The organism is Amycolatopsis sp. MEPSY49 (assembly GCF_051337345.1).
In the GTDB taxonomy this organism is placed as follows: Bacteria; Actinomycetota; Actinomycetes; order Mycobacteriales; family Pseudonocardiaceae; genus Amycolatopsis.
Genome location: NZ_JBDLYJ010000027.1, coordinates 1 through 48,992 on the forward strand (window position 1 = coordinate 1; position 48,992 = coordinate 48,992).

Annotated in this window: 51 protein-coding genes and 3 pseudogenes; 25 read left to right on the forward strand and 29 right to left on the reverse strand. The window is 71.1% G+C overall.

Translation table 11 applies throughout. The features are described from left to right. Positions 1–146 precede the first annotated feature (146 nt). The 9 genes from ABFJ78_RS49540 to ABFJ78_RS49580 all read right to left on the reverse strand — a co-directional run bounded on the left by ABFJ78_RS49540 (position 147) and on the right by ABFJ78_RS49580 (position 6,110). Entirely contained in the window at positions 147–365 is a 219-nt protein-coding gene (locus tag ABFJ78_RS49540; protein ID WP_436394589.1) for a DUF308 domain-containing protein, read from the reverse strand. 208 nt (positions 366–573) lie between these two features. Beyond that, on the reverse strand, positions 574–1,167 hold the full coding sequence (locus ABFJ78_RS49545) for a TetR/AcrR family transcriptional regulator (RefSeq protein WP_436394590.1): 594 nt from the start codon (positions 1,165–1,167) through the stop codon (positions 574–576). A 118-nt stretch (positions 1,168–1,285) separates the two neighbouring features. Continuing rightward, positions 1,286–2,029, reverse strand: a complete 744-nt coding sequence (locus ABFJ78_RS49550) for a 3-hydroxybutyrate dehydrogenase (protein WP_436394591.1) — start codon at positions 2,027–2,029, stop codon at positions 1,286–1,288. Further along, positions 2,026–2,892 carry a VOC family protein gene (locus ABFJ78_RS49555; RefSeq protein WP_436394592.1) on the reverse strand — a complete coding sequence of 289 codons (867 nt, stop codon included), beginning with the start codon at positions 2,890–2,892 and terminating at the stop codon, positions 2,026–2,028. The genes ABFJ78_RS49550 and ABFJ78_RS49555 overlap by 4 nt, the downstream gene beginning before the upstream one ends. 4 nt (positions 2,893–2,896) lie before the next feature. Further along, on the reverse strand, positions 2,897–3,724 hold the full coding sequence (locus ABFJ78_RS49560) for an alpha/beta fold hydrolase (protein ID WP_436394593.1): 828 nt from the start codon (positions 3,722–3,724) through the stop codon (positions 2,897–2,899). A gap of 84 nt (positions 3,725–3,808) precedes the next feature. Next, positions 3,809–4,447 (reverse strand): TetR/AcrR family transcriptional regulator, encoded by a 639-nt coding sequence (locus tag ABFJ78_RS49565; protein WP_436394594.1) that lies wholly within the window; start codon positions 4,445–4,447, stop codon positions 3,809–3,811. Positions 4,448–4,528: 81 nt separating this feature from the next. Further along, positions 4,529–4,741, reverse strand: coding sequence for a hypothetical protein (locus tag ABFJ78_RS49570; protein ID WP_436394595.1), 213 nt, complete (start codon positions 4,739–4,741; stop codon positions 4,529–4,531). Continuing rightward, positions 4,738–5,142 carry an organic hydroperoxide resistance protein gene (locus ABFJ78_RS49575; RefSeq protein WP_436394596.1) on the reverse strand — a complete coding sequence of 135 codons (405 nt, stop codon included), beginning with the start codon at positions 5,140–5,142 and terminating at the stop codon, positions 4,738–4,740. The genes ABFJ78_RS49570 and ABFJ78_RS49575 overlap by 4 nt, the downstream gene beginning before the upstream one ends. 323 nt (positions 5,143–5,465) lie before the next feature. Further along, on the reverse strand, positions 5,466–6,110 hold the full coding sequence (locus ABFJ78_RS49580) for a TetR/AcrR family transcriptional regulator (RefSeq protein WP_436394597.1): 645 nt from the start codon (positions 6,108–6,110) through the stop codon (positions 5,466–5,468). A gap of 60 nt (positions 6,111–6,170) precedes the next feature. Here ABFJ78_RS49580 and ABFJ78_RS49585 point away from each other — a divergent pair, with 60 nt between their 5' ends. Then, positions 6,171–7,136, forward strand: coding sequence for an NAD(P)-dependent alcohol dehydrogenase (locus ABFJ78_RS49585; RefSeq protein ID WP_436394598.1), 966 nt, complete (start codon positions 6,171–6,173; stop codon positions 7,134–7,136). Positions 7,137–7,191: 55 nt separating this feature from the next. On the opposite strand, the gene ABFJ78_RS49590 is transcribed toward ABFJ78_RS49585, so the two are convergent. Next, positions 7,192–8,226 carry an aldo/keto reductase gene (locus ABFJ78_RS49590; RefSeq protein ID WP_436394599.1) on the reverse strand — a complete coding sequence of 345 codons (1,035 nt, stop codon included), beginning with the start codon at positions 8,224–8,226 and terminating at the stop codon, positions 7,192–7,194. Positions 8,227–8,298: 72 nt separating this feature from the next. Here ABFJ78_RS49590 and ABFJ78_RS49595 point away from each other — a divergent pair, with 72 nt between their 5' ends. Together ABFJ78_RS49595 and ABFJ78_RS49600 are read left to right on the forward strand one after the other, a co-directional pair. Next, the gene (locus tag ABFJ78_RS49595; protein WP_436394600.1) at positions 8,299–8,835 is read left to right on the forward strand and encodes a TetR/AcrR family transcriptional regulator; all 537 of its coding nucleotides are present in this window, start codon (positions 8,299–8,301) and stop codon (positions 8,833–8,835) included. Between the two features lie 342 nt (positions 8,836–9,177). Then, the gene (locus tag ABFJ78_RS49600; protein ID WP_436394601.1) at positions 9,178–9,888 is read left to right on the forward strand and encodes a DJ-1/PfpI family protein; all 711 of its coding nucleotides are present in this window, start codon (positions 9,178–9,180) and stop codon (positions 9,886–9,888) included. Between the two features lie 64 nt (positions 9,889–9,952). Here the strand turns inward: ABFJ78_RS49600 and ABFJ78_RS49605 are convergent, their stop codons facing one another. Continuing rightward, positions 9,953–10,789 carry an MBL fold metallo-hydrolase gene (locus ABFJ78_RS49605; protein WP_436394602.1) on the reverse strand — a complete coding sequence of 279 codons (837 nt, stop codon included), beginning with the start codon at positions 10,787–10,789 and terminating at the stop codon, positions 9,953–9,955. A 26-nt stretch (positions 10,790–10,815) separates the two neighbouring features. Beyond that, on the reverse strand, positions 10,816–11,610 hold the full coding sequence (locus ABFJ78_RS49610; protein WP_436394603.1) for an alpha/beta fold hydrolase: 795 nt from the start codon (positions 11,608–11,610) through the stop codon (positions 10,816–10,818). Positions 11,611–11,778: 168 nt separating this feature from the next. Here ABFJ78_RS49610 and ABFJ78_RS49615 point away from each other — a divergent pair, with 168 nt between their 5' ends. Further along, on the forward strand, positions 11,779–12,219 hold the full coding sequence (locus ABFJ78_RS49615; protein ID WP_436394604.1) for a MarR family winged helix-turn-helix transcriptional regulator: 441 nt from the start codon (positions 11,779–11,781) through the stop codon (positions 12,217–12,219). Positions 12,220–12,548: 329 nt separating this feature from the next. Here ABFJ78_RS49615 and ABFJ78_RS49620 read toward each other — a convergent pair whose 3' ends face one another. Then, on the reverse strand, positions 12,549–12,728 hold the full coding sequence (locus tag ABFJ78_RS49620; protein WP_436394605.1) for a hypothetical protein: 180 nt from the start codon (positions 12,726–12,728) through the stop codon (positions 12,549–12,551). Between the two features lie 133 nt (positions 12,729–12,861). On the opposite strand from ABFJ78_RS49620, the gene ABFJ78_RS49625 reads away from it, so the two are divergent. After that, positions 12,862–13,524 (forward strand): TetR/AcrR family transcriptional regulator, encoded by a 663-nt coding sequence (locus ABFJ78_RS49625; RefSeq protein ID WP_436394606.1) that lies wholly within the window; start codon positions 12,862–12,864, stop codon positions 13,522–13,524. 2 nt (positions 13,525–13,526) lie between these two features. Here ABFJ78_RS49625 and ABFJ78_RS49630 read toward each other — a convergent pair whose 3' ends face one another. The 5 genes and pseudogenes from ABFJ78_RS49630 to ABFJ78_RS49650 all read right to left on the reverse strand — a co-directional run. Beyond that, positions 13,527–14,282: an N-acyl homoserine lactonase family protein gene (locus ABFJ78_RS49630; protein ID WP_436394607.1), complete on the reverse strand. Its 756-nt coding sequence runs from the start codon at positions 14,280–14,282 to the stop codon at positions 13,527–13,529. Further along, a complete protein-coding gene (locus ABFJ78_RS49635; protein WP_436394608.1) occupies positions 14,279–15,634 on the reverse strand; it encodes an MFS transporter in 1,356 nt (451 codons plus the stop codon). Before ABFJ78_RS49635 ends, ABFJ78_RS49630 begins: the two co-directional genes overlap by 4 nt. 190 nt (positions 15,635–15,824) lie before the next feature. Further along, positions 15,825–16,727: a class I SAM-dependent methyltransferase gene (locus ABFJ78_RS49640; RefSeq protein WP_436394609.1), complete on the reverse strand. Its 903-nt coding sequence runs from the start codon at positions 16,725–16,727 to the stop codon at positions 15,825–15,827. Continuing rightward, on the reverse strand, positions 16,724–17,053 hold the full coding sequence (locus tag ABFJ78_RS49645) for an alpha/beta hydrolase domain-containing protein (protein WP_436394637.1): 330 nt from the start codon (positions 17,051–17,053) through the stop codon (positions 16,724–16,726). The genes ABFJ78_RS49640 and ABFJ78_RS49645 overlap by 4 nt, the downstream gene beginning before the upstream one ends. A gap of 151 nt (positions 17,054–17,204) precedes the next feature. Further along, positions 17,205–17,573: pseudogene (locus tag ABFJ78_RS49650) on the reverse strand (SDR family NAD(P)-dependent oxidoreductase); the annotation flags it as partial. Between ABFJ78_RS49650 and ABFJ78_RS49655 the strand changes: the two are divergent. Then, a complete protein-coding gene (locus ABFJ78_RS49655) occupies positions 17,520–18,014 on the forward strand; it encodes a TetR/AcrR family transcriptional regulator (protein WP_436394638.1) in 495 nt (164 codons plus the stop codon). The pseudogene ABFJ78_RS49650 and the gene ABFJ78_RS49655 overlap by 54 nt on opposite strands. On the opposite strand, the pseudogene ABFJ78_RS49660 reads toward ABFJ78_RS49655, so the two are convergent. Beyond that, a pseudogene (locus ABFJ78_RS49660) lies at positions 17,973–18,299 on the reverse strand (transposase); the annotation flags it as partial. The gene ABFJ78_RS49655 and the pseudogene ABFJ78_RS49660 sit on opposite strands and share 42 nt — an antisense overlap. A gap of 254 nt (positions 18,300–18,553) precedes the next feature. Here ABFJ78_RS49660 and ABFJ78_RS49665 point away from each other — a divergent pair. Beyond that, entirely contained in the window at positions 18,554–20,878 is a 2,325-nt protein-coding gene (locus tag ABFJ78_RS49665) for a beta-L-arabinofuranosidase domain-containing protein (protein ID WP_436394610.1), read from the forward strand. A 143-nt stretch (positions 20,879–21,021) separates the two neighbouring features. Here the strand turns inward: ABFJ78_RS49665 and ABFJ78_RS49670 are convergent, their stop codons facing one another. Then, positions 21,022–21,993: an NADPH:quinone reductase gene (locus tag ABFJ78_RS49670; RefSeq protein ID WP_436394611.1), complete on the reverse strand. Its 972-nt coding sequence runs from the start codon at positions 21,991–21,993 to the stop codon at positions 21,022–21,024. A gap of 159 nt (positions 21,994–22,152) precedes the next feature. Here ABFJ78_RS49670 and ABFJ78_RS49675 point away from each other — a divergent pair, with 159 nt between their 5' ends. Genes ABFJ78_RS49675 through ABFJ78_RS49690 form a run of 4 tightly spaced genes read left to right on the forward strand, consistent with a single transcriptional unit; the run spans position 22,153 to position 25,488 of the window. Beyond that, positions 22,153–22,569 (forward strand): YybH family protein, encoded by a 417-nt coding sequence (locus ABFJ78_RS49675; protein WP_436394612.1) that lies wholly within the window; start codon positions 22,153–22,155, stop codon positions 22,567–22,569. An 18-nt stretch (positions 22,570–22,587) separates the two neighbouring features. Next, entirely contained in the window at positions 22,588–23,103 is a 516-nt protein-coding gene (locus ABFJ78_RS49680; RefSeq protein WP_436394613.1) for a VOC family protein, read from the forward strand. Next, positions 23,100–24,083: a quinone oxidoreductase family protein gene (locus tag ABFJ78_RS49685; protein WP_436394614.1), complete on the forward strand. Its 984-nt coding sequence runs from the start codon at positions 23,100–23,102 to the stop codon at positions 24,081–24,083. Before ABFJ78_RS49680 ends, ABFJ78_RS49685 begins: the two co-directional genes overlap by 4 nt. 52 nt (positions 24,084–24,135) lie before the next feature. Then, entirely contained in the window at positions 24,136–25,488 is a 1,353-nt protein-coding gene (locus ABFJ78_RS49690) for an MFS transporter (RefSeq protein ID WP_436394615.1), read from the forward strand. A gap of 39 nt (positions 25,489–25,527) precedes the next feature. Here the strand turns inward: ABFJ78_RS49690 and ABFJ78_RS49695 are convergent, their stop codons facing one another. After that, a complete protein-coding gene (locus ABFJ78_RS49695; protein WP_436394616.1) occupies positions 25,528–26,688 on the reverse strand; it encodes a PucR family transcriptional regulator in 1,161 nt (386 codons plus the stop codon). Positions 26,689–26,838: 150 nt separating this feature from the next. On the opposite strand from ABFJ78_RS49695, the gene ABFJ78_RS49700 reads away from it, so the two are divergent. The 6 genes from ABFJ78_RS49700 to ABFJ78_RS49725 all read left to right on the forward strand — a co-directional run bounded on the left by ABFJ78_RS49700 (position 26,839) and on the right by ABFJ78_RS49725 (position 33,072). After that, on the forward strand, positions 26,839–28,392 hold the full coding sequence (locus tag ABFJ78_RS49700; RefSeq protein ID WP_436394617.1) for a class I adenylate-forming enzyme family protein: 1,554 nt from the start codon (positions 26,839–26,841) through the stop codon (positions 28,390–28,392). Between the two features lie 30 nt (positions 28,393–28,422). Continuing rightward, positions 28,423–29,670, forward strand: coding sequence for an alpha-hydroxy acid oxidase (locus tag ABFJ78_RS49705; protein ID WP_436394618.1), 1,248 nt, complete (start codon positions 28,423–28,425; stop codon positions 29,668–29,670). Then, positions 29,667–30,536, forward strand: a complete 870-nt coding sequence (locus ABFJ78_RS49710) for an alpha/beta fold hydrolase (protein ID WP_436394619.1) — start codon at positions 29,667–29,669, stop codon at positions 30,534–30,536. Before ABFJ78_RS49705 ends, ABFJ78_RS49710 begins: the two co-directional genes overlap by 4 nt. A 33-nt stretch (positions 30,537–30,569) precedes the next feature. Further along, positions 30,570–31,361 carry an enoyl-CoA hydratase/isomerase family protein gene (locus ABFJ78_RS49715; protein WP_436394620.1) on the forward strand — a complete coding sequence of 264 codons (792 nt, stop codon included), beginning with the start codon at positions 30,570–30,572 and terminating at the stop codon, positions 31,359–31,361. A gap of 180 nt (positions 31,362–31,541) precedes the next feature. After that, complete coding sequence (locus ABFJ78_RS49720) at positions 31,542–32,030, forward strand: 2,4'-dihydroxyacetophenone dioxygenase family protein (RefSeq protein ID WP_436394621.1); 489 nt, start codon at positions 31,542–31,544, stop codon at positions 32,028–32,030. Beyond that, a complete protein-coding gene (locus ABFJ78_RS49725) occupies positions 32,008–33,072 on the forward strand; it encodes a zinc-dependent alcohol dehydrogenase (RefSeq protein ID WP_436394622.1) in 1,065 nt (354 codons plus the stop codon). Before ABFJ78_RS49720 ends, ABFJ78_RS49725 begins: the two co-directional genes overlap by 23 nt. Before the next feature lie 26 nt (positions 33,073–33,098). Here ABFJ78_RS49725 and ABFJ78_RS49730 read toward each other — a convergent pair whose 3' ends face one another. Beyond that, positions 33,099–34,289, reverse strand: a complete 1,191-nt coding sequence (locus ABFJ78_RS49730) for an FAD-dependent monooxygenase (RefSeq protein WP_436394623.1) — start codon at positions 34,287–34,289, stop codon at positions 33,099–33,101. Positions 34,290–34,294: 5 nt separating this feature from the next. Further along, positions 34,295–35,512: an FAD-dependent monooxygenase gene (locus ABFJ78_RS49735; RefSeq protein ID WP_436394624.1), complete on the reverse strand. Its 1,218-nt coding sequence runs from the start codon at positions 35,510–35,512 to the stop codon at positions 34,295–34,297. Positions 35,513–35,616: 104 nt separating this feature from the next. Here ABFJ78_RS49735 and ABFJ78_RS49740 point away from each other — a divergent pair, with 104 nt between their 5' ends. Next, on the forward strand, positions 35,617–36,225 hold the full coding sequence (locus ABFJ78_RS49740; protein ID WP_436394625.1) for a TetR/AcrR family transcriptional regulator C-terminal domain-containing protein: 609 nt from the start codon (positions 35,617–35,619) through the stop codon (positions 36,223–36,225). 1 nt (position 36,226) lies between these two features. Here the strand turns inward: ABFJ78_RS49740 and ABFJ78_RS49745 are convergent, their stop codons facing one another. Then, positions 36,227–36,643: a LysR substrate-binding domain-containing protein gene (locus ABFJ78_RS49745; protein WP_436394626.1), complete on the reverse strand. Its 417-nt coding sequence runs from the start codon at positions 36,641–36,643 to the stop codon at positions 36,227–36,229. On the opposite strand from ABFJ78_RS49745, the gene ABFJ78_RS49750 reads away from it, so the two are divergent. Then, positions 36,636–37,292 (forward strand): lipase family alpha/beta hydrolase, encoded by a 657-nt coding sequence (locus ABFJ78_RS49750; protein WP_436394627.1) that lies wholly within the window; start codon positions 36,636–36,638, stop codon positions 37,290–37,292. The two genes, ABFJ78_RS49745 and ABFJ78_RS49750, sit on opposite strands and share 8 nt — an antisense overlap. Before the next feature lie 132 nt (positions 37,293–37,424). On the opposite strand, the gene ABFJ78_RS49755 is transcribed toward ABFJ78_RS49750, so the two are convergent. From ABFJ78_RS49755 to ABFJ78_RS49765, 3 genes and pseudogenes are all read right to left on the reverse strand, one after another. Next, the gene (locus tag ABFJ78_RS49755) at positions 37,425–38,045 is read right to left on the reverse strand and encodes an ergot alkaloid biosynthesis protein (protein WP_436394639.1); all 621 of its coding nucleotides are present in this window, start codon (positions 38,043–38,045) and stop codon (positions 37,425–37,427) included. Positions 38,046–38,133: 88 nt separating this feature from the next. Next, positions 38,134–38,274, reverse strand: a pseudogene (locus ABFJ78_RS49760) (NAD-dependent epimerase/dehydratase family protein); the annotation flags it as partial. Continuing rightward, positions 38,271–38,714 carry a nuclear transport factor 2 family protein gene (locus ABFJ78_RS49765; protein ID WP_436394628.1) on the reverse strand — a complete coding sequence of 148 codons (444 nt, stop codon included), beginning with the start codon at positions 38,712–38,714 and terminating at the stop codon, positions 38,271–38,273. The gene ABFJ78_RS49765 and the pseudogene ABFJ78_RS49760, both read right to left, overlap by 4 nt. Before the next feature lie 129 nt (positions 38,715–38,843). On the opposite strand from ABFJ78_RS49765, the gene ABFJ78_RS49770 reads away from it, so the two are divergent. Then, positions 38,844–39,656, forward strand: a complete 813-nt coding sequence (locus tag ABFJ78_RS49770; RefSeq protein ID WP_436394629.1) for a helix-turn-helix transcriptional regulator — start codon at positions 38,844–38,846, stop codon at positions 39,654–39,656. Between the two features lie 15 nt (positions 39,657–39,671). Here the strand turns inward: ABFJ78_RS49770 and ABFJ78_RS49775 are convergent, their stop codons facing one another. Beyond that, positions 39,672–40,331, reverse strand: a complete 660-nt coding sequence (locus ABFJ78_RS49775) for a GntR family transcriptional regulator (protein ID WP_436394630.1) — start codon at positions 40,329–40,331, stop codon at positions 39,672–39,674. Between the two features lie 67 nt (positions 40,332–40,398). On the opposite strand from ABFJ78_RS49775, the gene ABFJ78_RS49780 reads away from it, so the two are divergent. Genes ABFJ78_RS49780 through ABFJ78_RS49790 form a run of 3 tightly spaced genes read left to right on the forward strand, consistent with a single transcriptional unit; the run spans position 40,399 to position 44,872 of the window. Beyond that, the gene (locus tag ABFJ78_RS49780) at positions 40,399–41,766 is read left to right on the forward strand and encodes an FAD-dependent oxidoreductase (RefSeq protein WP_436394631.1); all 1,368 of its coding nucleotides are present in this window, start codon (positions 40,399–40,401) and stop codon (positions 41,764–41,766) included. 26 nt (positions 41,767–41,792) lie between these two features. Further along, positions 41,793–43,508, forward strand: a complete 1,716-nt coding sequence (locus ABFJ78_RS49785; RefSeq protein ID WP_436394632.1) for a dihydroxy-acid dehydratase — start codon at positions 41,793–41,795, stop codon at positions 43,506–43,508. Between the two features lie 32 nt (positions 43,509–43,540). Beyond that, positions 43,541–44,872 carry an MFS transporter gene (locus ABFJ78_RS49790; RefSeq protein ID WP_436394633.1) on the forward strand — a complete coding sequence of 444 codons (1,332 nt, stop codon included), beginning with the start codon at positions 43,541–43,543 and terminating at the stop codon, positions 44,870–44,872. Between the two features lie 2 nt (positions 44,873–44,874). On the opposite strand, the gene ABFJ78_RS49795 is transcribed toward ABFJ78_RS49790, so the two are convergent. Next, positions 44,875–45,882, reverse strand: a complete 1,008-nt coding sequence (locus tag ABFJ78_RS49795; protein ID WP_436394634.1) for an Lrp/AsnC family transcriptional regulator — start codon at positions 45,880–45,882, stop codon at positions 44,875–44,877. Between the two features lie 145 nt (positions 45,883–46,027). Here ABFJ78_RS49795 and ABFJ78_RS49800 point away from each other — a divergent pair, with 145 nt between their 5' ends. Together ABFJ78_RS49800 and ABFJ78_RS49805 are read left to right on the forward strand one after the other, a co-directional pair. Next, positions 46,028–47,365 (forward strand): MFS transporter, encoded by a 1,338-nt coding sequence (locus ABFJ78_RS49800; RefSeq protein ID WP_436394635.1) that lies wholly within the window; start codon positions 46,028–46,030, stop codon positions 47,363–47,365. Beyond that, on the forward strand, positions 47,362–48,846 hold the full coding sequence (locus ABFJ78_RS49805; RefSeq protein ID WP_436394636.1) for a M81 family metallopeptidase: 1,485 nt from the start codon (positions 47,362–47,364) through the stop codon (positions 48,844–48,846). The genes ABFJ78_RS49800 and ABFJ78_RS49805 overlap by 4 nt, the downstream gene beginning before the upstream one ends. Positions 48,847–48,992 lie beyond the last annotated feature (146 nt).

Sequence of the window (48,992 nt, forward strand, 5' to 3'; positions counted from 1 at the left end):
CAGCTGCTCCTGCGTCACGTCCGGGCCCGGCAGCCGCCGCGTCATCGAGTTGAACACGTCGCCGACCATGCTTTCCAGCTGTGCCGCCTCACCACCCGGCGGACGCGGCGCCGCCAATCGGGGCGACCACTTGAACTGCAAGGTACTCATCGAAACCTTTCACCAACCCGAGCGGTGACCGCCTGGCCCACACCGATCGCGACCAGCGAGGACCCGTCGCGCCCGGCCTGCACGATGAACGACGTCCCGGCGATGGCCGACAGAGCGCCGCTGAGGATCATCGGCCACTGACCGCCCAGCCGGCGGCGGCTGATCCCGACCGCGAGCTGCGCCAGGCCCGAGACGATGGCCCAGCTCCCCCACACGCGAAGGACGCCGGGGACGCCGGAGGCCGCCGCAGCAACGGCGTGAGGGCACTGGGGACAGTGCTCACGGAGGCTCCTTCGGCGCGATGTGCACGAACGGGCTCGCCGATGCGAAGCCCCGGAATCGCTCCCTGTATGGAGCGATCAGTACACACCCACCGTAGCGACGAACCAGGTCGTCGTCAAGACCGAACGTTCTACCCCGGGATCACTTCACCGCGGAGCCGAGACGGAACCGCAGGATCCCCTCGACACCCTGGAGGAACGTGTCGCAGACCTCAGCGGGATCCGACAGGCAGCCTGCCGTCATCGCGCCGTCGCGCAGCATCACGAAGTGCCGCCCCGCGAGCTCCGGCGGGGTCTCGCCCACCTGCGCGAGCAGATCCGTGACCGTGCGGAGGAACCACTCGCGGTGAGCGAGGACGGCCTGGTGCACGGGGTGCGCGCGGTCCGGGTACTCCGCCACCGCGTTGAGGAAGGCGCACCCCCGGAAGTGAGCCGACCCGATCCCGGCGGCGATCGACTCGGCGATCGCCCGCAAGCCGTCGGCCGGGGGCAAGTCGCCGGCGATGACCTTGTCGATCCCTTCGCGCTCCATCTCGTGGACGCCCTGGAGGTACGCCACGACAAGGTCGTCCTTGCTGGGGAAATGCCGGTACAGCGTGGCCCGGGTGACCTTCGCCTCGGCGACGATCCGGTCGATCCCCACGGAGTGCAGCCCCTCGGCGTAGAAGATCCGCGTGGCCGTCGCGAGCAGCCTCGACCGCGCTTCGGAGACCTGGCCTCGAGCGTTGTGCACCATTCCACCGAGCCTAGCAGATAGAACGGTCAGTATTGCGCTTCTCCGGATCAGCCGCGTCGAGGCACGGACTCCCGGCATGATCCCGGCCTGCTGCGGGCTCTGCGCACGGAGGACCTGGTCAGGAGGCGCTCCAGCCTCCGTCCAGGACCAGTTCGGTCCCGCTGACCGAAGCAGCTTCGGGCGAGCACAGGTACGCCACCGCGCCGGCGACCTCGTCCGGCTCGATCAGCCGTTTGACCGCCGACCTCGCCAGCAGCACCTCCGACAGCACCTCGCCGGTGCTCAGCCCGTGCACCGCCGCCTGGTCCGCCAGCTGGTTCTCGACCAGCGGGGTGCGCACGTACCCGGGGCACACGCAGTTGCTGGTGACGCCGTGGGCCGCGCCTTCCAGCGCGAGCACTTTGGACAGTCCCAGCAGGCCGTGCTTGGCGCTGACGTAGGCGGATTTGTAGGCGCTGGCCCGCAGGCCGTGGATGCTCGAGATGTGCACGATCCGGCCCCAGCCGCGCTCGTACATGCCCGGCAGCACAGCGCGGCTGAGCACGAACGGCGCCACCAGCATCAGCCGGGTCATGGCCGCGAACCGCCCGGGCTCGAACCGCTCGACGGGCGCGACGTGCTGCACCCCGGCGTTGTTCACCAGGATGTCGGCGTCGAAGGCCCGCGCGGCGAGGACGTCGGTCTCGCTGAGGTCGATCGCCAGTGCTTCGCCGCCGATCCCGTCGGCCGCCCGCGCCGCCCCCTCGGCGTCGATGTCGCACACCAGGACGTGGGCGCCGAGCCCGGCGAGCCGGGTGGCCACGGCGAGCCCGATCCCGCTCGCCGCGCCGGTGACCAGGGCGCGGCGACCCGAAAGGCTCACGGCTTCGGGGAGGCGAACGGGTTGGCGTCGGCGTGGTGGTGCCCCCACTCGTCCGAGCGCCCGAAGTCGTGCGGGACCCAGTCGTCGCCGACTTCGATGCCGCCGCAGCCGATTTCCAGGTGGAACCCGCTGGGGTTGCGCACGTAGAAGGAGATCGCCTTGTCGTTCATGTGCCGGCCGAGGCTGATGGAGATCGGCACGTCGTGGGCCTTGGCCCGGTCGTAGGCCCGGCCGACGTCGTCGATGGAAGCGTGCTCGAACTCCAGGTGGTGGATCGACGCGGTTTCGGCGTTCGCGAGCGCGATGCTGTGATGCGTTCGGTTGCAGCGGAAGAAGAACAAGCCTGGCGCGCGGTAGTCGGTCAGCTTGAACTCGAGCACCGACTCGTAGAGTTCGCGCAACTCCTCGAGCTTCGGGCCGGCGAGCACCAAGTGGCCGAGGCCGGTGACGCCGGGGCCGCCTGCCGGGCGATCGACACCGAGGCGCACCTTGGCTTCCCCGACCGCCAGCTCGACGCGGTAGCCGACCGGGTCGGTGAACCAGCGCAGCTGCGTGGCGCCGCGCAAGTCCTTTTCCTCCGCGGATCCCTCCGCGACGGCGAAACCGGCGTCGGTGAGCCGCCGGGTCAGCCGGTCGAGCTCCCGCGGCGAGTCGACGATCCAGCCCAGCTCGCGCGGACGGTCCTCAGTGGACGGATGAAGTGCGAGGCGGTACTTGAACTCGTCGAGTTCGGCGAGGACGATCTCGTCTGTTCCGGACTTGGCGTGGGCGACCCCGACGCCCAAGGTGCGCCCGAGCAGGTCGGTCCACGCGTCGACGTCGGTGACCTCGAGTCCGACGTACCCCAGCTTCCTGATACCCACGGTGTCACCCCTCCGACGCGGCGGCCGCGCCACCCTGCAGGAACTCGCGGACGATGTGGTTGAACTCGGGTGCGCGCTCGTACTGGACCCAGTGCCGGCAGTGCGGCAGCACGCGCAGCTCCGCGTTCGGGATGCCGTCGAGGATCTTGGGCGCCCAGGTCAGGGGCACGGTCTGGTCCTCCCGGCCCCACACGAGCAGCGTCGGGGCGGCGATCCGGCCCAGGTCGGGCGTCAGGTCGCCGAAGTTCGGCGGGATCGGCAGCTCGGGGTGCGCGCGGAGGCTCGACTCGTACCGCTCGTCGATCAGGGCGTCGGTCGCGAGCGACTCGTCGTGGACCATCAGCCGCACGAACTCGGCCATGGCCTCGCGCGACGGCTTTTCCTCGGCCATGTAACCGAAAAGCCGTTCGAGCCCCTTGGGCCAGGGCGGTGCGTCCGGCGGGAGGACCCCGCCCGGCGCCATGAGGACGAGCCGGTCCACGCGGTCCGGGTACCGCATGGCGATCCGCATGGCCACGGCGCCACCGTAGGAGTTGCCGACCAGGTGGGCCCGCTCGATCCCGAGCGCCGTCATCGCGCGGCAGACGCGGTCGGCGGCGTGGAAGATCAGCGGCTCGTCGGTCTCCGGCCGCGGGGACTCGCCCCAGCCGGGCAGGTCGACGACGATGTTCCGGTGGTCGGCGAAGGCGGGCAGGTTGCCGCCGAAGTTGCTCATCCCGGTGGCGCCGGGCCCCGAGCCGTGCAGCCACACGACCGCGCTGCCCGAGCCGGTTTCGGTGTAGGCCAGCCGCGCGTCACCGACATCCAAAGTGCTCGTCACTGTGCCACCCATTCGTTGTATGTAGCGCTCACTATACAACGGGCGGCGGCGTTATCAAGGTCGATCGGAGGGAGTTTTCGACCAGCCGGGCCGGGGTCAGCGCTTGCGCTTCGCCGTCCGCTGTTCCGCCAGGCCGCGGATCAAGGCCACGAACGGCGCGACCTGCGAGCTGTAGCTCATGCCATCGAAGCTGTTGGTCACCGACAAGCCATCCGTCAAAGCGCGGCCGAGGACGGCCAGCTGCTGAACGAGGGCCTCGTTGTTCTTGCCCCCGTTGGGGGCGAAGATCGGGGTCAGCGCGGCCACCCAGGAGGTGTGGGCGTAGTCGCGGATGCGGCGCACGGTCGCCTGCACCGCCTCGGCGTCCTTCTGCGGGCCGACGCTGATGGCGACCAGGAGCTGGAGGTAGTCCGGCCGGCGGTCGAGCGAAGCGCAGGCCGCGGAAAACCACGCTTCGAGGCGGTCGAGCGGCGCGAGTTCGTCGAACGACGACGGGTTCGGGAACAGCGCGTGCAGCTCGTCGAAAGTCCGCTCCAGCAGCGCCGCCAGGACGCCGAGCTTGTTGCCGAAGTGGTAGTAGATCGAGCTCGGCGGCAGTCCGGACTGCGCGCTCAAGTCCGAAATGGCCATGCCGTCATAGCCCTTTTCCCCGACGAGGGCACGAGCGGCGTTGAGGATGACCTCTCGGCTGCTCAACCCGGCGGCTGTCGATGCGGAGCTGGAATCCCTCGCCATCCGGCCATGATAGGTCCGCGGCAACCCCCTCCCCCACCGGACGCGCCGGGCCGGCGGTCGTCGCCGGCCCGGCCGCGCGGGTCAGGCGACGGTCGCGTCGACGGTCACCGGGATGTTGCCGCGTGTCGCGTGGGAATACGGGCAGATCGCGTGGGCGCCTTCGACGAGCTGGTCCGCCGTCGCCTGGTCCACACCGGACAGTTCGGCGTGCAGCGCGGCGCTGAGGGTGAAGCCACCTTCCGGCGTCGTGTGCACCTGCACCTCCGCGACGACCGCGGAGTCGGTGATCCTCACCNGATGTTGCCGCGTGTCGCGTGGGAATACGGGCAGATCGCGTGGGCGCCTTCGACGAGCTGGTCCGCCGTCGCCTGGTCCACACCGGACAGTTCGGCGTGCAGCGCGGCGCTGAGGGTGAAGCCACCTTCCGGCGTCGTGTGCACCTGCACCTCCGCGACGACCGCGGAGTCGGTGATCCTCACCTTGCGCTGGGCCGCGACGGCTTTCAGCGCCGAGTGGAAGCACGCAGCCCAGCCCGCCGCGAACAGCTGCTCCGGGTTGGTCGCACCACCGGGGCCGCCCATCTCCTTGGGGATCGCCAGGGAGAGGTCGAGCAGGCCGTCGTCGGTCCGCGCCCGCCCTCCCGCGCGGCCGTCGCCGGTCGAGGTGGCGATGCCGAGGTACAGGGGCTTGGTCATGGGAGGAATCCCTTCTCCGTCGCGAGCGAGGCGCGATACCGAACGTTCTATCGCTCTCCACTGTGCAAGATCGCTCGGGCTGAGTCAAGACCGAACGTTCTATCTGGAACCGGCCGTTATAGTGATCGCTACATACAGCAGACGAGCACTCACGGAGGGCACTTGTGAAACGGCAACGCCGGTCCACCGAAGACATCCCCGCGCAGCACGGCCGAACCGCTCTCGTGACCAGTGCCGGCACCGGACTCGGTTTCGCGATCGCCGACACGCTCGCCCGCCGCGGCGCCGACGTCGCGCCGGCCTGCCACGACGCCCTGACGAGCTCAGCGTGCCCCCTGGAAAAAGCTCGTCGCGGACGGTGCGGGCAGCGGTTCGCTCGCCGCGTCGGCGCGGAAGGCCTGCAACAGGTACGCGACCAGGCGCCGGGACGCCGCGCCATCGGCCGGCAACGCCGTCACGAGCCCGCCGTGCGCCAGGAAGACCACCGCGAGGTCGGAGGGGCGGAAGTCGGCTCGCAGCGCACCAGCCTCCTGCGCCCGGCGGACCAGCGTCCCGAGCTCCCGGTCGGCCGCCACCCGCAGCTGCGCGTGGGCCACCGCGTCGTCCGGGAAGGCGGCCAGGAACGCGGCCGGGAAGCCGCGTTCTTCGCGCTGCAGCTCGCAGACCACCTCGATCAGCCGCCGGAACCCGCGCCACGGATCGGGATCGGCGAACGCCTCGGCGAAGGCCCGCGTGCACGTCGCCATCTGCCGCGCGAACGCAGCCCGCACCAGGGCGTCGCGATTCGGGAAACGCCGGTACAACGTCGCGACCCCGACGCCGGCGCGCCGGGCCACGGTCGCCATCGGCGCGTCGATCCCGCGCTCGGCGAAGACCGCGCGGGCGGCGACCAGGATGCGCTCCTGGTTGCGCCGCGCGTCCGCGCGCAGGTCGTCCTGGGCGCGTAACCGAGAAGGTGCCGCGGGCATTGTTTCTCACCTCGACCGAAGCGGATGATCTCGTCCGGTTGCCAGCCTACGCTCGCCGCCATGACCGACCGCACGATGAAAGCAGTGCTGTACGACCGCTACGGCGGCCCGGACGTCCTCTACGTCAGCCGGGTGCCGAGGCCCACGCCGGCACCGGGCGAAGTGCTGGTGCGGGTGCGCGCGTTCAGCGTCAACGGCGGCGAACTCGCCGCCCGCTCCGGCGAGCTCCGCCTCCTCACCGGCCGGAAGTTCCCCCAGCGCGTCGGGCTGGACTTCACCGGTGAAGTGGCGGCGCTCGGCACCGGGACGACGACGGTCGCGGTCGGCGACCGCGTGTGGGGCGTACTGGGCCGCACCGCCGGGTTCGGCAGCGCGGCCGAGTACGTGACGGTGCCGGCCGACCGGCTCGGCCCCGTGCCCGACGGCCTGGACCTCGTGGACGCCGCGGCGCTCCCGGTCGCCACCACGGCGGTGACCGCGCTGCGGGACAAGGCCGCGCTCCGCCCCGGCGAACGGCTCCTCGTCCGCGGCGCGGCGGGCGGCGTCGGCAACACCGCTGTCCAGCTCGGGCGCGCGTACGGAGCCGAAGTCACGGCCTTGGCCCGGGCCGGCAACCTCGACTTCGTCCGTGGCCTCGGCGCCGCGACGGCGCTGGACCACCGGACCGTCCGGCTGCCGGAGCTGGGCCGGTTCGACGTGGTCCTGGACACCGTGGGCACCGACCTGCCGGGCTTCCGGCGGCTGCTGGCCCCGGGCGGCCGCATGGTCACCATCGCCTTCGACCTGACCCGGCTCGTCCGCTCACTGGGCTACCTCGCGGTGAGCGCGGTCCACGGGCGCCGCCGGGTACGCGCCTTCAGCGGGAACCCCAAGCGGGCGGATTTCGACGACCTCGCCCGGCACGTGACCGAAGGGAACCTCAGTCCGGCGGTCGACGGGGTGTTCTCCCTCGAGGAGACGGCGGCCGCGCACCGGGCCCTGGAGGCCGGCGGTGTACGGGGCAAGCACGTCGTCCGGGTCGGCTAGTGTCGCGCGTCCGAAGGCCGTTGCAAGCGACCTCGCGACGCTGGCGCGGGAGGGCTCACCGCACGGGGACGGGCGGGGCGTCGAGAAGGCTCCGGTCACCGTCGACGCCGTTGGCCAGCGCTGCCGCCACATCCTCGTGGGGCGTACCCAGCCGGACGGCGCCGGCCTCCGTCAGCAGCCGGTAGTGCTCGTCGGCGAGTTCGACACGCAGCGCGTCGAGGTACCCCGTCAGGTGGGCCGGGGTGCGCGGGCCCACGATGGGAACCATCGAGGTCCGGGCTTCGGCGGCGCGCCGGCGCAGCCAGGCCAGGGCGACCTGGACCGGCCCGGTCCCGGTATCCCCGGCGACGTCCATGACCGCGTCCAGCACGGCCACCTTCCCGGGGTCCGTCGCCCGGGCGCTGAGCCGGCCCCGCTCGCCGCGCCGGTACTTCCCGGTCAGCAGCCCGCCCGCGAGCGGCGAGTACAGGACGACGCCGAGCCCGTGGGCCTCGGCCATCGGGAGGAGCTCGCGTTCCGCGGACCGCTCGGCCAGGCTGTACTCGGTCTGGATGCCGGCCGGCGCCGGGTGCCCGCCCAGCTCCGACCGGACCACGGCGCCGGCGACCCGCCAAGCCGGGAAGTTCGACAGCCCGCCGTAGCGGATCTTGCCCGAGTGGATCAGGTCCTCGAAGCCGGCCAGGATCTCCGCCATCGGCGTCACGCCGTCGGGGAAGTGCGGCATGAAGACGTCGACGTAGTCGGTCTTCAGGCGCCGCAGGCTTTCCTCCAGGGAGCGGATCATCGTCTTGCGGCTGTTGCCGGTGGTGCCCGGCCGGACCGCCGCTTGCCTGCTCCCGCTGTACTTGGTGATCAGCACGAAGTCGTCGCGCTCGCGGCCGAGGAGCTCGCCGAGGACAGTCTCGGCTTCGCCGTCCTGGTAGATGTTCGAGACGTCGAAAGTGGTGCCGCCGGCGGCGACGAAGGCCTCGAAGATCGCCTTCGCGCCCGCGACGCCCGCGGCGGTGGGTGCCGAGCCGAAGTTGGCCGTGCCCAGCACGTACTCCGAGATCCGCAACCCGCTGTTTCGTCCGAAAGCCTGATAACGCACGGGAGTCTCCTACGGGACGAGCGGTGGGGTATGGTCGGGACGCTACCATAAAAAACGAATGGTCGTTCTTTTATGCCGAGAGTCACGCAAGCCCACCTCGACGCCCGCCGCCGGCAGATCCTCGACGCGGCCCGCGCGCGCTTCGCCACGCACGGCTTCACCCGGACGTCCATGACCGACCTCGTCGAGGCCTCCGGCCTGTCGGTCGGGGCGATCTACCGGTACTTCAAGGGCAAGGACGAGATCGTCACCGCCATCTGCGAAGAGGCGAGCCAGGCGCTGCCCGCCGAACTGACGGCCGAGTCGGTGCGCGAGTTCGTCGAGCACATCCGCACCATGGCCCGAGAGGAGGACCACGCCCGGCTGGTCGCGCAGATCTACGCCGAAGCCGCCGTCTCCCCTCCCCTCGCGGCCCTCGTCCACCGGCAGCTCGACGACCTGCGCACCGAGGTCGCCGCACTCCTGCCCGGCCGCGAACCGGCCGACGCGGCCCGCGTCGCCGAAGCCTTCGTGGCCTTGTGCCACGGCTACACCCAGCAGCTCGCCGTCCGCGGCGACCTCGACGCCGCCCCCTTCACGACGGCGCTGGTGGCGATCATCGAGTCGTGACATCCGGGCGGCCAAGTCATCGGCGCTCGATTGCTCGGACCGAGTCCGACCTCACGTCGGAAATCGCGTCGATCCTCAAGGTGGGTCTCCCAAACGCGGGATTTCTTCTACCACGGTGCTTCCAGGAACGTCACAATGTCCACTTGGAACGCCGAGAACATCCCCGACCAGCGTGGCCGCGTGGCCGACGTTCGGGCTCGAACTCGACCGGCGCCTGCGGATCCGGGCTGGCCAACGGCTTCAGCCGCTTCGCCGGGTTCGGCAACGCGTTCCTCGTCGCGGGAACTTCGTGCACTCTCCGCCCGACTCCTGTATCGAGCACTCCCCACAGGACGGAAACACATGGAACGCAGGGACTTTCTCCGGATCTCCGCTGCTTCGACCGGAGCCGCGGCGCTCACGACGCTCGGCGCCGGGCCGGCGTCCGCGGCTCCGGCGCGATCCGGGCCGCTACGGGTTCAGATCCTCATGTTCGACGGCGTCGAGGAGCAGGACGTCGTCGGCCCGATCGCCGTGTTCGGCCACGCCGGTCACCAAGGCGTCCAGGTCCAGGTGACTCCGGCCCGGTTCGGCGGCCCCGGTGAGGTCACCGGCACCTTCGGCACGAAGTTCTCCGTGCCCGCGAAGTGGGACCCCGCCGCCGCCGACCTCATCGTCGTGCCGGGCGGCGGCTACGCCGTGAAGGACGGCCCGGGCGTCAACGCGGTGATCAAGAACAAGGCGCTCTTGCGCGACCTCGGCCGGGCACAGCGCGCCGGAGTCCTGGTCACCGGGGTCTGCACCGGCGTCGTGGTGCTCGCCGCGGCCGGGCTGACCAAGGGCCGTCCGTGCACCACCCACCACCTCGCCAAAGCGGACATCGCCGCCCGAGGGGCCCAGGTGATCGACGCCCGCGTCGTCGACGACGGCGACCTGGTCACCGCGGGCGGCGTCACCTCCGGGCTGGATCTCGCGCTGTGGCTGGTCACCCGCGAGCTGGGCGCCGCGGCCGCCGTCGGAGTGGAGTCAGTGCTCGAGTACGAACAGCGCGGCGCGGTGTGGCGCCGCGCATGACCCTCGGACGGCGCATCCGAGAGCTTCGGCCACCGGGTATCGCGCCCGAAGACCGATACCCGGTTCAGGCCGCGATGGCCACGCGAGTGCCCGGCAGGACGATACGCACGTCGACGTCGGGTGCGAGGCGCGCCACCGCGTCGGCGTAGTGACGCGGATCTTGGTCGCCCTTGGTGATCATGCGGTCGCCCAACCAGCCACTGTGGAACGCGTAGTGGTGGGGAACGGCGAGTTTCGGCCGCAGCACCGCGGTCAGCTCCGCAGCCTGCTCGGCGTCCATCACCACCTGGGCCAGGTTCACCGGCCGGATGCACAGTCCGTTGATCGGCAGGATGGCGAGGTCGACCGGTCCGAGCCGGTCGGGGATCCGGTCGAGCTCGGGCACGCGCAGGGAGTCGCCGCCGAAGAAGACGGTGCGGCCACCCGCCTGGATCACGAAGGTCACCTCGTGGACGCCGTGCTTGCCGGGAGTCGCCGTGACGGTGAGGTCGCCGACCACGGCGGTCTCCCACGCCTCGATGGTGTGCAGGGTGCGGAAGCCCTTGTCCTTCGCGATGGCGAGGTCGCCGACCACGGCGGTCTCCCACGCCTCGATGGTGTGCAGGGTGCGGAAGCCCTTGTCCTTCGCGATGGCGGTGACGGTGCCCGGCCCGACGATCGGGATGTCCGGGCTGAACCCGGCGCCGGCCAGCGCGTCGAGATCGCAGTGGTCGTAGTGCTCGTGGGTGATCACGATGGCGTCGAGGCGCCCCAGCGAGGTCACCGGTAGCGCGAGCTTCTCGCCTTGGTAGTACGTGGCGCTTTGGGTGAACCACGGGTCGGTCAGGACCCGCAGGTCACCGAACTCGATCAGCTGGCACGCGTGCGCGATCCGGGTGACCGCGAGAGTGGTGGTGCTCATTTCGGTTTCCTCGCTTCCGTGGGGGATCAGTCGTTTCCGAGGTCGAACAAGGCACCGAGCAGTTCCTCGGGCGTCTCGACCTGCGGCAGGTGGCCGGCGGTGGGCAGCAGGGTGAACTTCGACATCGGGATCGCCGCCGCGTACGCCTTGCCGTACTCGGGGCTGACGATTCCGTCGCTCGCGCCCCAGATGACGTGGACGGGGAAGTGGCCGACGCGCCGGAGCCGGTCGAGCAGGCCCGGGTCGGACATGGCCGGGCCGGTATAGGAGAGCAACGCCCGGACATCCGGGCTCGGTCCGGTCCCGCCCGCATCGGCCGGCTGGGGTGCCTTGCGCGGGTCGTGGAAGGAGAGCTTCTGCAGGTCGAGGGGCGCGAGACCGGCGACGCTGGTCATCGGGTGCCCCTCGACCTCGATCCCGATGCCGTCGATGATCACGGCACCGCTGACCCGGGGGCTGCCCAGCAGCGCTATCTCCGCGGCCAGCCAGCCGCCGAACGAGTTGCCGATCACGGTGACGTCGCTGAGGCCGAGTTCGTCGAGCAATCCGACGTAAGCCGCCGCGAGGTCCCGGACGGAGTCGACGCCCGGCACCCGTTCGGTGCCCGCGAAGCCGGGGTGGGTCGGCATCAGCACGCGGGAGTGCGTGCGCTGCGCCAGCAGTTCGGCGAAGCCGGTCATGGTCGCCGGGCCGCCCCCGCCGTGCAGCAGGAGGAAGGGCCGGGTGTGGTCGCGGTCTTCGACGGTCACCACGCCGTCGGCCAGCGGCGCGCTGACGAGGCGGGTCGGCCGGAGACTTCCGGCCGGGACAGTTGTGCTCACGTGGGGACTCCTTGGACAGAAAGCGGTTCTCTTCGGTGATGGAGACGAAGGATCTCCGCGGGTTGCGCGGCGCCGGAAGGGCGCCGCCCTCATGTAAACTAGCTTATATAAACATGCTTAGTTTGTCGAGGGCGAGGAGAGCCGCCGGTGGTGGGATACCCTGCGTCGGTGTCACCGTCGCTTCAGGAGATCGGGCTCGCGGTGAAGCGGCTGCAGTGGCAGCACCACCGCGAAGCCAACCGCCGGCTGTCCGCGCACGGAGGGCTCTCTCTGGTGCAATGGGACGTTCTCCGGCACCTGCACGACCAGCCCGACGCCACTTTGCACGCGTTGGCCGAGCTGACGTTCCAGAGCGATCAGGCCATGGGGACCCTGGCGAAGCGGATGATCGACCGCGGGTTGATCAAGAGGACCGACGGCCCCGGCCGGTCCACGCGGCATGAACTGACCGGAGCGGGCGAGCGCGCTTACGAGGCAGGCGCGCAGGTCGTGGAGGCAGTCTTGGACCAGTCGATCGGCGCCTTGGACGACACCGAGCGGGCCGCCCTGCACGAACTCCTGATCAAGGCCACACACGCCGGCGACCGAACCGGATCACGGGCCCGTTGACTCCGGCCTCGTGACCGCGGAGTCATCGCGACCTTGCCGACTGGGAGGAGACGGCGGGGCATCCGCTCCCCCAGCCGGCCGACGGCCCCTTGCCCGGCGGAAGGAACCGGGGCGTCGCAGAGGACTCCCTGGGAGGTCCGCGGGCATCCGGGCAGGAACCGTCCGGATCAACAGGTGGCCGAGATGAGCACCGGCAAGCTGCCGTTCGGCGGCTGCAAGCAGTCCGGCATCGACCGGCAAGGAGCACCGCGGGGGACTCCGTGCTCGTCGCGGCGCTTTCCTCGCCGGCTGCGCCGATCCCGCCTAGTGGTGCCGGGAAAGCTGCTGCTTCAGGAAGGCAATCGCGCCGGCGACGCCGAAGGCCGGCGAGGGCCGGCCAGCTCGGCTGACCGGCCGGCGTCGAGGTCGAACCGGGCGTAGACCAGGTCCCCGAGCCGGCCGGCCTCGACCTCGTGCAGCGGCGGGCTCAGCGACGGTCCGATGCCCGCGCCGATCAGCCCGGTGAGCACCGTGCCCGACGTGGCCCGCGCCGCGCGGGCGCGGATCGCGTCGCGGCTGATGACAAAGTCACGAGCTCCCCCGTAATGTACGAACCAGTACGTTATACAGTGGGCACACCAGCTGAAGCGAGGTAGGAACTCCGTGGCAGCACCATCGTCGGACCAAGTGGCGAACGGCGGACCCGAGCGCATCCGTGACGCCGACCGGACCCGCGCCGAGATCCTCGACACGGCCGCCCGCGAGTTCGCCGAAAAGGGCTTCGACGGGGCCCGGGTGGACGAGATCGCCGCGAAGACCCGCACCACCAAGCGGATGATCTACTACTACTTCACCAACAAGGACCAGCTGTTCGTCGAGGTGCTCGAACGCGCCTACACGGTCATCCGCTCCCTCGAGCAGAACCTCGACGTCGACCACCTCGACCCGGCCGAAGCGATCCGGCAGCTCGCCGGGCTCACGTTCGACCACCACGAGTCCCATCCGGACTTCGTGCGGCTGGTCAGCATCGAGAACATCCACCGCGCCGAGCACATCGCGCGGTCGAACGCACTGTCCAACCTGGCCAACCCGGCCCTCGACGTGCTCACCCGCATCCTCGCGCGCGGCCGCGAAGCCGGGCAGTTCCGCGACGACGTCGACGCGCTCGACGTGCACATGGCCATCAGCGCGTTCTGCGTGTTCCGCACCGCGAACCGCTACACGTTCAACGCCATCTTCGACCGCGACATGCTCGACCCGGCGCTGCGCGACCACCACCGGCGCATGGTCGCCGACATGCTCGTCAGCTACCTGACGACGCGCTGACTTCACGCGATCCGCACGATCCGGTCGGCGACCGGCGGGTACCGCGCGAGCACTTCCGGGTCATGGCCCGGGACGACCAGGCCGGCGCCGGCCAGCTCCTTGACACGGTCGAAGGCGCCGTACACCCCGGTCATCGAGTGCAGCAGCGGCGCCGGGCGGTCGTCTTCGATGTTCTCGTGGAAGTGACTGGCGTCCGAAGCCAGCACGACCGCGCCGCCGGCGGTTTCGACGCGGACGACCTGCATCCCGGCGGTGTGCCCACCGACCAGGTGGACGCTCACGCCGGGCACGACCTCGGCGTCGCCGTCGACCAGGTCGGTTCGCCCGGCCCGCACGTGCTCGAGGGCCGCTTCGTCGAGCAGCCACCGCTCCCGCTCGATCCGCTTGGCCCACGGGCCGGTCCAGTAGTCCACTTCGGACCGCTGGACCGTGAACCGCGCGGCGGGGAAGCCGGCGACCGCGCCGCAGTGGTCGTAGTGCAGGTGCGTGAGGACGACGTGCTCGACCGCCTTCGGGTCGACGCCGAACCCGGTGAGCAGCCGGACGGGGTCGACGTAGTCCAATCCGGACACTTCGCGAGCCCGCTCCGCGCGGATACCGGCATCGACGACCACCGTGTGCTCCGGCGACACCGCGAGCCAGAGGTAGTAGGCGGTCGGGTGGGGTTCCGCGGAATCTCCGCCGTAGCCGAGGAAATGCTCCCCGCGGAACCCGGTCCGCCGGCCGTAGCACAGCGCGTAGACCTCGAACGCGCTCACCGCGGAACGCCGGCCTCGCTCCGGTCCGGCACCGGTTCCTTGAGCCCGAGCCGCGCGGTGGGCACCCGGTAGGTCTCCTTCCCGGTGGCCACGGCGATCACGTTCACCAGGCACAGCGCGGCGGTGAAGACGGCGACGCCCAGCCACGCGCCCCGGCCCGTCCCGGTGACCCCGACCGCGATGGTGGGCAGGAAACCGCTGATCGCGAATCCGATCTGGGTCCCGATCGCGGTGCCCGACAAGCGCACCCGGGCGGGGAACATCTCGCCGTAGAACGACGGCCACACGGCACTCGTGGCGGTGTAGACGATGCCGAACATCCCGATGCCGACGACGAAGATCCACAGGTAGCTGCCGGCCGCGATGGCACCGAGGTACGCGAAGATCAGGATCGCGCAGCCCAGCGAACCGGCCATGAAGATCCGCTTGCGCCCGAAGCGGTCGGAGAACTTGGCCCACAACGGGATGGAGACGACGGCGGCGACGTTGGCCAGCACGCCGACCCACAGCATGGGCGTCTTGCTCAGGCCCACCGTGTTCACGGCGTAGCTGAGGGCGTAGACGGTGAAGATCGTGCTCACGGAAGCGATCAACGCGGCCACGACCACGCGCAGGACGTCGGCCCAATGGTCCCGCAGCAGGACCGCCAAGGGCAGCTTCGCGACCTCGCCGCTCGCGACCTCCTCCTGGAACACCGGCGTCTCTTCCAGCGAACGGCGGATGTAGTAGCCCACCAGCACGACGACGGCGCTGAGCCAGAACGGTACCCGCCAGCCCCAGGACAGCAGCTCCTCCTGCGGCAGCGCGGCCACCGGCAGGAAGACGGCCGTGGCCAGGATCTGGCCTGCTTGCGTGCCGCTGAGGGTGAAGCTCGTGTAGTAGGCGCGCCGGTGTTCGGGGGCGTGCTCGAGGCTCATGGAGTTCGCGCTGGCCTGCTCGCCGCCGGCGGACAAGCCCTGCAGCAACCGCAGCACGACCAGCAGGATCGGCGCCGCCACACCCAGCGTGCCGTAGCCGGGCAGGCAGCCGACGAGCACAGTCGACAGTCCCATCAGCAGCAGGGTGGCCAGCAGGACGCGCTTGCGGCCGAACTTGTCACCGAGGTGCCCCAGCAGCAGCGCCCCGAGCGGCCGGGACACGTAGCCGACGCCGAAGGTCGACAGCGCCAGCAACGTGCCGGTCGCCGGCGACGAGGCCGTGAAGAAGATCTTGTTGAAGACCAGCGCGGCCGCCGTGCCGTAGATGAAGAAGTCGTAGTACTCGAGCGCGCTGCCGATCCACGCGGCCAGGGCCGCTTTGGCGGGCTTGCCCGCGGGCGGGCCGCCCACAGCGCCGTCCGGACGATCAGTCACGTCGTTCTCCTCCGCGGATGCACCCTTGCCGTCCAATGAACTAACCGGTTAGGTATGTACCGGATAGTTAATTAGAGAGATTGAAGGGCGCTCGCGGGCTTGTCAAGTACCAGTTGCCCCTTCGGCGCCCCTGCTCGGCAGGAAGGGCCCGTTGGTGAGGCTCGCGGAGTCCGCGCGCCTGCTGCTGACGTCAAGGCTTGGTCAGCTGGAAGTGCCAGATGACCATCGCCGGTACTCCTTCGTTCGCGGCTCGTGCGGCCTCGGGCACCAGTGCGGCCAAGCTCCACGGCCAGACGTCCCACGGACCCACCGTCCTGGACGCCGGATGGGGGCCCGGCGAATCGGCGTGGTCTTTCGTCGGTGCGCAGGGCTCCTCGCAGCCCCGGAGCTGCAGGCCCACCGGCAGGGCGGCACGCAGGTAGTCTCCGATCGGATGGCGGTAGCTGATCACCCGCCCGGGTCGCCCACCCGGCCCGCGCACCGGCGGGATCGAGCCGCGCGCCACCGCCTCCGGGTGCACATCGGCGATCACCAAATGCCCCTCCGCACGCAGGACCCTTGCGAACTCCGCCATCACCGGCTCGAGCGCGGGGAGGTGCGTCAGTGCCAGGCCGCACACGACCAGGTCCACTGCGGAGTCCGCCACCGGAAGCCGGTGCAGATCACCGAGCAGGAACTCGCCCGCCGGCACCCGCACGCGGGCGCGCGCGAGCATGTCGGGCGAGCTGTCCACACCGATGACCCGATGGCCGCGCTCGGTCAGCCATCGGGCATATCGGCCGGTGCCACACGCAGCGTCCAAGGCGACGCTCGATGGCAGCGTGCCGACGATCCGCTTCACCTCGGGCTCGTCGATCGAGAACGCCGCATTGCCGGGCTGGTCGTAGGTCTCGGACCACTTCCGGTAGCCGTCGACCGTCTCCACCCGGTCTACGTCCACGGCCGCGTTCGCCAGCGACTCGTCGTCGAGCAAACCGCGGATCTCGGCGATCCGCGACTCCACGAAGTCACGGTCGAGCTCACCGGTGAACCCGCGCATCAGCGCGAGACCCTCGAGCCCCAGCAGGTAGGCCAACGGATGCTCGTAGATCACCGGTACGAAGGTAATGACGAACGCCCTGGACAGGCCACCAATTTATGAACCGCTGCAGGACGGGAACTGTCCGCGGCGAATCCACTGTGGTCGCGGACGAGGAAGCCGTCGCGGACGTTCTGGTTCGTGACCTCACGGACGTACTGCGCACGAGTCGAGTAGAGCTCGCGCGAAGTGGTGCCGTCGAACGGGATCCAGGTGCCGCCCTGCGCACCGGCGCTGTCGCGGTCGGTGTTCCAGCCCGTGTCGCGTTCGGTCGGCGCGGCGACCGCGGCGAGCCGGATGCCGCCCTTGATGATCTGGTAGGCGTCCCGGATCGCGAGAATCCTCTTCTTTGGTGGTGCCGCGGCTCAGGCGGAAAGTTCGGTGACACCGAGGGAGAAGTGGCGACCTGACCGGGGGTCGGCACGTTCGCCCGATCCGCCGGTCCTTCAACTCCGACAGCCACACACGGGCGTAGGCCTGCTGCACGGCCTTGCTCGCCGCGTACACGCTCCACTCCGGATAGCCCTTGAGCGAGGCGTTCGACCCGGTCATGAAGATCGAGCCGCCGTCGTCGAACAGTGGCAGCGCTTTCTGCACCGTGAACAACGTGCCGCGCGCGTTGAGCCCGAAGGCGGCATCGAAGTGCCCCTCGGTGATCTCGCCGAGCCTCCGCTGCTCGCCTGTCCCGGCGCTGGCCCACAGCACGTCGATCGCGCCCTTTTCCCGCTCGACCGTGTCGAACAAGCGGTCCAGATCGTCCAGGTCGGCCGCATCGCCCTCCGCGAGCAGGGCATCAACCACACCGGCATGGACCAGCTCTGCGAGGTGGCCCAGGTGTCCAAACGCACGGCCTACCAACACTTCGCCGGCAAGGACGAACTCGTCACCGAATACCTGCGCCGATTCGATCCCGACGTCATGCCCGAAGTGTTCGACCGCCCCGATCTCACCCCCCGCGAACGACTCCTCGCCGCCTTCGAAGCGCCGACAACCGCGACACAAGGGACCGAGGACGTCACGCCCCTGTGTCCCTACATCGCGGCGTCGGTCGAAATCCGCGACCCGCACCACCCCGCACGCCAACGGGCACACGACTACAAGAAAGCCGTCGCCGCCCGGCTCGCCGACACCGCCCGCGAAGCAGGCGCCGCCGACCCCGAACAGCTCGGCGAACAACTGGCACTGCTGCTCGACGGCGCCTCGGCCCGCAACCGGGCCCTCAACGCCGAAACCTTTCCCACCGCCGCCGCCATCGCCGCCGTCCTCATCGACAACGCCATTCCCGCGACCGCCCGGCGATGACCGGATGTTCGAGATCCGGCCGGCCGTGCCGGAATACTGCCGCTGCACGCCCGCGGATTTGCTGCCCTTCTTCGGGAATCCGGTCTCGTCAACGATCAGCACACCGTCCCGCTCGCCCAGGTGCCTCGCCGCCCACACCCGGATATCATCCCGGACACCTTCGGCGTCCCACCTGGCTGCGTTCAGCAGTCGCTGCATCCCATCCGGCGTCGCGTCCCCGGCCACCTCGGCGAGTGTCCACCCGTTCTTGCCCGCCGGCGGCGCCAACAGCCCGCGCACGCCGGCGTGGGTCAGCACGCAAGAACCGGCCCGCCACCAGCGCGAACAAATCTTCCAGGCCAGTCCCCCGGATCGTTGCACGCCGAGTAAGTTTCATCCGCCGCTGCCGACCTGTCCTGCCGTGGTGACCGCGTCTGAACAGCGAACGAGCCGGTCATCGTCGGCCCGCAGGGCCCAAGCCGGCCACGGAGTACGTGACAGGCCTCGATGTTAGCGCTAACGTTCCCCTCCGTTCCCATGCTGGACGAACGGAGAACCCGGTGACCTCACCCTTCACCCGGCGGCGGTTGCTGCAAGCCGCCGGCGTCGGCGCCCTCGCTTCCGCGGCCGGATCCGCCTTCGGGTGGGCGCCCGCCGGCGCCGCCACCGGACCGGTCCGGTCGGACGTCGGCGTGTCCGCGTTCCCGTTCGACCTCGGCCAGGTGCGGCTGACGGCGAGCCGGTGGCTGGACAACCAGAACCGGACGCAGAACTACCTGCGGTTCGTCGACGTCGGCCGATTGCTCTACAACTTCCGGGCCAACCACCGGCTGTCCACCGGCGGCGCCGCCACCAACGGCGGCTGGGACGCGCCGAACTTCCCGTTCCGCAGCCATGTGCAGGGGCACTTCCTCACGGCGTGGGCGCAGCTGTGGGCGGTCACCGGAGACACTGCGTGCCGGGACAAGGCCATCTCCATGGTCGCCGAACTGGCCAAGTGCCAGGCCAACAACAGCGCCGCCGGGTTCACCGCCGGGTACCTGTCCGGCTTCCCCGAGTCGGACTTCGACAACCTCGAGGCCGGACGCCTGACCAACGGCAACGTGCCGTACTACTGCGTCCACAAGACCATGGCGGGCCTGCTCGACGTCTGGCGGTACGTCGACAGCACGCAGGCCCGTGACGTGCTGCTGAACCTGGCGGGCTGGGTCGACCGGCGGACCGGGCGGCTCAGCTACGCGCAGCAGCAATCCGTGCTGGGCACGGAGTTCGGCGGCATGAACGCGGTGCTGTCCGACCTCTACCAGTACACCGGTGACGCCCGATGGCTCACCGTCGCGCAGCGGTTCGACCACGCCGCCGTCTTCGACCCGCTGGCGGCGAACCGGGATCAGCTCAACGGCCTGCACGCCAACACCCAGATCCCCAAGTGGACCGGCGCCGCGCGGGAGTACAAGGCGACCGGCACCACGCGCTACCGCGACATCGCCACCAACGCGTGGAACATCACCGTCGGCGCGCACACCTACGCCATCGGCGGCAACAGCCAGGCCGAGCACTTCCGCGCACCCAACGCCATCGCCGGGTACCTCAACCAGGACACGTGCGAGAGCTGCAACACCTACAACATGCTCAAGCTGACCAGGGAGCTGTTCACGCTCTACCCGGACCGGGCCGACCTGGCCGACTACTACGAGCGGGCGCTGCTCAACCAGATGATCGGCCAGCAGAACCCGGCCGACAGCCACGGCCACATCACCTACTTCAGCTCGCTCAACCCGGGCGGACGGCGCGGTCTCGGCCCGGCGTGGGGCGGCGGCACGTGGAGCACCGACTACAACTCGTTCTGGTGCTGCCAGGGCACTGGGCTGGAAACCCAGACGAAGCTGGCGGATTCGATCTACTTCCACAGCGACACGACGCTGATCGTGAACCTGTTCCTGCCTTCGGTGCTCACCTGGACCCAGCGCGGCATCACCGTCACCCAGACGACGTCCTACCCGGCCGGTGACACCACCACGCTGACGGTCACCGGGAGCGTGAGCGGGACCTGGGCCATGCGCCTGCGCATCCCGGGCTGGGCGACCGGGGCGACCATCAGCGTCAACGGCGTCGCGCAGAACGTCACCACCACCCCCGGCAGCTATGCCACTCTGTCGCGATCGTGGGCCTCCGGGGACACAGTCACCGTCCGGCTGCCCATGAAGGTCGTCCTCAAGGCGGCCAACGACAACGCGAACGTCGCCGCGGTCACCTACGGCCCGGTGGTCCTGGCCGGCAACTACGGCAGCAGCACACTCGGCGCACTGCCCTCGCTCGACCCGAACTCGGTCACGCGGACGAGCACGACCGCGCTCGCCTTCAGCGCGAAGGCCAACGGCTCGTCGGTCAACCTGGTCCCGTTCCACGACGCGCAGGGCTTCGACTACACGGTCTACTGGAACACCGGGGGTGGCTCCGGCGGGACGACGAGCCGGCTGGTCAACGTGGGCAGCGGGCTGGTGCTGGGCATCGAGAACATGTCCACCGCCGACGGCGGCCGCGCGCTGCAGTGGTCGGACAGCGGCACGGCGGACCACAACTGGGAGATCGTGACGGACGGGACCGCCGTCCGGTTCCGCAACGCCAACAGCGGCAAGGTCCTCGGCGTCCTGGACATGTCGACGGCGGACAACGCCCGCGTCCTGCAGTGGTCGGACAACGGCACGGCCGACCACCGGTGGACCGTCGTCGACCAGGGCGACGGGACGGCGAAGATCCGCAACGCCAACAGCGGCAAGCTGCTGACCATCGAGAACAACTCGACGGCCACCGGCGCGTTCGCCGTCCAAGGCCCCGACAACGGCGCGGCGGCCAACCGCTGGCGGATCGTGCGCAACGGCTAAGCCGCATCAGCGAGGGGATCGCAGACAAGCCGAGCCGGACCGGCCGGGGCGGCTCGCGCCCCCAGCCCGGAACTCCACTGTGGACAGACGTGCCCGCCCGGCGACCACCGCGGCTCGCGGTGGCGCCGAGCCGGGTCCGGCGCTCAGGGGCGGACGAGCACCTTCCCGACCGCGCCCTTCTCCACGGCCTCCTGCGCGGCGACTATTTCTTCGAGTCCGTAGTCGGAGACGGGCAGCGCGGACAATGCGTCCGCCTCGATGGCGGCAGTCGTCCACGACAACAACCGCTGGAAATCGTCGGCGGAGACGGTGTACATCAGCGCGAACCGGATTGTCGCGTTCGCGACCGCCAGCGGCAGGATCGGGATCCGGGGCTGTTCGGCCTCCCCGGCGTACACCGCGATCGTGGCGTTGGGCGCGAGAACGGCGGCGTCGGTGTCGATGTTCGCCCCCAGCGCGACTTCGACGACTCGATCGACCTGCCCGACGGATTCCAGGATCCTTTTCGCGACGTTCTCCTCGCGGTAGTTCAGCACGAGGTCGGCTCCCGCGGCACGCGCCAGCTCGGCCTTCTCCTCGGAGCTGACCGTGGTGATCACCTGGGCCCCCGCGTGCTTCGCGAACTCGATGGCGAAGTGCCCGACGGCTCCCGCACCGCCCGCGACCAGGACTGTCCGCCCGTGGACCGCGCTGGGATCACCACCGAGGCAATACGCCGCAGTGAGCGCAGGCACGCCGAGGCAGGCGCCGAGCTCGTCCGAGGCGTTGTCGGCGAGCGGGACCACCTTGTGGGCCGGCACCACCGCGAACTCCGCGGCCGTGCCGTACCGGTTCTCGGCCGCGGCGAGGTAGAGCCACACGCGCTGGCCGACGGTGAGCCCGGTGACTCCCGGACCGATGGCATCCACCCGGCCGACGCCGTCGTGGTGCGGCACCTGGAAATCGTCGGGAGCGCGGCCGGTCAACCCGGCGCGGGCCTTCCAGTCCGTGGGGTTCACGCCGGAGGCCGAGATCGCGACGCGCACCTCTCCCGCCTGGGGCGCGGGCACCGCCAGCTCGACGAGTTCGAGCACGTCCCGGGCCGGCCCGGTGGTCCGATAAATCGCTGCTCTCATGCACTCCATGGTGCCCGGTCCTGATTGGAGCGCGGCACAACCTCGTCGCGGCGGCGTTGGTCGCACCGCCATACCCCTGTCTGCCGCAGTGGCCAAGAGTGAGCACCGTCATACCGGATGAGCAGAACCGATCAGCCCACGAGGTCAGCAGGAGCCACTGTGAGCAGCACTCACCACCCGGTCGTCGCCGATCCCCTGACCGAGCGCGAAATCCTCGCCATCCAGCACCTCGTCGCCGAGATCGCGTTCGCCTTCGACAGCGGCGGCGGCTATGCCGAACGGCTGAGCGGACTGCTGGCCGACGACGTCCAGTACGAGAACCCCGGGAAGACGCACCTCCACAGCCTGGCGGAGCTCGTCGGCACGCTCGAGAACTCGGCCGACCCCGCGTTGAGCCATCACCTGTCCACCATGACCGTCCAGCCGGCAGGGCCGGACACGGCGACCTGCCGCTCCAAGGTGGTGACCTTCCGCTCGGAAGGACGGCTGAGTGTCGGTGAGTTCACCGACACGGTGCGCCGCGGGCCGGGCGGCCGCTGGATACTCACCCACCGGCTCGTCAACCCGATCATCTGACCCGCGCTGAGGAGACCCATGACCACGCCCTTCGGCCCGATCCGGCAACTCGGCTACATCGTCACGGACATCCACGCGGCCATGCGCCACTGGCTCGAAGGCCCGGGCGTGGGGCCGTTCTACCACCTGGAGAACAGCGGCGCGCTGGCGCAGTCCGGTGGCGTGCAGGTCGAGCTCGTCCAGCTGCGCGACGACTCGCCGTCGTTCTTCCACACCTTCGTCGGCAAGTACGGCGAGGGCCTGCACCACGTCGCTTTCTGGACCGAACACTTCGACGCCGGCGTGGCGGCCGCGCTGGCCCGCGGGTACGTCGAGCTCCACCGCGGCACGTCGCTCCCCGGCGAGCCCGACAGCCGGTTCGCCTACTTCGACCGCGGAGCCACCGACGGCACCGCCATCGAGATCTCCGAACGGGGGGCCGGCAAGCGCGCGCTGTTCGACGCAATCGCGCAGGCCGCCGACGGCTGGGACGGCACCGAGCCCGTCCGCGACCTGGCGGCCCTCCTGGCCGAGGTCACCGGGACGCCGCGGTGAAGGCCGTACTGATCCACCGGCACGCCGACGGCGCGACGCTGGCCCTCGGCGACGTCCCCGAACCGAAGCTCGGCCACGGCCAGGTCCGGGTCTCCGTCCGCGCCGTCTCCGTCAACTACGCCGACCAGTTCGTGCCTCGGGGCGGGTACGGCAAGCCCCCGGCGGACGGCGTCGCGTGGGTGGCGGGCCTGGACGCCGCCGGGGAGGTCACCGAGGTCGGCGCCGGCGTCACCGGCGTGCGGGTCGGTGACCGGGTGATGGCCATGGTGCCCAGCAGCCTGGCCGAGCAGGTCGTCACCGACGCGCGGTTCACCGTCCCGGTCCCGCCGGAGTGGTCCGACGAGGAGGGCGCGGCGGCGATCGTCGGCCTGCTGACCGAATGCAGCGCGGTGACCGCGGCCGGCGGGCTGCGTGCCGGCGAGAACGTCGTCATCACCGGGGCCACCTCGGGTATGGGCCTGCAGGGCGTACAGCTCGCCCGGCACCTCGGGGCCGGCCGGATCATCGCCGTGGCGCGCTCGGACCGCGCGGACGACGTCCTGCGCCGCCTCGGTGCCGACCTCGTCGTGCACAGCGCGGGGCCCGGCTTCGCGGACCGCGTGCTCGACGCGACCGGAGGGACGGGCGCCGACGTCGCCATCGACCACGTCGGCGGGAGCTACTTCCCGGACCTGGTCGCCGCGGCGGCGACCCAAGGGCGGATCGTCAACGTCGGGCGGGCCGCGGGTGCGGAGGCGACGGCGGATCTGGAGGCGTTCTCGCTGAAGCAGCTCACCCTCCGCGGGGTCACGTTCCGCACCCGCACCCCGGCCGAACTGGCCGAGCTCTACCAGCAGGTCCGCGACCTGGACCTCACGACCCTCCGCCCGGTCATCGACCGGGTCGTCCCCTGGCAGCAGACCGAGGCGGCGCAGGGCTTCCTGTCCACCGGCACCGTCGTCGGGAAGGTCGTCATCCGGGTCACCGCCGGGAACCAGTAGTTCCGAGGCCGTCCGGCACGGCCTCCGCCCATCCGCACAAAGGAGTACGGACATGACAACAGATCAGCGAGGAACCTCCCCCGCCCCGGCTCCGCGGCAAACGCGGCGGGCGGCCGCCGCGAGCCTGGGTGGGTCGATCCTCGAGTACTACGACTTCGCGATCTACGGGCTGGCCGCGGCCCTGGTCTTCGGCCCGGTCTTCTTCCCCTCCGTCGATCCGACGCTGGGGATGCTGGCGTCGTTCGGCACCTTCGGCGTCGGCTTCCTCGCCCGCCCGCTCGGCGGGATCGTCTTCGGCCACCTCGGTGACCGGCTCGGGCGGAAGAACGTCCTCGTCATGACGATGCTCATCATGGGCGTGTCGACCGTCCTGATCGGCTGCCTGCCCGGACACGGCTCGATCGGCTACTGGGGAGCGGCGCTGCTCGTCCTGCTCCGGCTCGCTCAGGGGTTCGCCTTCGCCGGCGAACAAGCCGGGGCGGTCCTGCTCGTCGCCGAGCACGCCACCGAAGGGCGCCGGGGGCTGTTCGCGTCCCTGCCCGGCGCCGGCGTGTCCGTCGGCCTGGTCCTCGGCAACCTCGCGTTCCTCGCCGTCAGCAACACGATGGACCCCGCGGCGCTGCAGGCGTGGGGCTGGCGCATCCCGTTCTGGGCGGGCGGTCTCCTGGTCCTCGTCGGACTCCTGATCCGGTCCGGACTGGCCGAAACCCCGGACTTCGTGCGGAACAAGGCGAACGACCAGGTGCCGGCCTCGCCGCTGCGCGAGGTCGTCCGCACTCACCCGGTCCAGATCCTGCTCGCCGGCGGCGTGCAGACGGGCCAGGCGGTGGCCTCGTACATCACCGTCGTCTACAGCCTGGCCTACGCACGCGAGCACGGGGTCCCCTCCTCGCTGGTGCTGTCCGGGATCATCCTCAGCGGTGTGCTGCACCTCGCCCTCGTCCCCGCCGCGGGCGCCCTGTCCGACCGGTTCGGCAGGCTGCCCACCTATCTCGCCGGCGCGGTGATCATCGCGATCTCGGTGCTGTTCTTCTTTCCCATGATCGGGAGTGGCTCCCCCGCGCTGGTGATCGGCGCTTACCTGCTGCTCTTCGGCATCGGCTGGGCCGTCATCACCGGTGTGTACCCCGTGATGCTCGCCGAGGCCTTCGCCACGAAGGTCAGCTATTCGGGCGTGTCGCTGGGAATGCAGCTCGGGGTCGTCGTCGGCGGTCTGACGCCGTTCGTCGCCACCCTGGTCGCGACGTTGCCGAATGGCTCGACGCTGCTCAGCATCGGCGTCTCGGTGGTCGTCCTGCTGTCCGGCTGGTGCGCCGCGGCGATCGTCCGGCGCACGAAACAGGCGAGGGTGGCCGCCGCGACGGATCAGCCCGTCGCCGTCGGGGCCGACGACGCGCAGTCGTGACGGCGGGCGCCTGGCCCGTCCGGTCGGCGACCGGGCGGTTCAGGTGGCCTCGTCCGGATCCGCGGCGAGAGCCCAGGCCACTTCGAGCAACGTGTCCGTGGAATCCAGGTTCGCCCCGGTGATCTCGGTGAAGCGCGCGAGCCGGTAGCGCAGGGTGTTCTGGTGGACGACCAGTGCCTCGGCCGCGCGAGCCACGTTCTTGTCCGCGTTCACGTAGGCGCGGATGCTGCCCCAGATGAGCGCGCCGAACTCGCCCATCGAGTCGAGCGGCGCCCGGTAGCGGCGAAGCAGGAGCGACGTGACGGCCTCGTCCCGGTCCACGGCGAGCCGCCAGCCGATGTCCTCGATCCGGCGCCGGCCGCGAACGCCGTGCCGCCTCATCCAGTCGTGGATGCGTTTCGCGAGCTCGAACGAGGCCCCGACCTCGGGCAACGGTGCCGCGGGACCGAGCGCGACGACGTCCTCGGGTGCCAGTACGCCGATGGGACCCGACAGCAATCCGAAGCAATACCCGTCGGCGACCACGACCAGGTCGCCCGCCCGCGTTTCCAGCCGACGTCGCAGAGCCTCCACCGACGCGCCCCGCGCGGTGCCGGCTTTCACCGTCAGGTAGTCGATGGTGGTGTCCAGGCCGAGCTCCTCCGCCCTCGCGTGCACCTCGGAAACCGGCAACCCCCCGGCGAGAACCTTCTCGAGGAACTCGGCGCGCAGCTGGGAGCGCCGCAGCGCGCCGGTGAGCTGCCGGCTCCGGAAGAGCGCGGCCATCTGGTTCGTCATCAGGTCGCTCAGTTGCCAGAGCACGCGAACGGCGTTGAGCGACGCGACGGCGTCGACGCCTTGTTCGGTGGCGATCTCGAGGAAGCGTTCCTGGATGACGCTGATGGACTTGCGCCAGCCCTGGATCCCGTCCTCGACCCCGAGGCCCTGTCCGAGGCGCTCGTCGACCCGGATGGTCAGTGCCTCCACATCGCGGTCGTCGACGACGGGCGAGCCGGCGAGCAGTGAGTTGCGCACGGTCTCGAGGTTCATCCGGACCGACACCTCGATGGCACTTCGCGGCACCACCGCGTACGGCGGCCGTTGCTCGTCGCCGTTCTCTACCGTCCGCGCGACGAGTTCGCCGACATCGTCCATCAGCCTCGCCACCGCGTCGCGAAACGATTGCGCGGCGACATCGGCGCGCAATGCTGGTTGCTTCACTCCGGCCTCCTGTCACCGCAGTCTGCCAGACGTTGTAGCCGCGTCCAATCGCCGCCGCCGACGGTTGGGGCGCTCGCCGTAGCAGCGGTGCCGGCCACATTGGACGATCGAAACGACAGCGCACCCCGCCACAGCGAAGGGACGTGAGGTGTGAGGATCACCGAATTCTTCGATCGAGGGCTTCGTCAGAACCCGGACGGTCCGGCCTACGTCATGGCCGACCGGCAGTGGACCTACCGCGAGGCCTTTGCCCTGTCCTGCCGGGTGGCACAGAGGTTGAGCACCGCGCTGAAGCCGGGCGCGAAAGTCGCTGTCCTGTCGCCGAACCACCCGGAGGCCTGGATCTGCGTGCTCGGAAGCTGGCGCGCCGGGATGGTGTGGGTGCCGCTGAACCCCGCCATGCCGCCGGACGAGACGGCGGAGCTCGCCGCGGCCTTCGACTGCGAAGCCATCTTCTACCACTCGTCCATGGCAGGCGTGGTGGAGTCGCTGCGGGCCAAGTCGCCCGATCTCCGACTGGCCGTCTGCCTCGACCGGGAGACGGCGGACGCCCCCGAACTGCACCGCTGGTGCGCCGCCTACCCGGCCGAACCCCCGGAGGTGCCCACCGCGATCGACGACATCGTCGCGATTTCGCCGACCGGTGGGACAACGGGCAGGCCCAAGGGCGTGATGAGCAGCCACCGCAACTTCCACACGTCCACCGCGCACCTGCTGATGCTGCTGAACTACGAGGCCCGCCAGCCGATCGTCAACCTCGCGGCGGCGCCGATGACGCACACCAGCGGGCTCCTCAGCTTGCCGGCGACGGCACGGGGCGGCACGGTCGTGGTCCTGGAAAAGGCCGATCCCACGGTGCTCGCCGACGTGATCGAGCAGTACGGGGTCACCGAGATGTTCCTGCCCCCCACGGTGATCTACCGCTGGCTCGACCACCTGGAGGGCCAGGAACGCGACTTTTCGTCGCTGCGCTACCTGATCTACGCCTCCGCCCCGATGTCGGTGGAGCGGCTCAAGCAGGCCATCGACGTCTACGGGCCGGTGCTGACGGCCGCGTACGGTCAGACGGAGTCGCCGGGAACGATCGCGCTGATGCGCTGCGCGGAACTCTTCGACGCGGACGGCAGCCTCGACGAGACCCGGCTCGCTTCGTGCGGCCGGCCGACCCCGCTCCTCTCCTTCGAGATCCGCGACGGCAAGGGCGACGTCGTGCCCCGGGGGACGGCGGGCGAGATCTGCGTGCGGGGGGACACGGTCATGGCGGGCTACTACGCCCAGCCCGAGCAGACGGCCGAGACGGTGGTCGACGGCTGGCTGCACACCGGCGACATCGGCCACCTCGACAGCGACGGCTACCTGTACATCACCGACCGAAAGAAGGACATGATCATTTCGGGTGGGTTCAACGTCTACCCGAGCGAGGTGGAACAGATCCTGTGGAGCCACCCGGCGGTGGGTGACTGCGCCGTCGTCGGCATTCCGCATCCGGACTGGGGCGAAGCGGTGACCGGCGTGGTCGAGCTGCGGACAGGGGCCGACGCCACCCCGGAGGAACTGCTCGGCTGGTGCCGCGAACGGCTGGGCGGGATCCGGGCTCCGAAGCGCATCGACATCGTCGAGGAACTTCCGCGCAGCCCGAACGGCAAGGTGCTCAAGAACCGGGTGCGCGAGCCGTACTGGCGTGGCGTGGACCGCCGGATCTGACGCTGCCGCAAGAGTCCGAAGGAGAACACCATGCCATCCGACGAGCCGATCCGACGGCGACGCCGTCGTCCCCGGTGGTCCGACCTGACCGAGGTGATCGATCCGCGCGCCTTCGCCCCGCCGACGACGGAGCGCCGCCTTGCCCGGGCTCACACGCTCGGGGACCTCCGCGCGATCGCCCGGCGGCGCGTTCCCCGCGCCGTGTTCGACTACGTCGACGGCGGCGCCGAGTCGGAGGTCAGCATGGCCCGGGCCCGGGCCGCCTACCGGGACGTCCACTTCCACCCGGCGGTGTTGCGCGACGTATCCGAGGTCGCGCTCGACCGCGTGCTGCTCGGCAAGAACTCGGCGCTCCCCGTCGTGCTCGCGCCGACGGGGTACACCAGGATGATGCACCACGAAGGGGAGCCGGCCGTGGCACGCGCCGCCGCCCGGGCGGGCATCCCCTACACGCTCTCGACAATGGGGACCACCTCCGTCGAGGAACTCGCCGCCGCCGAACCCACCGGCCGGAAATGGTTCCAGCTGTACCTCTGGCGCGATCGGGCGGCGGGGGAAAGCCTCGTCGAACGGGCACTGGCGGCCGGCTACGACACCCTGGTGCTGACCGTCGACACCCCGGTTTCGGGCGCCCGGCTGCGGGACGTCCACAACGGACTCACCATCCCGCCGATGATCGGCCCCCGAACGCTCGCCGACATGGCGATCCACCCGCGGTGGTGGGCGAACCTGCTGACCACCGACCCGCTGAAGTTCGCCTCGTTCGGCTCCTGGAAGGGCACCGCCGCCGAGCTCGCCGACAGCTTGTTCGATCCCAGCACGGGCATCGACGACCTCCACTGGCTGCGTGCGGCCTGGCCGCATTCGCTGGTGGTGAAAGGGATCCAGACCGTCGAGGACGCCCGCAAGGTGGTCGACGCCGGCGCCGACGCCGTGGTCGTCTCCAACCACGGCGGGCGGCAACTGGACCGGGCGGCGACGCCGTTGCGGGTACTGCCGGAAGTCCGCGCGGCGGTTGGCGAGCACGCCGAGGTCTTTGTCGACGGCGGTGTCCGGTCCGGCGCGGACATCGCCGCGGCGATCGCCCTCGGGGCGAGCGGCGTCCTGGTCGGCCGGGCCTACCTCTACGGGCTGATGGCGGGCGGGGAGCGCGGCGTGGACCGGGCGCTGAGCATCCTGCGCACCGAGCTGACCCGCACCCTGCGCCTGCTCGGGGTCGCGGACATCGCCGAGCTGCCCGGCCGGCACGTCACGCTGAACGAATCGACCGGACGATGATGTTGTCCCGGCCCACCGACGGCTTCCGCCTCGCCTACGACCGGCACGGCGACCCGGCCGGGTCTCCCGTCCTGCTGGTGCACGGCTGGCCGGGTGACCGGACCGACCACGCGGCGGTGGCCGCCCGCCTCGCCGGCCTCGGCCACGACGTCGTCGTGCCCGACCTGCGGGGGTTCGGGCAGTCCGACAAGCACGACCGGAATCCCGCCGAGTGCTACGGCGCCCCCGCCCAAGCGGCGAGCGTGGCCGGGCTGCTCGACGAGCTGGGGATCTCGGCGGCCGTGGTCGGTGGGTACGACATCGGCGCTCGCGTCGGCCTGCAGCTCGCCGTCGACCGCCCGGACCTGGTGCGCGCCCTCGTGCTCACCCCGCCGGCGCCGGGTGCCGGACGGCGGGTCCTCGCCGAAGAGCCGATTCGCGAGTTCTGGTACCAGCCGTTCCACCAGCTCGACCTCGCCCGCGAGCTGATCGACGGCGACGTGGGCCGCGCCCGCGCCTACCTGAAGCACTTCTGGTCGCACTGGTCCGGCCCGGACTACACCGTCGAAGACGAGCGGCTCGACCACCTCGCCGCCGCCTACGGCGCTCCCGGGGCCTTCGTCGCGTCGATCGGCTGGTACCGCGCCGGGAGCGGAATGGTCGCCCGCGCGCTCGCCGAGACCGAGCCGGATCCCGCCGACCGGCTCGCCATCCCGACGACCTTCCTGTGGCCGGAACACGACCCGCTTTTCCCCCGCGCGTGGTCCGACCGGCTCGACGCGTTCTTCTCGGACGTCACGGTGGTGCCCGTGCCGGGGGCCGGTCACTTCGTGCCCGTGGAAGCACCCGCCGTGTTCGCCGAAACGATCGCCGCGGTCGCGCCGTAACCACCTCCACCCCGACGATGAGGGAAGCAGCAGATGTACGACGATTACGAGTTCCTCAAGGTCGAGCCCGGCGCGGACCGGGTCCTGCGCATCACCATGAACCGGCCGGAGAAGCTGAACGCGTCCGGCGAGGTCGGGCACGGCGAGCAGGGCCGGATCTGGCGGGAGTTCGACGACGACCCCGACATGAACGTCGCGCTGATCACCGGGGCGGGCCGGGCCTTCAGCGCGGGTGGCGACCTCGACGCGGGCAACGGTCCCGCGGGCGTCGACACGCGCGACGGCCGGGCGCTGGTGCGCAACATGATCGCCTGCCGGAAACCGATCGTCTCCGCGATCAACGGGGTCGCGGTCGGCGGCGGCCTGGCCATCGCGCTGCTCGCCGACATCAGCATCGCCAGCGAGCGGGCGGTCCTCATGGACGGTCACATCAAGCTGGGTCTCGTCGCCGGCGACCACGCCGCGCTGGTCTGGCCGCTGGCGATCGGGCTGGCCCGCTCGAAGTACCACCTGCTCCTGTGCGACCGGATCGACGGCAAGGAGGCCGCCGAGATCGGCCTGGTGGGCAAGTGCGTGCCCCACGAGGAGCTGATGCCCACCGCGAACGACATCGCGGTGCGACTCGCCAAGGGGCCGCAGTTCGCCATCCAGGCCACCAAGGCGGCGCTGAACGACTGGTACCTGCACAACATCGCGATCTTCGAGCACTCGCTCTACATGGAGGCGCACAGCATGACGCTCCCGGACGCCGAGGTGGGCATCGCCGCGGTGCGCGGCAAGTCCGAACCGGAGTTCCCCGGGGCCGTCGGCTCCCACCGCTACTAGCAGGTCTCGCGTCGCAAGTTGTTCGACGCGTGGGGCTGGCCCGGGTGCTGGAACCCGGCCCTGCCCGAAGGTCTCGAATGAGTCATTCAGGACCTCCGAAGACCTGAATGACTCATTCAAGACGTTGGCATTCGCCGCCCTGTCAACCAACCAAGACGCGCGACACCAGGAGGTTCCGCCATGCAACCGATCACCGTCTCGACCGACATCCCCCTCGAGATCGCCGTCGACGCCCTGCCGGACGACGACCGGGTCTGGGTTCCCCAGGCACCCGGGGTCTTCTTCCGGCCCCTCTTCATCAACACCGTGACCGGCCAGTGGTGCAACCTGCTCAAGGTGACCAGGGCGGGCATCGTGTCCCGGCACCGCCATCCCGGCATCGTCGTCGGCTACGTGCTCAAGGGCGAGTGGAAGTACGACGAGCACGAGTGGACCGCGCGCGAGGGCGGCTTCGTCTACGAGCCGCCCGGCGAGATCCACACCCTCCGGGTGCCGGAGCACTGCACCGAGATGATCACCTTCTTCAACATCAGCGGCGCGATGATCTACCTCGACGACGACGGCGTGCAGATCGGGTACGAGGACGCCTTCACCAAGCTGGACATGTGCCGTGCCCACTACGCGGCCAACGGCCTCGGAGCCGGCTATGCCGACCAGTTCCGGCGCTGAGCCGGTGCGCCCGGCCCTGATGCGTGCCGCGGTCTGGACCGGGCCGGGCGCGGTGGCGGTGCGCGACGTCGAGCGTCCCGTAGTGCAGGACGGCGATGTCCTGGTGCGCGTCGAGTACGGCGGGATCTGCGGGACCGACCTGGCGATCCTCGCGGGCGCCCATCCCCGGGCCGAGGCGCCGCTGATCCTGGGGCACGAGATCGTCGGGACGGTCGAGCAGCCGTCCGCCGGCGGCCCGCCCGCCGGCACCCGGGTGGCCGTCGAGCCGCTGATCGCCTGCGGCCGCTGCCGGGCCTGCCGCGACGGGGCCCGGCACGTGTGCCGGGACCTGGAGCTGTACGGAATCGACGCACCGGGTGGACTGGCCGAGCTCGTCGCGGTGCCCGCCGACCGCGTCCTGCCCGTCGACCCGCGGGTCGACGGGCGGCTCGCGGCGTGGGCCGAGCCGCTCGCCGTTGCCGTGCACGCGGTCGGCCGGGCCGAGGCCGTCGCCGGGGCGACGGTCCTCGTCTTCGGCGGCGGGCCGATCGGCATCCTCACCGCACTGGTCGCCCGGCGAAACGGTGCGAGGCGGGTCGTCGTCGTCGAGCCGAAACCCGCCCGGCGGGCCACGACCGAACAGGGTGGCTTCGAGCTCGCGCCACCCGACGTCGACCCGGTGGCCTGGTTCCGTTCGACGAACGACGGCGAGGGCGCGGACGTCGTGTTCGACGCGGCCGGCCACCCCGCGGTCGCCGCGGTCCTCCCGGCCGCCGCGCGCGAGACCGGCTCGATCGTGCTGGTGGCGGTCTACAAGACGCCCCCGCCCGTCGACCTGCGGGCCGTCTGCTTCGCCGAGCAGCGGATCATCGGCGCCCGGGTGTACACCCGCCGGGACTTCGCCGACGCGGTCTCGCTCCTGGCCGGCGACGGGCTCGGCCTCGCCCGGCTCCCCGTCGCGGTGCTGCCGCTGGAGTCGGTCGCGGAGGCGTTCGAGCTCGCGCAGGCAGCCGACGCACCCATCAAGGTGCTGCTGCGGGCGGCCGGAGAACCCCGGCCATGACGCGACCGGCCGGGGTTCTCCGGGGTTCACCGCGACGTGCCCGACAGCGCCGGGGTTTGCGGGCCGCCCGCCTCCGTCGCCGGCCGGCGGCCACGGACCCGGCGGGCCAGGCCGAGGAGGACCCCGCGCAGTGCCTCGGCCCGCCGGCTGGACGGGACGAACATCTGCTGCTTGAGCCGCGCGGTGCGCTGGTGCTTGGTGATGAACGGACGCAGCCCGGCCTCCCAGGCGTCCAGCGCGGCGTCGAGGTCGTCGGGGTACTCCCGCAGGGCCGCGCCCAGTGCGGCGCCGCCGCGCAGCGAGGACGTGGCACCCATGCCCGAGTAGAGGTTCAGGCACCACGCCGCATCGCCCACCAGCACCACCCGCCCCGTGCTCCACCGCGGCATCTTCACCTGGTGCACCGAGTCGAACAGGTGCTCGGGGGCCTCTTCCAGGGAGTCCAGGACGTGCCGCACCACCGGATCGTCCATGCCCGAGAAGACCGAGCGCAGCCGTTCGATCCGCGACCCGCTGAACTGCTCCTGGATGTCCCTGGTCCGGTAGGTCAGCAGCGCGGTCGGCGCGTGGTCGGCGAGTCCGAACACCCACACTGCCCGCTTCGCGCGCGCGTTGATGATGCTGTCACTCGCCTCGTACGAAGGCACCTGCTCCTTCAACTGGAAGGCGCAGATCATCGCGTTCCACGTGGTCAGGTAGTCCTCGTGCGGACCGAACACGATCCGGCGCACGCTCGAGCGCATCCCGTCCGCGCCGACGACCAGGTCGAAGCTCTCGCGGTATCGCCCGCCGGCGTTCTCGAGCAGGACCTGCACCTCGGCCGGTCCTTCGGTGATCTCGACCGAAGTGGTCCCGAACCGCACCTCGACGCCGGTGACGTGCTGCCACAGCGCGGCCTCGATGTCTCCGCGCAGCACCGCCGCGGGCTCGCCGGGCTGGTCCAGGAATCCCAGAGCCGGGCTGCGCCTGCCGCGGCGATCCAGCGACCACGAATTCGCGCCGGCCGCCCGGTCCGGGTTGCGGGTGTGCAGGTGCTCGGCGATGCCCAGGTCGGCCGCCGCCTGCCGGCCCTCCGGGAACAGCCCGACGAAGTAGCCCCCGGTACGCCGTTCCGGCGCCCGTTCGACGATCACCGGCGTCCACCCGGCCTGGCGCAGCCCGATCGCCGCGGACATCCCCGCGATCCCGAGCCCGACCACCAGCGCCCTCTTCCCCATGGCCGTCACCGCCCCGCACCGGCCGGGGCAGCAGCCGTCGCCGCGGTGTACTCCGCGGCCAGCCGGCGGTGGACGACCTTGCGGATCAGCTCGAGAACGGCCGAAACCAGCACCTCGGCCGGGCGGCTGGACGGGACGAACCGCTGTTGCTTGATCCGTGCGGAGCGCCGCTGGCGGGTGATGTAGGGACGCAGTCCGGCCTCCCAGGTGTCCAGCGCGGTGGCGAGGTCGCCGGGGTGCTCCCGCAGGGCCGCGCCCAGTGCGGCGCCGCCGCGCAGCGAGGACGAGGAGCCCATGGCCGAGTAGGTGTTCATGCACCAGGCCGCGTCTCCCACCAGCACGACCCGCCCCTTGCTCCACCGAGGCATCTTCACCTGGTGGATCGAGTCGAACACGTGGTCGGGCGCCTGGTCGAGGGAGGCCAGGACGTGGCGCACCACGGGGTCGTCTTCCAGCCCGGAGAAGGCCGCGCGCACCTGCTCGACCGACGGCCCGGCGAACCGGTCCGGGATGTCCTCGGTGCGGTAGGTCAGCCACGCGCAGGGCGCGTGGTCGGCGAGCCCGAACACCCACATCGCGCGCTTGGGGCGCGAGACGATGATGCTGTCGCCCGGCTCGTAGGAGGGTACTTGCTCCTTCATCTGGAACGCGCAGATCATCGCTTTCCAGTTCGCCAGGTAGTCCTCGTCCGGGCCGAACACCATCCGGCGCACGCTCGAGCGCATCCCGTCCGCGCCGACCACGAGCTCGAAGTCCTCGCGGTACCGCTTCCCGGTGCCGGCGTCCTCGAGCAGGACCTGCACTCCGCCGGCGCCCTCGGTGATCTCGACCGGAGTGGTCGCGAACCGCACCTCGACCGCGTCCTCGGTCCCGTCGCCGGTGATGCCCTGCCACAACGCGGCTTCGATGTCGCCGCGCAGCACCGCGGCCAGCCCGCTGGGCGCGTCCAGCAAGCCCAGAACCGGCTTCCGCCTCCCCCAGCGGTCCACCGACCACGAGTTCCCGCCCGGTCGCCATTCCGGGTTGCGGGTGTGCAGGTGCTCGGCGATGCCCAGGTCGGCCGCGGCCTGCACACCCTCCGGGAACATGAAGATGAAGTAGCCCCCCGTCCGGCGCTCGGCCGCTCGTTCGACGATCACCGGCGTCCACCCGGCCTGGCGCAGCCCGATCGCCGCGGACATCCCCGCGATGCCGAGCCCCACCACCAGTGCCCTCTTCGGCATGGTTTCCCCTTTTCCGATCACGTTCTGCCGGTCGATCCGGCCCGACTCCTTTACTAAGTTCAGTACCGTTTTCACCATGCCTGAACTAAGTTAAGGTGTCAACCATGACCAAGGGCATCACCCGGGAGCGGATCGTCACGGCGGCGCTCGAACTCCTCGACGACCAGGGCATGGACGCCCTCACCGTCCGCGCGCTCGCCGCCCGGTTGGACGTCGGCGCCCCCGCCCTCTACTGGCATGTGCGCGACAAGCAGGAGCTGCTCGACCAGATGGCCACCGACGTCATGCGCCGCGTGGGCGGCGCCCTCACCGCGCTCCCGCCCGGCGACGCCCGGCGCGCCGACCTCACCGCCTACGCCCGCGTCCTGCGCTCGGAGTACCTGCGCCACCGCGACGGGGCCCGCATCTTCAGCGGCACCCGGATCACCGACCCGGACGTGGTCCGCATGAAAGAGCCGTTGCTGGAACGCTGGACCGCGGCCGGCTGGAAGCCCGTCGAGGCCGACGACGCCGTCGACGTGGTCACCGCGTTCGTCGTCGGCTTCGTCATCGAGGAGCAGGAGCGGCGCCAGTCCGCCGAGCGCGACGGCTGGCTCGGTGAAGGCGCCTCACTGGTCAAGGAGGCCGGGCCCCGCCACGACGACGGCGGCCGGCGGTTCGAACGGCATCTCGGCATCGTCCTCGCCGGGCTCGCCGTCCGACCGGACGCGTGAGTCAGCCGCGCCCGCGAACCCGCGAGGCCGTCCGGACCAGGCCGGCCAGGGCGCGCGAGCGGCTGCGGGCCGGCCAGACGATGTGGGTGGTGACCGCGGGAGCATCGCCCAGGGGGACGGCGACGTGCTCCTCCCAGAGCCAGGTGCGAGCGGACTCGGGGAAGACCGTCATGGTGCGGCCGAGCGCGATCAGCTGGGCCAGCTGCGTCTGGTCGTGGACCTCCGGGCCGGGACCGGGCGGGTAGCCTTCGTGGCGGGGCCACCGGGCGAGCGGAAGATCCGGGACGTCCGAAATCTCGGCAAGCGACAACACCTTGCGCGCGGCCAGGGGGTGCCGCGCGGACAGGATCGCCACCTGTCCCTCCGTCATCAGCTCGACGCTGTCGAACCCGGCGAGGGAGTTGAACGGCATGTGCATGAGGGCCACGTCGGCGCGCTGCTCGGTGACGCTGCCGGACAACGCGATGACCGATACTCAGGTCTCGGCCGAGTACGCGGTCAACGCCATCCGGCGCGTGCGCGAGCTGAGCGGCCGCAAGGTCGACGTCATCGGCCACAGCCAGGGCGGCACCGAACCGCGCTTCGCCCTCCGGTTCTGGCCCGACCTGCGCGACGACGTCGACGACTACGTCGGTCTCGGAGCCACCAACCACGGCAGCGTCGTCATCGACGCCATGTGCGTCCCGGGCTGTTCGGAATCGCTGTGGCAGCAGCGGTACGGCTCGAACTACACCCGGGCGATGAACTCCTACCAGCAGACGTTCCCCGGCATCTCGTACACGCAGATCTACACCCGCACCGACGAATTCGTCCAGCCGAACCTCGACGACAGCGGCACCACCTCGCTCCACGGAGGAGGCGGCGCCATCACCAACGTCGCCCTCCAGGACATTGCCCCGCGGACCTGGCGTCGGAGCACCTCGCCGTGGGCACTTACGACCCCGTCGCCTACGCGCTCGCGCTCGACGCGCTCGACCACCGCGGCCCGGCCTCGCCGGGGCGGATCGACCCCGCGGTCTGCGGAAAACTCTTCATGCCCGGCGTGGACCCGCTGCGGTTCGCCGTGAACTACGCGGCCCTGGGCGCGGTGATCGCCCAGCAGCTCACGCTCGCCCCGAAGTCCCAGCACGGGAACCGGAGCTCAAGCCCTACCCCTTGCGCCAGGGCTGACCTGGGGCACCGGGCACCCGGCCCGGTCATCACTTCGCGCGCCACTCGTCCGCGTGGTCCGCGACGAATCGCGCGAAGGTGCGGGGCGGGCGGCCGGTCAGGTCGAGCACCGCCGTGCTGACGCGGTCCTCCCGCCCGCGCCGGATCCCGTCCTCGACGGTCGCGAGGGCGGCGGCGAACTCGGCGGGCAGGCCGGCGGCCCGGTACGCCTCGGCCTGCTCGGCCGGCTCGATCCGCCGCACCCGGATCCGGCGGCCCGCGTGGGCGGTGATGGCTTCCGCGGTGTCACCGTAGCTCAGGCTTTCGGGCCCGGTGAGCAGATAATCGTCGCTCGCGACACGAACTTCGGGGTCCCCCAGCAAAGCCGCCGCGGCAGCCGCGATGTCCCGGACGTCGATCCACCCCACCTTGCCGTCGCCGGCTGCGGTACGGATCTCGCCGAGGCGGTGGATGCGTTCGCCCAGCGGGTGCGGGCGCAAGAAGTTCTGCATGAACCCCGAGGCGCGCAGCACCACCCAGCCAGGCTCGGCCCGCACCTGTGCCGCCAGCTCCAGCGCGCTGGGCGCGTTCGGCAGGACGATGGCGGAACCGAGAAGCACGAGCCGGCGCACGCCGGACCGCCGGGCCCGGCGCAGGAAAGGTTCGGCCAAGGGCAAGGGGTCGACGCTTTCCACCGGGGGGAACCAGGAAGACCCGATCCATGCCGCGCAGTGCGGCTTCGTGCGTACCCGGGTCCTCCCAATCGAATCGGACCGCGTCGGGATCGACGGCGGAGGGGTGCCGGCTCGCGATCCGCACCGGTACTCCCCCAGCGCGAAGCTGTTCGACCAGTGCCGCACCGGTCTTCCCGGTGCCGCCGGTCACGAGCACCCCGGTCACGAGACGTCGTCCCGGTCGAGCGAAGCGATCAGCTCGGGCAATCGCCCGGCCGCGCGAGCCGTCGCCAGCGGGCTCCAATAGTCGCGGTACATCACGATCTGTTCCTCGCGCACGGTCAGCACGACGACGTAATCCAGCCGGTAGTGCTCGCCGGTGCGCACCGCGCGCCCCTCGGCCGTCCACTCGATCACCGCGGTGTCCGCGTCCTCGGTCGGCCGCACGGTGAGCGCGGCGATTTCCCGCACATCAAGCAGTTCCGGGTATCCGGCGAGGTAACCGCGGACTTCTTCGCGCCCCGTCAGGCGCCGCGGCGCGTCACCGGCCGCGAAGGGGAATTCCGCGGTGCCATCCGCGGCCCAAAGATCCGCGACAGCGTCCATCTCCTTCTTCAGCAACAGGTCGAGCAACCGCCGAAACACTTTCTCCGGTGCACTGGGCACGTCGTCCTCCTCGGGAAATTCCGCTTGCCGGACCAGCGTGCCCAGCCGTCGGGCACCCGGAGAACCCACGCTTTAGCCCCGGACTGTCAGTGGGAGGCAAGGCCGGACGCCGCATGGGATGATCGCGGTGTGTCCGGACTAGAGCTCGCCGACTTCCTCCGCCGCCGCCGGGAAAACCTGCGACCGGAGGCCGCCGGGCGGGCGCACGGACCGCGCGCCCGGCGGACCCCCGGGCTGCGCCGCGAGGAGGTGGCGGCCCGCGCGCAGGTGTCGGTCAGCTACTACGAGCGACTGGAGCAGGCACGCGCCTCCCGCCCGTCTCCGCAGGTGCTCGACGCGCTGGCGAAAGCCCTCCAGCTCACCGGAGCGGAGCGCGAGCACCTGGCCGGGCTGGCCGGCCAGATCCTGCCCGGCGCGCACCGCGAGCACGAGCGGATCCCCGATGAAGCGCGGGCGCTGCTCGACCGGCTCGGCACCATTCCGGCCTACATCGTGGACAGCAGGCAGGACATCGTCGCCTGGAACCGCGCGGCGGCCGCCTTGATCACGGACTTCGACCTGGTGGCGCCCGCCGAACGCAACGCCGTCCGGCTCGCTCTGCGGCTGGCCGGCACCCTGTGCGACGCCGCACCGGCGACGGAAGCGACTTTCGCGCGGCAATCCGCCTCGCAATTGCGCACGGCCGTCGTGAAACACCCCGCCGACCGCGCGCTCGCCGAGCTGATCAACGAGTTCGCCGCCCACGACGCCGATTTCGCCGCCGGCTGGCGTGACCACGACGTGCGCCCCATCCCCGCCGTCCGCAAGCGGGTGAACCACCCGGTTCTGGGAGAACTGGAACTGGATCGGACCACGCTGCTGTTCCCGGGCGCGGGACACACCCTGGTGATGTACACGGCCGAACCGGGCAGCCCGAGCGCCGCCGCCCTCGAGCGGCTCTGACGGCTTCGCCGTACCTCACGTACGCGACTCCGGCCGGCCGAGCGCGGCGTAGGTGAGGTCGGTCAGGTAGTCGTTCAGGGCGAGGACCGCGGCGACCGCGGCCGTTTCGTCGCTGTGGGCGATCGCTCGCAGCAGGTCGCCGTGCAGCCGGGCCGCGGTTCGCAGGTCATCGGCCACATCGGGCAGGTGGGCGAACCAGAACCGCCGTGACAACGACTGCAGGGGCGCCATCGCCAGTTCGAGGTACTCGTTCTGCGTGGCTTCGACGACCAGGGCGTGCGACCGCTTGAGCAGCGTGGCGAACTGCCGGACATCTGCGCCTTCGAACGCGTCCAGCTCGGCGACGAGCGCGAGCATCTGCTCCTTCTGCCGGGTCTGGGCGCGGTAGGTCGCGAACCGCGCCGCCATCTCTTCCAGGCCGCGGCGCAGTTCGAGCAGCCGGAAGTGCGCTTCGACGGACACCGCGGCGACGAACACCCCGCGATGCGGGTGGATCTCGACCATGCGCTCCCGGGCGAGCCGCTGCAGCGCTTCACGCACGGGCGTGCGGCCGAAGCCGGTGCGGGCCATCAACCCGGCCTCGGAGACGGCCTCACCCGGTGCCAGATCCTGGAAGGTGATCATGTCCTCGAGCAGGGTGTAGACCTGTTCGGCCTTGTTGACCTGTTCTGTCACCCGCTCATCATCGCTCATCCCGCGGCCGGGCTGGACATCACCCACCGGCGCCATGTACAACCAATATATGAGTGATATGTCGGTGGAGTTCCCCGGCTGGCGCCTGGATGCCGCCGCGTCGGACGCGGCGCACCTTCCCGTACTCGCCGACGTGGACGTGGTCGTCGTCGGTGGCGGAGCCGCGGGCGTGGCCGCCGCGACCGTGTGCGCCGAAGGCGGGCTGTCCGTGGTGATCGTCGAGCGTTACGGCTTCTTCGGCGGTGCGGCGGTGGCCGGGATGTCCGGCACGATCTGCGGCCTCTACCTGGCCACCGAGTCGGGCGGGCCGACGCAGGTGGTGCGCGGGTTCACCGAGCGCTTCCGCGAGGGGCTCGCCGCGCGCGGCGGGGTCACCGGGCCCCAGCGGTACGGGAAGACCTGGACGGTCGCCCACGATCCGCTGGTCTGGCGCGAGGTCGCCGACGACTTCCTCGAACGAGCGGGCGTGCGGATCCTGCTCCACACCGCGGTCACCGGAGTCCTCGTCGAGGACGGGCGGCACGCGGGCGTCGTGGTCGAATCGAACGCCGGCCGGTCGGTGCTCCGGGCCGCGCGCACCATCGACGCGTCCGGCGACGCCGCGGTCGTCGCCCGTGCCGGGCACGCCACGCGGTTCGGGGACGGCGGCCGGATCCAGAACCCCACCATGTTCTTCCGGCTCGGCAACGTCGACCTGCCGGCGTTCCGCGAAGCCTACGGCGAGGACACGATCTGCCCGCCGTGGGTCAGCTCCGCCATCGAGGCCGCCCGCGCGGACGGGCTCGGCCTCCCGCGGTCGCACGTCTGGCTGTTCCACACGACCCGGCCCGGTGAGCTGCTCGTGAACGCGACCCGCTTGGTCGGCCGCGACGGCCGGATGCTGAACGTCGTCGACCCCGAAGACTTCACCGAGGCCGAAATCGACGGCCGGCGCCAGGTCCGGGACTACGCCCGGTTCCTGCGGCAGCGGGTGCCGGGCTGCGCCGGCTCGTTCGTCGTCGACACCGGTGTCGAAGTGGGCGTCCGGCAGACCCGCAGCATCGAAGCGGTCGAGGAACTCACCAACGCCGACGTCCTCGCCTGCCGCAAGCGGGCCGACGGGGTCGTCCGGTCACCGTGGCCCATCGAGCTGCACTCCGGCGACCGGCCGGAGCTGCGCTGGCTGCTGGACGACTGCTACGAGGTCCCCTACCTCGCCCTGGTGCCGCGGATCGGCGAAAACATCATCGTGGCCGGGCGCTGCCTCGGAGCGGAGCACGAAGCCCTCGCCTCGGCCCGGGTCACCGCCCAGTGCTTCGAGTACGGCCACGCGGCGGCCGCGGCGACTTTGCTGTCGCTGCGCGACGACCTGCCGTACCGGTCGGTGCCCGGCGCCGACGTCCGAGCGGCGATGCGCGCCGCCGGCAGCAGTCTCTGAATCGACATCCGCGAAAGGACCACCCCGTGACCGGCTTGCCCGACTACGACCCCGTGCGCCCGGGCGCACTGCGCAGCGAGTTCACCCCCGGCAGCACCCGCTGGGCCGTCCGTCGCGCCCAATGGACCGCGCTGGGCCTCGCCCCGGAAGACCAGGGACGCCCCAAGATCGCGATCGTCAACACCTCCTCGAAACTCGGCATCTGCTTTTCCCACCTCGACGGGATCGCCGAACTCGTCGCCGAAGCGGTGTGGGAAGCGGGCGGGCTGCCGTTCGAAATCCGGACCACCGCGCCACTGGACTTCGTGACCAGTGCCGGCCGGAAGGCCCGCTACCTGATGCCCACCCGCGACCTCATCGTCAACGACGTCGAGGCCGCGGTCGAGGGCGCCGTCCTGGACGGCATGGTGTGCCTTTCGTCGTGCGACAAGACCACCCCCGCGCACCTGATGGCCTCGGCCAGGCTGGACCTCCCATCGATCATCGTGCCCGGCGGCTATCAGCGAGGTGGCCACTACGGCGGCTGCTCGGTCGACATCGACACCGTCTACGAATCGGTCGGTGCGGTCCAAGCCGGCACCATGACCGTCGAGCAACTCGGCGAGCTGGCCGACTCGGCGATCCAGGGGCCCGGGGTGTGTGCCGGGCTCGCGACCGCCAACACCATGCACGTCCTCGCCGAGGCGATGGGCATGACCCTGCCCGGAGCGGCGCCGATCCGCGCGAACTCCGACCGGATGCGCACCCTGGCCGCCGACGCCGGCCGCCGGATCGTCGAAATGGTCGCCGTGGGCCTGACCGCGCGGAAGATCATCACCGGGCAGGCCATTGAAAACGGTGTCCGGGTGGCGATGGCGCTCGGCGGCTCGGTCAACTGCGTGCGCCACCTGGCCGCCGTGGCCAGCGAGGCGGATCTGGACCTCGACGTCGTGGCGCTGTTCGAGCAGCTGGGCGAAGACACGGCGCAGCTGGCGGCCATCCGTCCGAACGGGACGGACCAGGTGTGGGACCTCGAACGTGTGGGCGGCGTCCGGGCCGTGCTGCGGACCTTGCTGCCCCGGCTGCACGGCGACGCGCTGACGGTGAGCGGCCGAACCGTGGCCGAGCTGTCCGGCGACGCCCCGGAAGCGGACGGGACCGTGCTGCGCCGGGCCGACGACCCGGTTCGCGACGAACCGGGGCTGCTGATCCTGCGTGGTTCCCTGGCGCCGGACGGGTCGGTGGTCAAGGTCGCGGGGGCGGGCACCGCCCGGCGCCGGTTCACCGGGCCCGCCGAGGTGTTCGCGGGCGAGGACGCCGCGATCGCCGCGCTGGGCACCGGGGACATCGCCGAGGGAAGCGTGATCGTCCTGCGCGGGATGGGACCGCGCGGCGGGCCCGGCACCGTCTTCGCGGCGAGCTTCGTCGCCGCCCTCAACGGCGCCGGCCTGGGCGGCAAGGTCGCGGTGGTGACCGACGGCGAACTGTCCGGCCTCAACCACGGCCTGGTCGTCGGCCAGGTCATGCCGGAAGCCGCCGACGGGGGCCCGCTCGCGGGCGTGCGCTCGGGCGACACGATCACCATCGACCTCGACGCCCGCAGCATCGACACCGTCCCGCTCCGGCAGGGCGCACCGGTGACCGCCGGCCGCCCCGGCGAGGAACGGGGCTGGCTCGGCCAGTACGCGGCCCTCGTCGGCCCGGTACAGCAGGGAGCCGTCCTCCGCCGCCCGAAGCCCGCCACGCCCCCGTCCGGCCACTGACCCGCGCCTGCCCCAGATCAAAGGAGATCCTCGTGTCCGCAGCACCCGCCGGCACCGCGCCGGGACAGTCACGAAAAGCGTCGCTCGCGGCGCTGGTCGGCACCGTGCTGGAGTGGTACGACTTCATCGTCTACGGCACCGCCGCGGCCATCGTGCTCAACACGCAGTTCTTCCCTTCGCACGATCCGATGCTCGGGACGCTTGCGGCCTTCGCCACGTACGCCGTCGGGTTCCTGGCCCGGCCGCTGGGCGGGCTCGTCCTCGGCCGGCTCGGGGACCGCGTCGGGCGACGGCGGATGCTCGTGCTGACCCTCGTCCTCATGGGGGCCTCCACCACCGCCATCGGCCTGCTCCCCACCTACGCCCAAGTCGGGGCACTGGCGCCGGTTCTGCTGGTCCTGCTGCGGCTCGTCCAGGGTTTCGGCGCCGGCGGCGAGTACGCCGGCGCCGTGGTCCTTTCGGTGGAACACGCCGAGCCCGGCCGGCGGGGGCTCGCCGGGTCGGCCGCTCCGCTCGGCTACGCCGTCGCGACGCTGCTCGGCAACGGCGTGTTCGCCCTGTTCCTGTTGCTGCCCGAGGACCAGTTCACGTCCTGGGGCTGGCGGCTGCCCTTCCTGCTCGGCGCGCTGTGCCTGCTCGTCGGGTACCTCATCCGGCGCACCATCGAGGAGCCGCCGGTCTTCCAGGACACCAGGACCGGCCCGTCGGCCGGGCGGCCCGGCGGGATCTTCGCCGCGATCCGGCGGCACCCGCGCAGCTTCTTCATCGTCGTCGGCACCCGCATGGGCGAGAACGGCTTCGCCTACCTGCTCCCGGTCTTCGGCGTCTCCTACATCGCCACGACACTGGGGCTGGGCCGGTCGCTCGGCCTGGCGGCGGTCATGATCGCTTCCGCGGTCCAGGCGGTGCTCATCCCGCTCTGCGGGCTGCTTTCCGACCGCGTCGGCCGCAAGCCCGTCTACCTCGTGGGCATCCTCGGCTCCGTGTGCTGGATGGTGCCGTTCTTCCTGCTCAGCGACACCCGCTCGGCGGGCTGGGTGATCCTGGCTTTCGTGGTCGGGCTCGGCGTGTTCTACCCGGCGATGCTCGCTCCGCAGGCCGCTTGGTACGCGGAGCTGTTCGACACGGAGTTCCGCATGTCGGGCTTCGCGTTCTCCCGCGAGGTCGGTTCCGTCCTCGCCGGCGGCCTGGCCCCGTTCATCGCCACCGCGCTCTACGCGTGGGCCGGGCACTGGTGGCCCATCCTCGCGTACATGGCGGCGATGGCGGCGCTGACCGTCGTGGCGCTGGCGCTGGGCCCGGAGACGGCCCGGAACCGGATCGGCCGCGAACAGGCGGCCCAGGTGCCCGAGCTCCGGCCCTGACTTCACGATGGGATCGGATCGACCGCCGCCCAGGGGTCGACGGGGACCACGCGAACACTGCGGCCCAGCTCGTCGACGATGCGCCCGTGCACCTTCACCTGCTGGAGCACCACCCGGCGGTCGACGACCGTCGCCGTCGGGTGGTCCCGCACGATGCGCGCCAGCAGCTCGTCGAGGTGCTCCAGCGAGTGCAGGCTGACGACCAGGGCCAGGTTCGCCGGCCCCGGTATCCCCGAGCAGTGCCGCGTCTCCGGCATCGCCCCCAGCGCGCGGCCGACCGCCGGGAGGTCGCCGTCGGGCACCGACAGCCACAGGAACGCCATCGTGCCCCAGCCGGTGAGCGGGCGGGCGACGTCGCACCGGAAGGTGATGTCGCCGTGGCGGTACAGCCGGTCCAGCCGGCGCCTGACGGCCTGCGGTGACACCCCCAGTTCCGCCGCCAAATCCTGGTAGGAACGCCGCCCGTCGCGGCCCAGCGCCAGGAAAAGGCGCCGGTCCCCTTCCCCGAACGGGCGGATCCGCTCCGGTGGTGGCCCGGCCGGTTCCCGCACCTGCTCGGTCCGGACCCGGTTGATCACACCCAGCCGCCACACCACGCCGCCGAACAGCCCGCTGTAGAGGTGGGAGTGCAGCGCCGTGACGTCGGCGGGGACCGGCAGCGAGCGAACCAGCACGTCGGCGATGGCCGCCAGCGAAGGGGCGAGGACCAGCGCGAACACCTGGAACCGGCCGGTGGTCACGCCCACCGTGCTCACGTGCGGCAGCTCGGCCAGTTCGAGCGCGACGGCCCGCGCGGTGCCCGGCCGGCACGACAGTTCCAGCACCGCCCCGCGCATCTGCCGGTCGCTCAGGGCGACCGTCACCCAAGCCGTGCCGTCGTCGACCAGCCGCTGCCAACGCCGCGCCAGCGTGATCGGCGCCAGCTCCAGCGCGTCGGCCAGGCTCGACCAGCTGGCCCGCGGATTGAGCTGCAGGGCGTCGACCAGCGCGAGATCCGTCTCGTCCAGCACGTCAGGCCACCCACCCCGATCGGCGCCCCCGAGCGTCCCGATCGAACATTTCCGGGGTGATCATCGGCTGTTTCCCACCTTTTCGACGCCGGGATCAACGATCTCCCGCACAGTACCGGCAATCGAACGACCACGAGGAGCCCGCATGGCCATCGAGAAGGAGGGCGCGGCACCGCCGACCGTCGCGCCGCCGGAGCTCTACCGCAGGATCGGGTGGCGCATCCTGCCGCTGCTCGTCATCTGCTACCTGTTCGCCTACATCGACCGGGTCAACATCGGCTTCGCCAAGCTGCAGATGGCCCAGGACATCGGCATCAGCGAATCGGTCTACGGACTGGCGGCCGGCATCTTCTTCCTCGGGTACGTGCTCTTCGAGGTGCCCAGCAACCTGCTGCTGCGCCGGATCGGCACCCGCAAGACGCTCTTCCGCATCATGCTGCTGTGGGGGACCACCTCCGTGGCCATGCTGTTCGTGCACGACGCGACCAGCTTCTACGTCCTGCGCTTCCTGCTCGGGGTGTTCGAAGCCGGGTTCGCCCCGGGCATCATCTTCTACCTGACGTACTGGTACCCGAGGGCGCGCATGGGCGCGGCGATGTCGGTGCTGATGATCCCCGGCCCGCTGGGCTCGATGATCGGCGGGCCGGTGTCCTCGCTGGTCATCAGTGGCCTCGACGGGTCCGCAGGCCTGGCCGGCTGGCAGTGGATGTTCCTCGTCGAGGGGCTGCCCTGCGTCCTGCTGGCCTTCGTCGTCCTGAAGGTCCTCCCGAACGGTCCCGGCGACGCCCGCTGGCTCACCCCCGGCGAACGCTCGCTGCTCGCCCAGGATCTGGCCGGCTCGCACGAGAGCGGGGAGCACCGCTTCCGGAAAGTGCTCACCGACCCGCGGGTCTACGGCCTCGCGTTCGGCTACTTCTGCCTGATCAGCGGCCTGTACGGGGTCAGCTTCTGGCTGCCGACGATCCTCTCCGAGAACGGCGTCCGGTCCGTCGTCGCGATCGGGCTGTGGTCCGCGGTGCCCTACGCGGTCGCGCTGGTGCTGATGCGGGTGCTGGCCCGGCACTCCGACGCCACCGGCGAGCGCCGCCGGCACACGGTCGTCCCGACCGTCGTCGCCGCGGCGGGCATGGCCGTCGCCGCCTTCACCGCGTCGACCTTCGGCGTCTCGATGATCGCGCTGATCGTGGCCACCGCCTGCATGTGGGGCGCCTACACCGTGTTCTGGTCCGTGCCGGCCACTTTCCTCAAGGGTGACGCGGCCGCGGGCGGCATCGCGTTCATCAACAGCATCGGCCTGCTCGGCGGGTTCTTCAGCCCCACACTGATCGGCTACGTGAAGGAAACGACGGGCAGCACCGAGATCGGCCTGCTCACGCTCGTCGGCCTGCTCGTGGCCGGCGCGGTCTCGCTGGCGGTCACGCGGGTACGGACGGAGCCCGGCCGGACCGCCCCGGTCGCGGACGGACAGGAGGTGGCCCGATGACGGACGGCACGACGAGGATCCTGGTCGCCGGGTTCCAGCACGAGACCAACACGTTCGCGCCCACCCCGGCCTCGTACGCCAACTTCGCCAACGGCGAGGGCTTTCCCGCCCTGCGCCGCGGTGCCGGGGTGCGCGAACTCGAGCCGGTCAACCTGCCGGTCGGCGGGTTCCTTGGGCAGGCCCGGGCCCGCGGCTGGGAGGTGCTGCCGGTGATCTGGGCGGCCGCCAGCCCGTCCGGGCCGGTCACCACCGACACGTTCGAGCGCATCGCCGGCGAGATCGTCGACGCCGTGCGTCTCGGCCGGCCGGACGCGGTCTACCTCGATCTGCACGGCGCCATGGTCACCGAGCACCACGACGACGGCGAGGGCGAGCTGCTGGCCAGGGTCCGCGCCGCGGCCGGGCCCGGCGTGCCGGTGGTCGCGAGCCTGGACCTGCACGCCAACATGTCGGCCCGGATGTTCGACGCCGCCGACGCGCTGGTCTGCTACCGCACCTACCCGCACATCGACATGGCCGCGACGGGGGCGCGGGCCGCCGATCTGCTCGCCCGGCTGCTCGACGGCGAACGGCTCCGGCTCGCGTGGCGCCGGGTGCCGTTCCTGATCCCGATCAACGCGGGGTGCACCGATCTGGAGCCCGCCCGGTCGGTCTACGGCGGTCTGGAATCCCTCGGCGGAGACCGCACCACGGTGTCGTTCGCCGCCGGGTTCCCCGCGGCCGACATCCCGGACTGCGGACCGGTCGTGTGGGCGTACGGCACCGGCCCCGTCGAGGAGATCGTCGACCGGCTGTACGACGAAGTGACCCAGGACGAGGCGAAGTGGCGGGTCGCGCTGCTCGACCCCGCCGAGGCCGTGTCTGCGGGGCTCGAAGCCGAGGGTGCCGGCCCGGTCGTCGTCGCCGACACGCAGGACAACCCCGGCGCCGGCGGCTCCGGCCGCACCACAGGGCTGCTCCGCGCCCTCCTCGCGGCCGGCACCGTCGAGCCCGTCGCGCTCGGGCTCATCACCGATCCCGCGGCCGCCGCCACGGCCACCGAGGCGGGCGTCGGCGCCACGGTGGACCTCGCGATCGGCGGTGATCCCGCGGTGCCCGGGGACGAGCCGGTGCGAGGCCGGTTCGTCGTCGAGACGCTGTCGGACGGACGCTGCCGCTTCGACGGGCCGATGCTGCACGGCACCGAGGTCGACCTCGGTGCCGCCACGTGCCTGCGCTCCGGGTCCGTGCGGGTGGCGGTGACGACCGGGCGCTCCCAGGTGTTCGACCGCAACCTGTTCCGGATGGTCGGCATCGTCCCGGAGGACCAGCGGCTCCTCGTGGTGAAGAGCTCGGTGCACTTCCGCGGGGACTTCGAGCCGATCGCCCGGAAGATCCTCGTCGCCCGCTCCCCCGGTCTCCTCGCGGCCGATCCCGCCGACCTCGCCTGGCGACGGCTGCCGGCATCGGTCCGCGTGACCCCCGGTGGCGGACCGCCGTGACGAGGCACCAAGCGGCTAGCGTCGGCCCCGCTTCAAGCGCCCCAAGGCGGCCTTGGGTGCGTCTCACGCACCGAAGGCCGCCTTGGGTGCGTCTGACGCACCGAAGGCCACATTGGGGTTGTTTCATCCTGGTTGTGGCTGGTCAG

Bases quoted from the DNA above. Each gene is read 5' to 3' on its own strand.
- ABFJ78_RS49545 (WP_436394590.1), bottom strand. From the start codon at position 1,167: ATGGTGCACAACGCTCGAGGCCAGGTCTCCGAAGCGCGGTCGAGGCTG.
- ABFJ78_RS49655 (WP_436394638.1), top strand. From the start codon at position 17,520: ATGGACCAGCTCTGCGAGGTGGCCCAGGTGTCCAAACGCACGGCCTAC.
- ABFJ78_RS49740 (WP_436394625.1), top strand. From the start codon at position 35,617: ATGACCAAGGGCATCACCCGGGAGCGGATCGTCACGGCGGCGCTCGAA.
- ABFJ78_RS49580 (WP_436394597.1), bottom strand. From the start codon at position 6,110: ATGCCCGCGGCACCTTCTCGGTTACGCGCCCAGGACGACCTGCGCGCG.
- ABFJ78_RS49750 (WP_436394627.1), top strand. From the start codon at position 36,636: ATGTGCATGAGGGCCACGTCGGCGCGCTGCTCGGTGACGCTGCCGGAC.
- ABFJ78_RS49805 (WP_436394636.1), top strand. From the start codon at position 47,362: ATGACGGACGGCACGACGAGGATCCTGGTCGCCGGGTTCCAGCACGAG.
- ABFJ78_RS49800 (WP_436394635.1), top strand. From the start codon at position 46,028: ATGGCCATCGAGAAGGAGGGCGCGGCACCGCCGACCGTCGCGCCGCCG.
- ABFJ78_RS49735 (WP_436394624.1), bottom strand. From the start codon at position 35,512: ATGCCGAAGAGGGCACTGGTGGTGGGGCTCGGCATCGCGGGGATGTCC.
- ABFJ78_RS49780 (WP_436394631.1), top strand. From the start codon at position 40,399: ATGAGTGATATGTCGGTGGAGTTCCCCGGCTGGCGCCTGGATGCCGCC.
- ABFJ78_RS49725 (WP_436394622.1), top strand. From the start codon at position 32,008: ATGCCGACCAGTTCCGGCGCTGAGCCGGTGCGCCCGGCCCTGATGCGT.
- ABFJ78_RS49560 (WP_436394593.1), bottom strand. From the start codon at position 3,724: ATGGGTGGCACAGTGACGAGCACTTTGGATGTCGGTGACGCGCGGCTG.
- ABFJ78_RS49670 (WP_436394611.1), bottom strand. From the start codon at position 21,993: ATGAGAGCAGCGATTTATCGGACCACCGGGCCGGCCCGGGACGTGCTC.
- ABFJ78_RS49690 (WP_436394615.1), top strand. From the start codon at position 24,136: ATGACAACAGATCAGCGAGGAACCTCCCCCGCCCCGGCTCCGCGGCAA.
- ABFJ78_RS49705 (WP_436394618.1), top strand. From the start codon at position 28,423: ATGCCATCCGACGAGCCGATCCGACGGCGACGCCGTCGTCCCCGGTGG.
- ABFJ78_RS49605 (WP_436394602.1), bottom strand. From the start codon at position 10,789: ATGAGCACCACCACTCTCGCGGTCACCCGGATCGCGCACGCGTGCCAG.
- ABFJ78_RS49565 (WP_436394594.1), bottom strand. From the start codon at position 4,447: ATGGCGAGGGATTCCAGCTCCGCATCGACAGCCGCCGGGTTGAGCAGC.
- ABFJ78_RS49710 (WP_436394619.1), top strand. From the start codon at position 29,667: ATGATGTTGTCCCGGCCCACCGACGGCTTCCGCCTCGCCTACGACCGG.
- ABFJ78_RS49730 (WP_436394623.1), bottom strand. From the start codon at position 34,289: ATGGGGAAGAGGGCGCTGGTGGTCGGGCTCGGGATCGCGGGGATGTCC.
- ABFJ78_RS49585 (WP_436394598.1), top strand. From the start codon at position 6,171: ATGACCGACCGCACGATGAAAGCAGTGCTGTACGACCGCTACGGCGGC.
- ABFJ78_RS49680 (WP_436394613.1), top strand. From the start codon at position 22,588: ATGACCACGCCCTTCGGCCCGATCCGGCAACTCGGCTACATCGTCACG.
- ABFJ78_RS49745 (WP_436394626.1), bottom strand. From the start codon at position 36,643: ATGCACATGCCGTTCAACTCCCTCGCCGGGTTCGACAGCGTCGAGCTG.
- ABFJ78_RS49715 (WP_436394620.1), top strand. From the start codon at position 30,570: ATGTACGACGATTACGAGTTCCTCAAGGTCGAGCCCGGCGCGGACCGG.
- ABFJ78_RS49720 (WP_436394621.1), top strand. From the start codon at position 31,542: ATGCAACCGATCACCGTCTCGACCGACATCCCCCTCGAGATCGCCGTC.
- ABFJ78_RS49600 (WP_436394601.1), top strand. From the start codon at position 9,178: ATGGAACGCAGGGACTTTCTCCGGATCTCCGCTGCTTCGACCGGAGCC.
- ABFJ78_RS49595 (WP_436394600.1), top strand. From the start codon at position 8,299: ATGCCGAGAGTCACGCAAGCCCACCTCGACGCCCGCCGCCGGCAGATC.